The sequence below is a fragment of the Sulfitobacter alexandrii genome, assembly GCF_001886735.1.
Classification (GTDB): Bacteria; Pseudomonadota; Alphaproteobacteria; order Rhodobacterales; family Rhodobacteraceae; genus Sulfitobacter; species Sulfitobacter alexandrii.
Genome location: NZ_CP018080.1, coordinates 57,672 through 114,353, shown reverse-complemented (window position 1 = coordinate 114,353; position 56,682 = coordinate 57,672). Strand labels below are relative to the sequence as shown.

52 protein-coding genes (2 of these 52 running past the window's edge) are annotated in these 56,682 nt (G+C 65.5%); 26 read left to right on the top strand and 26 right to left on the bottom strand.

Translation table 11 applies throughout. The annotated features are described in order from the left end of the window. Positions 1–581 carry the 3' portion of a TetR/AcrR family transcriptional regulator gene (locus tag BOO69_RS20700; RefSeq protein WP_071974259.1) on the top strand. It extends 109 nt beyond the left edge of the window, so only the last 581 of its 690 coding nucleotides appear in the window; its start codon lies off the left edge, out of view; the stop codon is at positions 579–581. 117 nt (positions 582–698) lie between these two features. Here the strand turns inward: BOO69_RS20700 and BOO69_RS20695 are convergent, their stop codons facing one another. From BOO69_RS20695 to BOO69_RS20675, 5 genes are all read right to left on the bottom strand, one after another. Continuing rightward, the gene (locus tag BOO69_RS20695; protein WP_071974258.1) at positions 699–1,094 is read right to left on the bottom strand and encodes a PIN domain-containing protein; all 396 of its coding nucleotides are present in this window, start codon (positions 1,092–1,094) and stop codon (positions 699–701) included. After that, on the bottom strand, positions 1,084–1,311 hold the full coding sequence (locus BOO69_RS20690) for an AbrB/MazE/SpoVT family DNA-binding domain-containing protein (protein ID WP_071974344.1): 228 nt from the start codon (positions 1,309–1,311) through the stop codon (positions 1,084–1,086). The genes BOO69_RS20695 and BOO69_RS20690 overlap by 11 nt, the downstream gene beginning before the upstream one ends. Positions 1,312–1,425: 114 nt before the next feature. After that, entirely contained in the window at positions 1,426–2,814 is a 1,389-nt protein-coding gene (locus BOO69_RS20685; RefSeq protein WP_071974257.1) for a M20 family metallopeptidase, read from the bottom strand. After that, entirely contained in the window at positions 2,811–4,403 is a 1,593-nt protein-coding gene (locus BOO69_RS20680; protein ID WP_071974256.1) for a gamma-glutamyltransferase, read from the bottom strand. Before BOO69_RS20680 ends, BOO69_RS20685 begins: the two co-directional genes overlap by 4 nt. A 155-nt stretch (positions 4,404–4,558) precedes the next feature. Beyond that, positions 4,559–5,035: an Lrp/AsnC family transcriptional regulator gene (locus BOO69_RS20675; protein ID WP_071974255.1), complete on the bottom strand. Its 477-nt coding sequence runs from the start codon at positions 5,033–5,035 to the stop codon at positions 4,559–4,561. Positions 5,036–5,228: 193 nt separating this feature from the next. Between BOO69_RS20675 and BOO69_RS20670 the strand changes: the two genes are divergently transcribed. Further along, positions 5,229–6,248, top strand: a complete 1,020-nt coding sequence (locus BOO69_RS20670; RefSeq protein WP_071974343.1) for a 1-aminocyclopropane-1-carboxylate deaminase — start codon at positions 5,229–5,231, stop codon at positions 6,246–6,248. A gap of 32 nt (positions 6,249–6,280) precedes the next feature. Here BOO69_RS20670 and BOO69_RS20665 read toward each other — a convergent pair whose 3' ends face one another. From BOO69_RS20665 to BOO69_RS20645, 5 genes are all read right to left on the bottom strand, one after another. Beyond that, the gene (locus tag BOO69_RS20665; RefSeq protein ID WP_071974254.1) at positions 6,281–9,382 is read right to left on the bottom strand and encodes an efflux RND transporter permease subunit; all 3,102 of its coding nucleotides are present in this window, start codon (positions 9,380–9,382) and stop codon (positions 6,281–6,283) included. An 18-nt stretch (positions 9,383–9,400) separates the two neighbouring features. Then, positions 9,401–10,612, bottom strand: a complete 1,212-nt coding sequence (locus tag BOO69_RS20660; RefSeq protein ID WP_071974253.1) for an efflux RND transporter periplasmic adaptor subunit — start codon at positions 10,610–10,612, stop codon at positions 9,401–9,403. Between the two features lie 84 nt (positions 10,613–10,696). Further along, positions 10,697–11,965: a multidrug effflux MFS transporter gene (locus BOO69_RS20655; RefSeq protein WP_237267646.1), complete on the bottom strand. Its 1,269-nt coding sequence runs from the start codon at positions 11,963–11,965 to the stop codon at positions 10,697–10,699. Then, positions 11,962–12,435 carry a MarR family winged helix-turn-helix transcriptional regulator gene (locus BOO69_RS20650; protein ID WP_071974252.1) on the bottom strand — a complete coding sequence of 158 codons (474 nt, stop codon included), beginning with the start codon at positions 12,433–12,435 and terminating at the stop codon, positions 11,962–11,964. The genes BOO69_RS20655 and BOO69_RS20650 overlap by 4 nt, the downstream gene beginning before the upstream one ends. Before the next feature lie 103 nt (positions 12,436–12,538). Continuing rightward, positions 12,539–13,630, bottom strand: a complete 1,092-nt coding sequence (locus tag BOO69_RS20645; RefSeq protein ID WP_071974251.1) for a cupin domain-containing protein — start codon at positions 13,628–13,630, stop codon at positions 12,539–12,541. Positions 13,631–13,774: 144 nt separating this feature from the next. On the opposite strand from BOO69_RS20645, the gene BOO69_RS20640 reads away from it, so the two are divergent. Together BOO69_RS20640 and BOO69_RS20635 are read left to right on the top strand one after the other, a co-directional pair. Next, on the top strand, positions 13,775–14,452 hold the full coding sequence (locus BOO69_RS20640; RefSeq protein WP_071974250.1) for a GntR family transcriptional regulator: 678 nt from the start codon (positions 13,775–13,777) through the stop codon (positions 14,450–14,452). A gap of 219 nt (positions 14,453–14,671) precedes the next feature. Further along, positions 14,672–15,718, top strand: coding sequence for a hypothetical protein (locus BOO69_RS20635; RefSeq protein ID WP_071974249.1), 1,047 nt, complete (start codon positions 14,672–14,674; stop codon positions 15,716–15,718). Positions 15,719–15,727: 9 nt separating this feature from the next. On the opposite strand, the gene BOO69_RS20630 is transcribed toward BOO69_RS20635, so the two are convergent. The 3 genes from BOO69_RS20630 to BOO69_RS20620 all read right to left on the bottom strand — a co-directional run bounded on the left by BOO69_RS20630 (position 15,728) and on the right by BOO69_RS20620 (position 19,846). Further along, positions 15,728–16,381, bottom strand: a complete 654-nt coding sequence (locus BOO69_RS20630) for a response regulator transcription factor (RefSeq protein WP_335743946.1) — start codon at positions 16,379–16,381, stop codon at positions 15,728–15,730. Further along, a complete protein-coding gene (locus BOO69_RS20625) occupies positions 16,378–18,498 on the bottom strand; it encodes an ATP-binding protein (protein ID WP_071974248.1) in 2,121 nt (706 codons plus the stop codon). Before BOO69_RS20625 ends, BOO69_RS20630 begins: the two co-directional genes overlap by 4 nt. A gap of 130 nt (positions 18,499–18,628) precedes the next feature. Further along, positions 18,629–19,846 (bottom strand): surface lipoprotein assembly modifier, encoded by a 1,218-nt coding sequence (locus BOO69_RS20620; RefSeq protein WP_156875016.1) that lies wholly within the window; start codon positions 19,844–19,846, stop codon positions 18,629–18,631. A 335-nt stretch (positions 19,847–20,181) separates the two neighbouring features. On the opposite strand from BOO69_RS20620, the gene hemF reads away from it, so the two are divergent. Continuing rightward, positions 20,182–21,063 carry an oxygen-dependent coproporphyrinogen oxidase gene (gene hemF, locus BOO69_RS20615; RefSeq protein ID WP_071974246.1) on the top strand — a complete coding sequence of 294 codons (882 nt, stop codon included), beginning with the start codon at positions 20,182–20,184 and terminating at the stop codon, positions 21,061–21,063. 15 nt (positions 21,064–21,078) lie between these two features. Here the strand turns inward: hemF and BOO69_RS20610 are convergent, their stop codons facing one another. From BOO69_RS20610 to BOO69_RS20575, 8 genes are all read right to left on the bottom strand, one after another. Next, the gene (locus tag BOO69_RS20610) at positions 21,079–22,041 is read right to left on the bottom strand and encodes an ABC transporter ATP-binding protein (protein WP_071974245.1); all 963 of its coding nucleotides are present in this window, start codon (positions 22,039–22,041) and stop codon (positions 21,079–21,081) included. Beyond that, positions 22,041–23,021 (bottom strand): ABC transporter ATP-binding protein, encoded by a 981-nt coding sequence (locus tag BOO69_RS20605; RefSeq protein ID WP_071974244.1) that lies wholly within the window; start codon positions 23,019–23,021, stop codon positions 22,041–22,043. Before BOO69_RS20605 ends, BOO69_RS20610 begins: the two co-directional genes overlap by 1 nt. Then, the gene (locus BOO69_RS20600) at positions 23,018–23,431 is read right to left on the bottom strand and encodes a hypothetical protein (protein ID WP_071974243.1); all 414 of its coding nucleotides are present in this window, start codon (positions 23,429–23,431) and stop codon (positions 23,018–23,020) included. Before BOO69_RS20600 ends, BOO69_RS20605 begins: the two co-directional genes overlap by 4 nt. Beyond that, positions 23,431–24,393, bottom strand: a complete 963-nt coding sequence (locus tag BOO69_RS20595) for an ABC transporter permease (protein WP_071974242.1) — start codon at positions 24,391–24,393, stop codon at positions 23,431–23,433. The genes BOO69_RS20600 and BOO69_RS20595 overlap by 1 nt, the downstream gene beginning before the upstream one ends. 1 nt (position 24,394) lies before the next feature. Beyond that, positions 24,395–25,375 carry an ABC transporter permease gene (locus BOO69_RS20590; protein WP_071974241.1) on the bottom strand — a complete coding sequence of 327 codons (981 nt, stop codon included), beginning with the start codon at positions 25,373–25,375 and terminating at the stop codon, positions 24,395–24,397. A gap of 85 nt (positions 25,376–25,460) precedes the next feature. After that, a complete protein-coding gene (locus BOO69_RS20585; RefSeq protein ID WP_071974240.1) occupies positions 25,461–27,026 on the bottom strand; it encodes an ABC transporter substrate-binding protein in 1,566 nt (521 codons plus the stop codon). 187 nt (positions 27,027–27,213) lie between these two features. After that, the gene (locus BOO69_RS20580) at positions 27,214–28,794 is read right to left on the bottom strand and encodes an ABC transporter substrate-binding protein (protein WP_071974239.1); all 1,581 of its coding nucleotides are present in this window, start codon (positions 28,792–28,794) and stop codon (positions 27,214–27,216) included. Positions 28,795–28,880: 86 nt separating this feature from the next. Further along, on the bottom strand, positions 28,881–29,765 hold the full coding sequence (locus tag BOO69_RS20575) for a helix-turn-helix domain-containing protein (RefSeq protein ID WP_071974238.1): 885 nt from the start codon (positions 29,763–29,765) through the stop codon (positions 28,881–28,883). Between the two features lie 152 nt (positions 29,766–29,917). Here BOO69_RS20575 and pobA point away from each other — a divergent pair, with 152 nt between their 5' ends. Both pobA and BOO69_RS20565 read left to right on the top strand, forming a co-directional pair. Then, positions 29,918–31,090: a 4-hydroxybenzoate 3-monooxygenase gene (gene pobA / locus BOO69_RS20570; RefSeq protein ID WP_216637032.1), complete on the top strand. Its 1,173-nt coding sequence runs from the start codon at positions 29,918–29,920 to the stop codon at positions 31,088–31,090. A 74-nt stretch (positions 31,091–31,164) separates the two neighbouring features. Beyond that, positions 31,165–32,262, top strand: coding sequence for a M24 family metallopeptidase (locus BOO69_RS20565; protein ID WP_071974236.1), 1,098 nt, complete (start codon positions 31,165–31,167; stop codon positions 32,260–32,262). A gap of 3 nt (positions 32,263–32,265) precedes the next feature. Here the strand turns inward: BOO69_RS20565 and BOO69_RS20560 are convergent, their stop codons facing one another. From BOO69_RS20560 to BOO69_RS20550, 3 genes are all read right to left on the bottom strand, one after another. Beyond that, positions 32,266–33,192, bottom strand: coding sequence for a 3-hydroxyacyl-CoA dehydrogenase NAD-binding domain-containing protein (locus BOO69_RS20560; protein WP_071974235.1), 927 nt, complete (start codon positions 33,190–33,192; stop codon positions 32,266–32,268). Beyond that, complete coding sequence (locus tag BOO69_RS20555; protein WP_071974234.1) at positions 33,189–34,253, bottom strand: MBL fold metallo-hydrolase; 1,065 nt, start codon at positions 34,251–34,253, stop codon at positions 33,189–33,191. The genes BOO69_RS20560 and BOO69_RS20555 overlap by 4 nt, the downstream gene beginning before the upstream one ends. A gap of 65 nt (positions 34,254–34,318) precedes the next feature. Beyond that, positions 34,319–35,080 (bottom strand): IclR family transcriptional regulator domain-containing protein, encoded by a 762-nt coding sequence (locus BOO69_RS20550; protein WP_071974233.1) that lies wholly within the window; start codon positions 35,078–35,080, stop codon positions 34,319–34,321. Positions 35,081–35,185: 105 nt separating this feature from the next. Here BOO69_RS20550 and BOO69_RS20545 point away from each other — a divergent pair, with 105 nt between their 5' ends. The 3 genes from BOO69_RS20545 to pcaF are packed head-to-tail and all read left to right on the top strand — an operon-like array spanning position 35,186 to position 37,796. Further along, positions 35,186–35,905 carry a 3-oxoacid CoA-transferase subunit A gene (locus BOO69_RS20545; protein WP_071974232.1) on the top strand — a complete coding sequence of 240 codons (720 nt, stop codon included), beginning with the start codon at positions 35,186–35,188 and terminating at the stop codon, positions 35,903–35,905. Positions 35,906–35,922: 17 nt separating this feature from the next. Further along, on the top strand, positions 35,923–36,600 hold the full coding sequence (locus BOO69_RS20540) for a 3-oxoacid CoA-transferase subunit B (RefSeq protein ID WP_071974340.1): 678 nt from the start codon (positions 35,923–35,925) through the stop codon (positions 36,598–36,600). Beyond that, complete coding sequence (gene pcaF / locus BOO69_RS20535) at positions 36,597–37,796, top strand: 3-oxoadipyl-CoA thiolase (RefSeq protein ID WP_071974231.1); 1,200 nt, start codon at positions 36,597–36,599, stop codon at positions 37,794–37,796. Before BOO69_RS20540 ends, pcaF begins: the two co-directional genes overlap by 4 nt. 250 nt (positions 37,797–38,046) lie before the next feature. Here pcaF and hydA read toward each other — a convergent pair whose 3' ends face one another. Next, positions 38,047–39,441: a dihydropyrimidinase gene (gene hydA, locus BOO69_RS20530; protein WP_071974230.1), complete on the bottom strand. Its 1,395-nt coding sequence runs from the start codon at positions 39,439–39,441 to the stop codon at positions 38,047–38,049. A 162-nt stretch (positions 39,442–39,603) separates the two neighbouring features. On the opposite strand from hydA, the gene BOO69_RS20525 reads away from it, so the two are divergent. The 14 genes from BOO69_RS20525 (at position 39,604) to BOO69_RS20460 (ending at position 54,066) form a co-directional block, all read left to right on the top strand. Beyond that, positions 39,604–40,206: a GntR family transcriptional regulator gene (locus tag BOO69_RS20525; protein ID WP_237267645.1), complete on the top strand. Its 603-nt coding sequence runs from the start codon at positions 39,604–39,606 to the stop codon at positions 40,204–40,206. Between the two features lie 103 nt (positions 40,207–40,309). Then, positions 40,310–40,711 (top strand): VOC family protein, encoded by a 402-nt coding sequence (locus BOO69_RS20520; protein WP_071974339.1) that lies wholly within the window; start codon positions 40,310–40,312, stop codon positions 40,709–40,711. An 82-nt stretch (positions 40,712–40,793) separates the two neighbouring features. Next, a complete protein-coding gene (locus tag BOO69_RS20515; protein ID WP_071974228.1) occupies positions 40,794–42,347 on the top strand; it encodes an ABC transporter substrate-binding protein in 1,554 nt (517 codons plus the stop codon). Between the two features lie 80 nt (positions 42,348–42,427). Continuing rightward, on the top strand, positions 42,428–43,393 hold the full coding sequence (locus tag BOO69_RS20510) for an ABC transporter permease (RefSeq protein WP_071974227.1): 966 nt from the start codon (positions 42,428–42,430) through the stop codon (positions 43,391–43,393). Between the two features lie 13 nt (positions 43,394–43,406). After that, on the top strand, positions 43,407–44,279 hold the full coding sequence (locus BOO69_RS20505) for an ABC transporter permease (protein ID WP_071974226.1): 873 nt from the start codon (positions 43,407–43,409) through the stop codon (positions 44,277–44,279). Continuing rightward, a complete protein-coding gene (locus BOO69_RS20500; RefSeq protein ID WP_237267644.1) occupies positions 44,276–45,274 on the top strand; it encodes an ABC transporter ATP-binding protein in 999 nt (332 codons plus the stop codon). Before BOO69_RS20505 ends, BOO69_RS20500 begins: the two co-directional genes overlap by 4 nt. Continuing rightward, positions 45,271–46,305: an ABC transporter ATP-binding protein gene (locus tag BOO69_RS20495; RefSeq protein ID WP_071974225.1), complete on the top strand. Its 1,035-nt coding sequence runs from the start codon at positions 45,271–45,273 to the stop codon at positions 46,303–46,305. Before BOO69_RS20500 ends, BOO69_RS20495 begins: the two co-directional genes overlap by 4 nt. Beyond that, entirely contained in the window at positions 46,302–47,738 is a 1,437-nt protein-coding gene (locus BOO69_RS20490; RefSeq protein ID WP_071974224.1) for an ABC transporter substrate-binding protein, read from the top strand. Before BOO69_RS20495 ends, BOO69_RS20490 begins: the two co-directional genes overlap by 4 nt. Beyond that, on the top strand, positions 47,735–49,177 hold the full coding sequence (locus BOO69_RS20485; protein ID WP_071974223.1) for an amidohydrolase family protein: 1,443 nt from the start codon (positions 47,735–47,737) through the stop codon (positions 49,175–49,177). The genes BOO69_RS20490 and BOO69_RS20485 overlap by 4 nt, the downstream gene beginning before the upstream one ends. Next, on the top strand, positions 49,174–49,833 hold the full coding sequence (locus BOO69_RS20480) for an aspartate/glutamate racemase family protein (RefSeq protein ID WP_071974222.1): 660 nt from the start codon (positions 49,174–49,176) through the stop codon (positions 49,831–49,833). Before BOO69_RS20485 ends, BOO69_RS20480 begins: the two co-directional genes overlap by 4 nt. 9 nt (positions 49,834–49,842) lie before the next feature. Further along, positions 49,843–50,766 carry a dihydrodipicolinate synthase family protein gene (locus BOO69_RS20475; protein WP_071974221.1) on the top strand — a complete coding sequence of 308 codons (924 nt, stop codon included), beginning with the start codon at positions 49,843–49,845 and terminating at the stop codon, positions 50,764–50,766. Next, positions 50,766–51,536, top strand: a complete 771-nt coding sequence (locus BOO69_RS20470; RefSeq protein ID WP_071974220.1) for an SDR family oxidoreductase — start codon at positions 50,766–50,768, stop codon at positions 51,534–51,536. Before BOO69_RS20475 ends, BOO69_RS20470 begins: the two co-directional genes overlap by 1 nt. A 51-nt stretch (positions 51,537–51,587) precedes the next feature. Next, the gene (locus tag BOO69_RS20465) at positions 51,588–52,388 is read left to right on the top strand and encodes a carbon-nitrogen hydrolase family protein (protein ID WP_071974219.1); all 801 of its coding nucleotides are present in this window, start codon (positions 51,588–51,590) and stop codon (positions 52,386–52,388) included. Between the two features lie 4 nt (positions 52,389–52,392). Next, positions 52,393–54,066 carry a flavin monoamine oxidase family protein gene (locus tag BOO69_RS20460; protein ID WP_071974218.1) on the top strand — a complete coding sequence of 558 codons (1,674 nt, stop codon included), beginning with the start codon at positions 52,393–52,395 and terminating at the stop codon, positions 54,064–54,066. A 26-nt stretch (positions 54,067–54,092) separates the two neighbouring features. On the opposite strand, the gene BOO69_RS20455 is transcribed toward BOO69_RS20460, so the two are convergent. Continuing rightward, the gene (locus tag BOO69_RS20455; protein WP_172839581.1) at positions 54,093–54,572 is read right to left on the bottom strand and encodes a DUF3237 domain-containing protein; all 480 of its coding nucleotides are present in this window, start codon (positions 54,570–54,572) and stop codon (positions 54,093–54,095) included. A gap of 328 nt (positions 54,573–54,900) precedes the next feature. Here BOO69_RS20455 and BOO69_RS20450 point away from each other — a divergent pair, with 328 nt between their 5' ends. Both BOO69_RS20450 and BOO69_RS20445 read left to right on the top strand, forming a co-directional pair. Next, the gene (locus tag BOO69_RS20450; RefSeq protein WP_071974216.1) at positions 54,901–55,368 is read left to right on the top strand and encodes a putative pterin-binding protein; all 468 of its coding nucleotides are present in this window, start codon (positions 54,901–54,903) and stop codon (positions 55,366–55,368) included. Then, positions 55,365–56,682 carry the 5' portion of a sensor histidine kinase gene (locus tag BOO69_RS20445; protein ID WP_071974215.1) on the top strand. Its footprint extends 65 nt past the window's final position, so the window shows 1,318 of its 1,383 coding nt (coding positions 1–1,318); its start codon is at positions 55,365–55,367; its stop codon lies off the right edge, out of view. Before BOO69_RS20450 ends, BOO69_RS20445 begins: the two co-directional genes overlap by 4 nt.

Sequence of the window (56,682 nt, the reverse complement as noted above, 5' to 3'; positions counted from 1 at the left end):
TCTCGCGGGGTGGATTCTACCATCATTTCACCGCCAAGGAGGATCTGCTCACCCAGATCGTCGCCCGACTGACGCAGCAGGCCATGGTGGCTGCCGAGGCCGCGCGTGATCAGACTGCCGGTGACGCGCTTGCCCGCCTGAACGCCTTCATCGCCGGTTCCCTGCGCTCGCATGCCGAAAACCCGGAGTCGCTGCAGGTCTTCGCCGAGGTGCTGGCCCGCCCCGGCAACGATATCCTCTTCCAGCGGATTTTCGAAGCGAACTCGGCGATGATACAGCCCATCCTGACCGGGATGATCGTCGAAGGGGTCGAGGACGGTACTTTCGATGTGGCTGACCCGGCCCTTACCGCCGAGGTGATCGTCGGCCTGGCGCAGGGGCGGCGGCAAGCGTTGTCCCGTATCCTCACGGCCGCTCTGGCCGGTAATACCGATGCCGCAACCGCGGAACTCGACACAAGGATGCTGGCCGAAGGTCTGATCTGTGACCGGCTGCTCGGTCTGCCGCAGGGCAGCGTCGTGCTGTCGGACAAGGTCGCGTACCACCGGATGCTGGCGGGACTGGCCAATCGCGCTTCATAGCGCGCATGACAGTCGCGCCCTTTGGTCCGGTCACGCGGGGCCCCTCCAGCCCGCCGCAAAAGAACGCGGGAGACATTCGGTCGTATCTTGGCAACGCACGGCCCCCAATCCTTGCGATCAGGAGAAAGGATTGACGATGCGCAACTGCTCTTCCACCAGCAAACCGTCGTGCATGTCCTCGCTCCACAATGTCGTGCATCCGGCGATCAGGGCGGCAGACACGATCATCGCGTCATAGACGGAAAGCCGATATCTCTCCGCCAGGGCGCGGCCCACCACGTGGGTCCGGACCGTCAGATCTTCTACAGGGCACAGGGACTGGATTCCTGCGAGGAATGCCTGCGTGTCCTCCCAGCTGAGCCCCGCTTTCCTCCGGCAATTGACCATCGCTTCGTTCAGAACCTGAACGCTGATCCGGGGCCCCTGCCCCAGGATGGCTTCGGCCCGTTCGGCCTTGGGACCGTCGTCCAGCAGATAGAGAACAACGTTCGTGTCCGCGAACTCAGCGCTCATGCGCGGCGTCGCGGCTCAGGCGCGCGTCCTTGGGCAGCTTGCCCCGGAACCGCCGCAGACCTTGCAGGATTTCATCGGCGCGCGGCTGACGGCGGACAAACACGGTGCCTTCGTCCTTCACCAGGTCGATCTGGTCGCCCTCCTTCAGCCCCAGTTCCCGGACAAGGTCGGCAGGCAGCCGGACCGCGAGGGAATTTCCCCATTTCGCAACTTGCATGTTGGCCCCTCGGATCATGGATATACACCCAGCATATGTATATCATGCGGTCGCCCATGGCAAGCGCCCGGCACAAGGGGTGCTCTGCCAACCTGCGCGGGCCGCTTGCCGGGACTAGTCCCTGGGGAGCCCATCCTCGGCCAACTCGGCAAAAAGACCGGCGGCCGCGAGCAGGGCCTGTCGCGAAAGCGACTTCAGCACGTGTTCGTCGGGCGCGTGCTGGGAACAGCCCGCGTAGGAGTGCGGCAACCAGATCGTCGGCAAGCCCAGCACGTCGGCAAAGCAGTCGTTCGGCAGTGACCCGCCCAGGTTCGGCAGTATGTCGGGTGCCACGCCCGTTGCACGGGCGACCGCGGCGGCGGCAAAGCGGACCATGGGGTGATCGGGGTCGAGCCGGGTTGCCGGAAAGGCGCCATCCGCCTGAGGCACGATCCTGACCTTGCCGAACCCCTCGCGGTCGAGATGCCGGCGCAGCGCTGGCAGTATCCCGTCGACCTCGGTGCCGACGACGAAGCGAAGCTGGCAGGTGGCACGGGCCGATCCTGCAATGGCGTTGAGCGGCGCCTCGGGCGCGCCGGCGGTCATCGCCAGTATGGTAAAGCTGTTCCAGCCGAACACCCGCTCCACCGGGCTCAGGCCTGCCTCGCCCCAGTCGTCGTCCAGCGCGATGCCGGTGTCGTGGGCCGGCAGGGCGGCCAGCACCTCGCGGATGCGCGGACCAAGGCTGTCCGGACGCCATTCGGGAATGCGGATCTGCCCCCGCGCGTCGGTGATACTGGCCAGCGCATGGGCAAGGATCATCGCCGGATCCGCCAGCAGGCCGCCGAAGTTGCCTGAGTGGTTGGCCCCGTCGCGCAGCGTCACGTCCAGATCGAAACTGACGGCGCCGCGCGCGCCGGTGAAGATCGTTGGGACCGAGGGACGCAGGCGCGGACCGTCCGAGGCGATGAATATATCCGCCGCAAGCAGATCGGCGTTGGCAGCGCAAAATTCGCGCAGGCCGGGGGAGCCCGTTTCCTCGCCCATCTCGATGATGATCTTGGCGTTGAACCCCAGCCGCCCCTGCGCCCGGATAACCGCATCGATTGCGCGCAGGTTGATGAGATGCTGCGCCTTGTTGTCGGCTGCCCCGCGCCCGTAAAGCCGGTCGCCTTCCTCCACCAGATCGAAGGGGGCAAGCCCGGCGCGCCACCGGTCCTCCTGCGCGCGCACGACGTCGCCGTGACCGTAGCTCAGGACCGTGGGCAGGGCCGCGTCCTCGATCCGCTCGGCAGTAAGGATCGGCGGGCCGCCGGGCGCCGGGTTGTCATGGATGCGGCAGGTGAACCCCATGGCCTCCAGCAGCGGGGTCATGTCCCGGCGCAGGTAGGCCTCGAGGTGCGGCACACCGCGCGGATCCTGGCTTTCGGTCGGGCGGGACACCAGCGTGGCGAGATCGCGCTGGAAGTCGCCACTGTCGAAATAGGCTTCGACATGGGCGCAGGCCGCGTCGCGCAGGGTCATGTGCGTTTCCGCGCCGCGTCGGGTTCGGCAACGCCGTCGCCCCAGGGCGACATGGTTTCGGTGGTGCCGGAGTTGGTGGCACCTTCGCGCATCACCCCGGCGGGGCAGGCAAAGGCGAAGGGAAAGGGCAGCCTTTGCGCCTGCGCCACCGGAAACCGGGCGGCAAGCGCTTCGGTGACCGGGCCGGCCAGGCGTTCATCCGCGACGACCTGCGGCCCGCCGGAAGCATCGAGGCGAGGGGCCTCTATCGCTTCCTGCATCGACATGTCCTGTTCGATCAGGTGCGCACTGATCTGCGCCACCGCCGGCATGATCTTGCGCCCGCCCGACGCGCCAAGCGCGAAGCGGCGGTGCGCGGTTTCCCCGATCACGGGGCAGACGTTCATCAGGCAGGCCTTGGCCGGTGCCATCGAATTGGGCCGGCCGCGTTCCGGATCGAACCACATGATCCCGTTGTTCAGCAGCATCCCCGTGCCCGGAGAAACCACCTTGGACCCGAAGATCGACAGCAGCGTCTGGGTCATGGCGACCATGTTCCCCGCGCGGTCGACAATCGAGAAATGCGTCGTGCACCCCGGTGCGGTTGCGCTTTCGTGGTCGCCCATGTGCGCCAGCCGTTCCGCGTAGGCGGCCCGCAGGCCATCGGCGCGTGCAACATGCGCCGCAGGACTGGCGGCGTCGCGGGCGTCGTAATCCGACTCCCAACGGGTCAGGGCATCCGCGAGCGTGGGACCGGCAGTAAGGCCGGGCACGGCGTGCACCGTCGCGTCACGGAACGGAATGGCCAGTGAATCCGTCCAGGCGACGCGATAGTCACGCAGGTCTTCCATGGTCAAAAAGCCGCCTTTTTCGGTGACGTCCCGCACCAGCGCCTGCCCGATATCGCCCCGATAGAAGGCCGTCTCGCCCTCGCGGGCGAGGTGTTCGAGCGTGTCGGCCATGCGGGTCTGGTCCAGCCGTTGCTCAGCCAGCGCGGTCCAGCCGGACCCCTTGGGCCATTGCCCGTCGTCCAGGAACATCGCGGCGGCGTCCGGGTCGCGGGCGAGGTCGCGGGCGCTGGCCGCGATGACAAGCGCCGCGTACCAGTCCACGTGCAGACCCTTGCGCGCCAGATCGACGGCGGGCGCAAGAAGCTCGGCCCAGGCCATCCGGCCAAAGCGGGTATGGGCGGAAGAAATCCCGGCCACGGTGCCGGGAACGGCGACCGAGGTGGCGCCGGTGACGTTCCGGTCTTCCAGTACCTTCTCCCACGGAAAGAGGTCCGACGCCTTGCCCTCGCCCGAAAGCGGATAGCGGTCGAGGTCCAAGGCCGCCGAAGATCGCATGCCGTAGTTCAGCGCATGGGCACGGCCTTCGTCCGCGCGCCACAGCATCATCGCCCCGCCGCCGGCAGGGCCCGACATCCAGGGTTCGACGACACCGATGGCGAAACTCACGGCCACGGCGGCATCCACGGCATCCCCTCCTGCGGCCAGCACATCCGCGCCGACTTCGGCGGCGACGACGTGCTGCGCGGCTACGACCCCGGAGGTGGTGGCCGTGATGCCCGGCTTGCGCGTTTGCTGGCTGCGCGAGAAAGAGCCGCTCATGCCCCGGCCTTGGCCGGCGTGCCGGGGAGGCGGGTGGCGGGATTGGTTTCGGTCATCTGTATCGGCCCTTCGATGCGTGACAGGTTCGGCGCAGCATCCCCCCGCGTCGGGGGATCATCAACCCCCAAGTTGCGGCGCGGGCAGCGATGGCCGGCTCAGAATTTCAGGGGGGCGTTGCTCTTGACCTCCTTTATGACAAAGAAGGTCCGCGCCTGCCGAACGCCGGGCAGCGCGATCAGCTTGCTGGTGTGCAGGCGGTTGAAGTCGCTCATGTCCGACACGCGGATCCGCAGGAGGTAGTCGAAATCGCCCGCCACGAGGTCGCAGTCGAGGATCGCGTCCTCGTCCGCGATCGCCTCTTCGAAGGCGGCAAAGCTTTCAGGCGTGGACCTGTCCAGCACGATCCCGACCATCACGAGCGCGCCCAGGCCGACCTTTTGCGGATCGACCATGGCGCGCACCCCGGTGATGTAGCCTTCCTCGAACAACCGCTGTGTCCGCCGGTGGCAGGTCGCCGGGCTGACGTTGATGCGCTGCGCAAGTTCGGCGTTGGTCTGCCGCGCATCCTTGTGCAGCAGGCGCAGCAGGTTGAGTTCGGACCGGCCAAGCGGCTCTTGCGGGGGTTGTTTCATGGATGCGGGCTCCGGTTCAGGCTGATTCCCGGTTTGGGACGATGAAAGGATAGTTCAGATTTCTGTCATCAAACAATATCAGGCACCAGATTCGCGGCCTTCAGGCGATGAGAAGCAAAAACGCCCCGGCCAGTTAGAGACGACATTTCAGGACGGTCCTTTTACCTTGGCGCCAGTCAAACTGGAGATGATGATGTCCCTTCTGGAAAAATTCGAACGCTACCCCCTGACGTACGGCAAGACGCCGATCGAACATTTGCCGCGACTGACCGAAGCGCTTGGCGGCAAGGTCGAAATCTACGCCAAGCGGGACGACTGCAACTCAGGCCTTGCCATGGGCGGCAACAAGCTGCGCAAGCTGGAATACATTGTGCCCGATGCGCTGGCGTCGGGCGCGGATACGCTGGTGTCCATCGGCGGTGTCCAGTCGAACCATACCCGCATGGTCGCCGCGACCGCCGCCAAGATCGGGATGAAATGCGTGGTGGTGCAGGAAAAGTGGGTGCCGCATTTCGATGCCGTCTATGACCGCGTGGGCAACATCCTGATGACCCGGCTGATGGGGGCGGAGTCGCGGCTGGTCGACGACGGGTTCGACATCGGCATTCGCGAAAGCTGGGAAAACGCCATGCAGTCGGTCCGCGACGCCGGCGGCAAACCCTACGGCATCCCCGCCGGCGCTTCGGTGCACAAGTACGGCGCGCTCGGATACATCGGCTTCGCCGAGGAGGTGGCGGAGCAGGAGAAGGAACTGGGCTTCGCCTTCGAATACATCGTGGTCTGCGTCGTCACCGGGTCGACACAGGCGGGAATGATCGTCGGGTTCAAGGCGCAGGGCCGCGCGGACAGGGTGATCGGCATCGACGCTTCCGGCACGGTGGCGCAGACCCGGGCCCAGGTGACGGAAATCGCCCGGAACGCCGCGGAGCTGGTCGACCTCGGCCAGGAGATCACCGAAGAGGACGTCGTGATCAATGCCGACTATGCCTACCCTGCCTATGGTGTTCCGTCCGAAGAGACAAACGAGGCGATCCGCCTTGCCGCCCGGACGGAGGCGATGATGACCGACCCGGTGTACGAGGGCAAGTCGATGCAGGGGCTGATCGATCTCACACGCAATGGCTTCTTCCCGGAGGGCTCGCGCGTGCTTTATGCGCATCTGGGCGGTGCGCCCGCACTGAACGGTTACAGCTATTACTACAAGGAAGGCTGATGCCTGTCCCCGGCCCGCCCGGGCTGGGGCATTCAGGCGTTCCTGCGGCGGCGGGTCAGGCGCGCGATCATCACGAAGAAGAACGGCACGAACAGCACGCCAAAGACCGTTGCCGCGATGGTGCCGGACAGCACGCCGCTGCCGATGGCGGTGCGCCCGCCCGAACCTGCGCCGCTGCTGAGCACCAGCGGCAGCACGCCCAGCGAAAAGGCCATCGACGTCATGACGATCGGGCGGAAACGCTGCCTGGCCGCATCCAGCGCCGCGTCGATGATGCTTTCGCCCTGGTCACGCAGGTCGCGGGCGAATTCCACGATCAGGATCGCGTTCTTGCCGGTCAGACCGATCACCGTCAGCAGACCGACCTGGAAGAACACCCCGTTCTCGAAACCGCCGAGCCAGGCCCCCGTCAGCGCGCCCAGCACGCCGATGGGCATCGCCAGCATCACGGCAAAGGGAATGGACCAGCTTTCATAAAGCGCCGCGAGCGCGAGGAAGATCGCGGCAAGGGACAAGGCATAGAGAAGCGGTGCCTGGTTGCCGGATTCCTGTTCCTCCAGCGACAGCCCGGTGGGTGCGATAGCGAAACCCGGCGGGAGTTGCGACGCCAGCCTTTCCAGTTCCGCCAGACCCTCGCCCGTGCTGGTGCCGGGGGCGGGAGTCCCCTGCAACTGCATCGACGGCACGCCGTTGTAGCGGTTCACCCCCTGTGGCCCGTAGGTCCAGCTGGCATCCGCAAAGTTGGAGAACGGGACGAGCCCGCCGCTGGAATTGCGCACGCGCCATTTCTTGAGGTCCGATGGACCGGACCGCGCGTCGGCCTCGCCCTGCACGTAGACACGCTTGATCCGCCCCTCGTCGATGAAATCGTTCACGTAGCGCCCCGCCCAGGCAATCGTCAGCAGGTTGCCCACGTCGGTGGCCGAAACCCCCATCGCGCCGGCCCGGCGCCAATCGATATCGAGGTTGAACTGCGCCGCGTCCTCCAGGCCATTGGGCCGGAGCGACGCGATCAGCGGACTTTGCGCCGCCATCCCAAGCAGCTGGTTGCGCGCATCCAGAAGCTGTTCGTGCGTCTGCCCGCCGCGTGCCTGCAGGTAGAGATCGAAACCCGACACGTTGCCGAGTTCGATCACCGACGGAGGCACCACGGGAAAGACCATCGCGCCCCGGATCTGGCTGAAGGCGCCAAAGGCCCGCCCCGCCAACGCCTGAGCGCTGAGCTGCGGTTCCTTGCGTTCTTCCCAGTCCTTCAGCCGGACGAAGACGATACCCTGGTTCTGCCCCTGCCCGCCGAAACTGAAGCCGACGACACCAAAGACGGAGTCCACGACTTCGGTCTCCTGGGTGAGGTAGTAATCCTCGACCTGCTTGATGACGTCGAGGGTCCGGTCGGCCGTGGAGCCTGTGGGCCCCTGCACCAGCGTGAACAGGATGCCCTGGTCTTCGTCGGGCAGGAAACCCTGCGGGGTCCGCAGGAACAGCGCGCCCATGGCGGCGATGATCGCGAGGTAGACGATCCCGCTGAGGAAGGGATGGCGCACGATGCCGCCGACCAGCCGGGTATATCCGCCGCGCAACCCGTCGAAGCCCGTGTTGAACCAGGCGAAGGGGCCCCGTTTCTTCCCGTGGCCGTTCGGCTTGAGCATGGTGGCGCAGAGCGCGGGCGTGAGCGTCAGCGCCACCACCACCGAAAGGGTCATCGCCGAGATGATGGTGACCGCGAACTGCTTGTAGATCACACCCGTCGAACCGGGAAAGAAGGCCACCGGCACGAAAACGGCCGAGAGTACCACCGCGATGCCCACTAGAGCCCCGGTGATCTGGTCCATCGACTTGCGCGTCGCCTCCACCGGGCTCAGGCCTTCCTGCTCCATGATGCGTTCGACGTTCTCGACCACGACGATGGCGTCGTCCACCAGCAGGCCGATGGCCAGCACCATGGCCAGCATGGTCAGGGTATTGATCGAGAAGCCCAGCAGCGCCATCACCCCGAACGTCCCCAGAAGCACGACCGGCACCGCGAACGTGGGGATCAGCGTGGCACGGAAGTTCTGAAGGAAAAGGTACATCACAAGGAACACCAGCACGATCGCCTCGACCAGTGTCTTGATCACTTCCTCGATCGAGATGGTCACGAAAGGCGTCGTATCGAACGGCACGACGTAATCCACGCCTTCGGGAAAGAACTGGGCCAGTTCCTCCATCCGCTGCTCTACCGCGTTGGCCGTGTCCAGCGCGTTCGCGCCGGGGGCAAGGCTGATCGCCATGCCGGTCGACGGGTTGCGGTTGTAGCGTGAGATGGTGGCGTAGCTTTCCGCGCCGATCTCCACGCGGGCGACGTCATTCACCAGCACAAGGCCGCCATCGGTTTCGGCCCGCAGCACGATCTGCCGGAAATCCTCCGGTGTCCGCAACAACGACTGGGCCGTGATGGTCGCGTTGAGCTGCTGACCCTCCACCGCGGGAAGCGACCCGAAGGCGCCGGCCGAAATCTGCGCGTTCTCTGCGGCGACAGCCGCCACGACGTCCGCCGGGGTCAGTTCGAAAGCGGCGAGCTTTGCCGGGTCGAGCCAGATGCGCATGGCGTATTGCGCGCCGAAGACCTGTACGCTTCCCACGCCCTCCACGCGGCTGAGCTCGTTCACGAGGTTGGTCGCCAGGTAGTCGCCCAAATCGGTTTCGTCCAGCGAACCGTCTTCCGAGATCAGGGAGATCACCATCAGGAAGCCCGAGGACGACTTCCGCACCGTCACGCCCTGCCGCTGGACCACTTCGGGCAGCAGGGCCGTGGCCTGCGACAGCTTGTTCTGAACCTGCACCTGCGCGATGTCGGGGTCGGTTCCGGTCTCGAAGGTCAGCGTCACGGTCGACGTGCCCGAAGACGTCGAACTGGAAGAGATGTAGCGCATCCCGTCGAGGCCCGTCATCTGCTGTTCGATCACCTGCGTCACGGTGTTCGCGACGGTTTCGGCAGAGGCGCCGGGATAGACCGCGTTCACCGAAACGGTGGGCGGCGCGATCTGGGGATACTGTGCGACCGGCAGCGTGAGGATCGACAGCACGCCGACACCCATGATGAAGATGGCGATGACCCATGCAAAGATCGGCCTGTCGATGAAAAAGCGTGCCATGCGCGTACCGGTTCCTGCTTATTCGGAGGCTGCGGGGGCGGGATCGGCCGGTTCCGGCGCCTCGGATGCCGGCTGCTCGGCGGGGGTCTCCTGCCCCGCCGCGGCATCGGCGCCGGGTTCGTCCGGCGTGACCGTCGCGCCGGGGCTTGCACGCTGGAGGCCCGCAACGACGATCCGGTCCCCGGCTGCCAGGCCATCACCCACGACCCAATCGTTGCCCCTGTCCTGCAGAACGGTGAGCTGGCGCGCTTCGACCACGTTTTCGGGCCCTACCACCATGGCGACGGGCTGGCCACGGCGGTTGCGGGTCACCGCTTCCTGCGGGACGAGGAAAACGCCCTCGGCAACGCGCGTCGGCATCTCCACCTGAACGTACATGCCGGGCAGCAGCAGTTTGTCGGGATTGTCGAAGGTCATCCGCAGAACCACCACGCCGGTCTGTTCGTTCACGTCGGGCTCCGCCGCCGTCAGCCGACCCTTCTGGTCATAGACGCTGCCGTCCGCCAGTGTGAGGCTGACCTCGGGCATGTCGTCGCCCATGCGTTCGCCCGCGTTGCCGCGCCGCCACTCGATGATCTCGGCGGCGGATTGCGTGACGTCCACGTAGACGGTGTCGATGTTGCGGATCACCGCCAGGGGGTTGGCCTGGCTTGCCGTTACCAGCGCACCCTGGCTCGTCAGGGAGCGCCCGATTTCGCCCGACAGGCGCGCGCGGATGCTGGTGCGGTCGAGTTCGATCTGTGCCGCGTTGAGCTGGGCGCGCGCCGCCTGCAGACCCGCCGCCGCCGTGTCCCGCGCGGCGACAGCCTGATCCAGCGCGGCGGTGCTCGAGACATTGCGCGAGGCCAGTTCCTGCTGCCGGACCTCTTCCTTCTGGGCCGCGTTCAGTTGTGCCTGGGCCTGGGCCACCGCCGCTTCGGCCTGGGCCACCGCGGCCTCGTAGCTGGCTGGATCGATGGTATAGAGCACGTCGCCCGCCTCCACCCGGCCACCTTCCTGGAACAGACGGTCGGTGACGATGCCCGCGACCTGGGGGCGCACCTCGGCCATGGCCGAAGCGACGACACGCCCCGGCAGCGTGGTGGTCAATGTCAGGTTCTGCGGCTGGACCGTCTGCACGGTCACGGCGGGCGGCGGCCCGCCCTGCTGCTGCGCCGTAAGCGGCAATGCCCAGCAGGTCAGCATCAGCAACAGCAGGTTTCGCAGCCGCAAAGGGAGGGGCATGAACATGGTCTGGATCCTGTCTGGCGGGGTGTCTTATGTCTTATGATGTAATTAAGCCGTCGCCGCAATGCGGCAAGGCAGGTGCCGGGCCTAGCGTTGAGGGCCGGTCACAGGTGTCGCCCTCGGATTCATCGGACCCGCGGCACCCGGCGCCGCAGATGGTTGGGGGGGTACGATGATATTCGTCCGTCTGTACAGGAAATAGGCAAGACACGCACCCGCCCCCATCAGCGGGATGAGCAAGGCCATCGCGGTGACCGCATCGCCCAGCAGCGCGCCCAGCGTGCCGACGAGCAGGCCGGACCCCATCTGGATGAACCCCAGGAGCGCCGCCGCCGCGCCTGCCTCGCGCCGGAAGGGGGCGAGTGCGGCCGTGGACATGTCAGGCATGACAAACGCAATTCCGAAAGCGTAGATCGCGACCGGAACCATCACGTGCAGGAAGCTGGGTGGCCAGAACATCAGGGTCAGGGTGCCAACGCTGCCGAGGGCGATCAGGACCAGCCCGACCGGCACAAGGCGTTTCGCACTGTAGCGGTTCATCAGCCAGCGCATCAGCAACGACGCGGTGAAGAAGCTGCCGGACTGCGCGAGCATCGCGACGCCGAACTGCTGGGGTGTCAGGCCGACCGCGTCGATCAGGATGAACGGAAGGAAGGTGGCCTGCGCATAGATCGCGCCGAGGGCGCCGCCGATGACGGCGGCCGCGGTCAGGAATTGCCTGTTGCCCAACAACATCCGGTAGCTGCGGCCCAGCTCGCCCAGATTAAGCCGGGACAGGTCGCGGGTCACCGTCTCCTTCATGAAGATGAAGACGGTGAGGATCGCGCCGAAGCCGATGATGGTCATGACCACGAAGAGCGAGCGCCAGCCGAAGGCCAGCAGGAGCAGCCCGCCGATCGTGGGCGACAGGGCCGGCCCAAGGGCGAGGATGATGCCGATCAGGTTCATGATCCGCGAGGATTTCTCGTCGGTGAACAGGTCGCGCACCAGCGCGCGGGAAATCGCGACCCCGACGGAGGCACCGATGCCCTGTGCAAAGCGGGCAAAGATCAGCACCTCAACCGTGGGGGCGAGCATGGCGAGGATACTGGCCGCGCAGTAGAGCGACAGGAACCCGATCGTGACGGGCCGACGCCCCAGCGCGTCGGAAAGCGGGCCGGCGATGAGCTGCGCGCAGGCGAAACCGCCGAAATACAGGGTCAGGGTCAGCTTGATGACGGATTCCGTGGAACCGAACGCCGTCACGAGGTCGGTCATCGCCGGGGTGTAGAGCGCCATCGAAATCGGCCCGATGGCGACCAGAAGGGCGCCGATGAAACTGACACGGCTCTCGCTCATGAGGGGGGCGGTGGTCATTGCGCGGGCTCCTCTTGCAGGCGCGCGGTGCGCGTCTCCTCGAGGTTGGCCCGCAATTGCAGGCACACGGCGCGGAACACCTCGAAGTCTTCCGGCCTGACCCCGGCAAAGGCGATCCCGCGCGCGCGTTCGCCGGCGAGCTGGATCTGCTCGAGGATCGGCTGCGCGTCGGGGGTCAGTCGCGCGATCTTGGCGCGGCGGTCATCCGGGTCGGCGGCGCGTTCGATCAGCCCCGCCCGTTCGAGCCGGTCGAGAAAGGCGGTGACGCTCATCGGCGCGCAGCCCAGCCTGTCGGCAAGAATGTTCTGACGCATGCCGCCGCAGACGGACATGTGGGCCAGAACCCGCGCTTCGGCTGCGGTCACGCCGATCTGCGCGCGCTCGATCTCGCGCTCGAAGGCGCCGCGCATCAGGCGTGCGGTGGTGCTGACAAGGAAACCCGGCGATTCCGGGTCGATCTTCGCAGGCATGTTCGCCCCATATACTAAGGTTCACTTATTATATGGGGTACATACTTTCTGCGCCGCAGAGGTCAACGGCCTCGCGCCCACATTCCCGTGAAGGTACGGCCCGTCACACCAGAGTGGTCTGGAAATCCCCGCGCAGCGCGACCTCCAGCAATTCCAGATCGTCCGAACAGTCGCGGTATTGCGACACCATGCCGGGCGGGATGACAAAGGCATCCCCCGGCTGCAGGTCGCGGTCCTCCTGTCCTTCGGCCGTCAGGGTCATCGACCCTTCCATCACGAAGGTGAAATGAATGTCCGCGTCGTGTTTCGCGGGAACCGGTGTGCCACCGTCCGGGCGCACGACCTGTATGCCCGCGACCCCCTTCGTCCCGGCGGTGATGCCCGTGTCGCGCGCGGTGAAACCGGGAATGCGGAAAGGTTGCCATGTCGCGCCGTCCTTGACGTGATGAACGAAGCGCTGACCGTCCCACTCGCGATCGGGATCGCCCTTGCCATTGGGCAGGGTGAAGTCATGATCGATCGTGGTGACATGTTCCGCCGGAACGCCGATCTCGATCACCTCGATCTCGGCCGAGGCATGCATGACCCGGTGCCGGATGCCCGGTGGCTGGGTCACGCAATCGCCCGCGTGCAGCCTGATCACGTCGCCCTGATCCTCGTAAAGAACGTCGACCCAGCCCTTGTAGCAGAAGATCAGCTGGAACCCGACGGTATGGTAATGCACCATGTCCGGCACCGGGCCGCCATCGGGAATGCGGATGTGGCTCGCGATGATGGAGCCGCCGAGCCGCGTCGGGATCAGGTCGCGGTAGTGCATGCCCGCGCGTCCGATCACCCAGGGCGCTTCGTCCCGAAGACGGCGCACGGCGAATTCGTGCTGCGTCACGGGCTGTTCGACGGTGGGCGACAGCGGCACCACGTCGACCACCGTGCCATTGGGGGCGGTCAGCCGGCGCTGACCCTCGGCGAAATCGTCGGGTGCGTCGGTCAGGATGCGCAGGCGTCCCGGCGGCACGTCCGCCCCCTTCTCGATCCGGATCCTGAGACCGTGACCGGAAAAGCTGGCGACGCTGGGGTCATCGGCAGGAAAGATGTTTTCAAGCCGCATCCCCAGGGTCTTGGTGTAGAACGGCAAGTCGTCGCGCAATTCCTGCGTGGGCAGCAGCACTTCTGCCAGGATGTCGGTGGTGGGCATGTCGCGTCCTTTGCTGTGGCGGGGCGGACGGCGCGGCGGCGCCTGCCCGCTTGGGTCCATAAACTGCATACTGTATGCAGTTTCAACTTCCCTGCAATATCTTTTTGCGCCATCATGCCATCGTTGCAACAAGCGGGATACCGAATGCCGAAACACCAGTTCGATCGCCCCCTCGCCCTGAAGGATCAGGTCTATCGCATCCTGCGCGACCGGGTACGGCAGGGTGCGCTGGCGCCCGGCGAACGCCTCGTGGACGCGACGCTGGCGCGCGACATGAACATTTCGCGCACGCCGGTCCGGGAGGCATTGCAGCTGCTGGTCCACGAGGGCCTGCTGGACCCCACCACGCGTGGCTTCAAGCTGTACGAGCCGGACCAGGCCGAGGTTGCCCACCTGTTCGAACTGCGCCTGCTGCTGGAACCGGCCCTTGCGGCCAAGGCTGCACAGGCCGGGCGCGAAAAGGAAAAGGCACGCCTGCTCGCCTGCGTATCGAAAGCCGCCGACACGGTGGCGGACCCGACACCCGACCGGTTCAACACGGCGATTTACCGCTTCTTCGAGATCCTTGTCGCGTTGTGCGACAACAGGGTGATGGCGCAATCCGTGCTGCTGTACCATGACCGGCTGGCCCAGTTGCGCGTGCAGATGATGGCCGACCCCCTGCATCGGGCGCTGGCTGCCGACGGGTACACATCCGTCGCGCAGGCCATTGTCGCGCAGGATGCCGAAGCCACATGCGCCGCCGCCGAGCGGCATATCCGGGCCGGCATCGCCACCTGCAAAACCCTCGGGCTGATGGCAAAAGACGAGACGGACCGGTAGCCCGCGGTGCGACCCCTGCCTCTCCTGATGCAAGCACGCCTCGGAAGGGGCCGCAATTTGTTCATAATCTGGACATTCAGCCCGGAAAAACCCAGAGTTCCGCCAGTTTCGTGATCACCTGGCCCCATGCGCCGGTCATGCTGTGTCATCCGCGAACGAAAGAATGATTTGCCGTCGGCGCAGTGCTCATGCGGGTCGCGCGGGCCAGGAGAAGAGTGAATGAGTCAACTGATCGTCCACGCGGGGTTTCCGAAATGCGGAAGCACCGCGATCTTTGCCGGGTTGCAGCAGCAATTCGATTCGCTGTCGGCGCAGAAGATCCACCTTCTGAACCGCAGCTTCGAACCCGCGCCGAGACGACAATTGGCGCAGCCCCCGCTGTGGGAACTCGAATCCGCGATGTCGAAACCCGCCGAGGCAAGGGACATCAAGGAAAAGATCCTCGATGCGCTGGGGCGTGCCGATCCCGACGCGCGGCTGATCCTGTCGTCGGAAAACCTCGCGAACAAGAACGCGCCCAAGCGCCTGCTGGAGGGGATCGACGCACACTTCCCGGTCACCGCCATCTTCTACATCCGCCCCCAGGTCGACTGGATCCCCTCCGCCTGGAAACAGTGGGACATGCGGGAAGGGCTGACCCTGCGCGACACCGTGGAGAAATACTTCGAACTCCGGCGTCCGCCCTACCTCGCGGTGCTGAGGGCCTGGCAGGAAGCCATGCCGGCCACGCGCATCATCCTGCGCCCCCTCGTGTCGGCGGAACTGGCGCACGGCGATCCGATCCGGGACTTCTACGATCAGATCGACGCAACCTACGATACGGCGGCGCCCCCTGCCCCCAAGACGAACGTGAACCCCAGCATCGATCACGCGCTGATGCACCTGATGATGCGTTCGCACGACCTTTTCTTTTCCGGACGGCATGACAGCGCCTTCATGATGCGGTTGCTCGATCACCTGCCGGACAAGTACAAGCGCACCAATGCCGCGATGCTGAGCCAGCTTACCTGCTCGGACATCTTCGATACCTATTTCGAAGAGAACCTGACCCTGGCCTCGGAATTCATGCGGATGGAGGACGCCAGAGGTTTCCTGAACCGGCATTTCCGCCGTACCGTCGAAGGAGAGCCCTACGAGACCATGAGCGAGGACCGCGTCATGGGCCGTGCGGAGCGGATCATCGAGGAAGTCTTCGATGTGACCGCACCGCGCGACCGTCTGGCGCAGGCGCTTCGTGATGCGGTCGAGGCCCGAAGCGCCGGGTGACGCACCGGGTCAGCGGGGCCGATCCCCGGTCAGCAGCCCCAGCCGCGCCGCCTGGTATGCGGCTTCGGCCCGGCTGGAAATGTTGAGCTTGCGATAGATCGACTTGATGTGGCTCGATACCGTGCTTGGCGCGAGTTCCAGTGCGCCCGCCACGTCGGAAACCCTCAGCCCGCGGCCGACCAGCGACAGCACCTCCGCCTCGCGCCGGGTCAGCGCCGCGGCATCGTCGACATTGGGGCCGGTCTGGCGGAAATGGTCCATCACCCGGCGGGCAATGGCGGGCGACAGCGGCGGCGTTCCGTTCGGGATCTGCCGCAGGTGGCTGGCGATCAGGTCCGGCGGATCGCTCTTGAGCAGGTAGCCCTGGGCGCCGGCCGACAGGGCGGCCACGATGGCGCTGTCGCTGCCCATCGCCGTGGTGACGATGGCGGTCACCGCATCCTGGGTCTGGTCGAGCTTGCGCAGGACGCCGTAACCGTCACCGTCGGGCAGCTGCAAATCCACCAGCGCGAGGTCGAACTGGTGCCGCTCGCAGAGGTTGAAGGCGGTGCGTACGTCAGGCGCTTCCATGATCTCGGCCCCGGCGAAGATCTCCGTCAGGATACCGGTCATGAAGGCCCGGCTCTGGGCCACATCCTCCACGATGAGTATCTTTTCGATCACATCGCCGCCTGCGCCATTTCGGAACGGGTGTACACGTCGAGCGGCAGGCTCATCTGCGTGCTCATGCCCTGGGGCAACCGGCGAAACCGGATCGTGCCGCCGATGGTCCTGACGCGTTCTTCCATGTTGTCCAGCCCTGCCCCTCTCTGCACGTCGGCGGTATCGAACCCCGTGCCATTATCGAGAAATTCGAGGTGCAGCATATCCTCTGATAAGGTGAGGCTGACCGTGACCTCGGTCGCGCTCGCGTGCTTGATGATGTTGCTGGTGATCTCGCGGGTCAGCGATCGCAGCGTGTTGACCAGAAGGAAGGGAACCTGCGTCTCGGACACGGTGGACAGATCTTCGAGGGACGCGGCAGGCCAGTTCAGGCTGATGCCATGCACTTCGAGCCGGTCGGCCATTTCAGCCCGGATATCCGCCGTGGTGTCCGACAGACGGTAATTCGACCGGAACCCATCGCTGATGATCTGCCGCAGGTCGGTGAGCGTATCGCGCAGAAGGCCGTCCTTGCGCGACCCTTCGGCGGCATGCAGCGCGCTAAGCAGCTGCGCACCGATGTTGTCATGCACATCACGGCTGATGCGGTCGCGCTCCACGTTGACGCCGCGCTCGTAGGCCAGATGGCTTTCCCGTACCACGCCGTGCATCCGCGCCAGTGTCGCCGCCGCCTGTACGTCCTCCCTGCCGAAAAGCCGCCGTCCGCCGGAGGCATAGCGCAGCCTGCGCCCCGCCATCCCCGTCAGCGCGGGCAGCAGCAACGCCACCCCGTTCTCTGCTATCTCGGGCCGGGCGGGCGCGTCTTCCAGCACCTCGATCTGGGCGGCGGGGGCGAAGGTGTCCTGCAGCAGCGCATTCCAGCGCTCGTTCTGCAGCCGCTGCGTGGGGGCGAGCGCCACGTCGATCACCTCGGGGATCATCGCCGACACCTGCGGCGTGCGCGATCCGAAAAGGCGCACCAGCAGGAGTTGGCGCACCGGGAAATAGAGAAATCCGCCGATCAGCAACGCCAGCGCCAGCGACGCCCAGGGCTGTTCGCGCAGCCAGAGCAGCAGCACAAGGTCGGTCACGAAGATCAGGACCGCCCCAGCCAGCCAGACCCACACGTAATAGGCATAGCGGTCAAGGTCGAAGACGCGCCAGCGTATGATCCCCAGCGCGAGGCCGATGTGCATCAGGTTGAAGAAGCCGAAGGCATAGGCCTGCGGGATGAACCCTTCCTCGGCGATGCCGATGGCCGGGGGCAGAACCGACAGGGACACGAACAGCGACACGCCCACCAGCGAAAACAGGAAGAACCAGCGCAGACCGGCCCGGCTGAGCGGATCGCGCCGCGAGCGCCACCACTGCGCCACGCCAAAGACCAGTGCGAGGAGCGTCTGCGTCGGCACGATCAGGTTCAGCCAGATGTCGGTGCCGACATAGGCAAGGTCCAGCACGATCCCGATGCCGAACACCACCAGCGGCACCAGCAGCCAGCGCGGATGGAACAGCGGCTTCGGGTACATCAGGAACAGCCCGACCAGCGCGATTCCAAAGGAACCGGCCCCGAAATGGTTGATCTGCGAGAGCAGCTTGAACGTGTCACCCGGCAGCGCGATCTGCCGTGTCGAGTAGACCGATGCCGCCATCGCGAAGACGGGCACGAACAGCCCGGTCAATGCGAACATCCGCGCGCCCCAGTCGTCGCGCCGCAAGGCCATCACCCATCCCGCCACCAGAAGCGCGAGGATCCCGACGCCCTGCTGGAACCAGAAGGGAAACGGCAGATCGGCGATCTCGCGCGGGCGGGGTGTGAAGGTGGCAGTCTCCGTCGTGCCATCCGGCATGGCATAGGAGACGGTGACCTCGGGGCCGGCCAGCAGGGCGGCGATCCGGTCCTGACGTTCGAAGAAAGCGGTCATCCGGGGATAGGTGCCCAGGTAGTCGGGCTCGCTGATCAGGTCGGTGTCTTCCAGCGTGACGTCGCCGACCACCGTGGGAACGGCCCCTTCCGGAAGATCGATGTAAGGCCGGTCGATGGCCGTCAGCACCGCCGAGGCCGTGAGGACCATGGCGACCACGACGGCTGTCAGCAGGATGGCGGTGGGGGACAGGCGGGCAAGAGGACGGCTCATATGTCAAATCTCACGCGGGTCGGGCCTTTCTCCGGTTTTCACCGCGCACCGTCGCCGGTCTTTTGCCGCACGCGGAACGCTTCGATGTATCGTTATGTTAAACACCCGGAAAAACAACGTTTTTGTGAAGCTAGAATTTTCGGGTCAGCCCAAGCGACAGGTAGCGGTTGGTGTAGTCTGCCAGCGGAATGTTGGACCGGTTGCGTTCGATGCCCAACTGGATCTCGGGTGCAAAGCTGCCGATGCGAAAATCGCGGTGATAGATTCGCAGGTCCACCGCCAGCTTCCGGTCGCTGCGCGCGGCACCGAACAGTCGGCTGACGCCGGTGCGGTCATCCATCTCGCCCCGCAGGGTCAGGCTGGTGATCAGCCCACCATCGAATGCATAAAGCCCGCCGATGTTCACCCCGTGGCGCATCCCGTCCGTGGTCAGTTGCGCGCTGTCGTTCTTTTCGATGAACCCGGCAAGGGACAGCTGCGCGTTGCCGCCGATGGCATGGGAATACCCGACCGATACGAATGTCCGGTCGATATCCGCCAGCCCGCGCCTGCGGAAGGTGCGTGACAGTTCGCCCCCCAGCCGCAGGGTGCCGGCAGTGCCCACCCGTAGCGCGTGATTGAGATATATCCCGACGGTTTCCGAATAGGGCCGGTCGGCCGACCGTCGCGTCCCCAGAAGCAGGCCGCCGTCCCAGTACCGCTGCGCAGGCGTGGTGTAGGACAGGCCCGCGCGCCCGGTGAGAATGTAATCCCGCAACGCGACTTCCGGATTGTGCTTGAGGTAGGCATCGAGCGACAGACGCGCCTTCAGCCCTTCGCCGATGGTCGGGGCGTAGCTGAAACCCGTGGTGACGATGGTACTGACCGTGGCCTTGCCGATGGCGGTTTCATCCAGCGTCAGGGGCAATCCGCCGATCACCAGAACGCGGTCCTCCGTCTGCTTCGTGCCGTTCGATTCGGGGCGGATGTTCAGGCCGAAGTAGCCCGACCAGACCTGCCGCGCTTCGATGGCGCCGATCATGCGGTTGACCACCTCGCGTTCCTGCGCGGTCAGGTCCGCCCCGCGCAGTTGCTCCAGATGGAACTTGGCCCGACCGTCCTGGCCAAGACGGAACAGAGCCAGGGCAAGTTCGAAGCGGTATTTCTTGTTGCGCGGTTCTGCGGAAACGAGCCGCTCGACCAGCGGGAGCGCCCCGGCGTGGTCGCCCGCCTGCACGAGACCGATGGCGGTCATCCACGTCTCGTCGACCGACTGCTGCGATCGCGCCGGGGCGGCAACCAGCATCAAGGCGAGGGCAAGGACGGCGATCAGCCCGCCGATGGGCGAAAGGGGACGCGACGCGGTCACGCGCAGACCCCGAAGCACGGTCGTGTGATCCGGCTGTTCTCGAGATCTGCAAAGCACACAGGTGACCCCCAAATACCGGGCGGCGGACCGTCGCCCCGACACATCGCCGCATTCGTCGTGCGGCAGGTTTCGTTTTTGGCGAAATCGGCGCCGGGTTCACTCCCCTCAACAGGGGAGGCGCGATCGCTAAGCGTTTGAAAAATCGTGCCCGGTGATAACAAGGGCAGGACAGTTTTCCCCGGCCCCGCCGGTTTTGCGGCCCGCGAGGGCGCACATACGGTTTCCTCGCGCGGCGCGTCGGGATAGTCAGGGGGAAACGGATCGGGAAAGACCATATGACAGACGACTTCGAAGCCCAGAAGACCCAGGCCGCGTCCTGGTTTCGCCAGTTGCGCGACGACATCGTGCAGGCTTTCCACGATCTCGAAGCGCGACAGCCTGGAGAAGGCCCTGCCGGCACATTCGAGGTGCGCGCCACCAGCCGCACGGCCGAGGACGGGTCCGATGCCGGCGGCGGCGAGATGAGCGTGATGCGCGGCGGCCGCGTGTTCGAGAAGGTGGGCGTCAACATCTCCACCGTCTTCGGCACGCTGGGGGACCGCGCGCAGGCGGCGATGGCCGCGCGCAAGGGTCTTCCCGGCATGAAGGAAGATCCGCGTTTCTGGGCCTCCGGCATCAGCCTCGTGGCGCATATGCAGAACCCGCACGCCCCGGCCGTCCACATGAACACCCGCATGTTCTGGACACCGCACGCCTGGTGGTTCGGCGGCGGCGCCGACCTGAACCCCTGTATCGAATACGACGCGGACACGGCCCATTTCCATGCCGAGATGAAGCGCGCCTGCGATCCCCACGGCCCCACGCTCTACGATGAGCTGAAAGCCTGGGCGGACGAGTACTTCTACATTCCACACCGCAAGCGGGCGCGCGGTGTCGGCGGCATCTTCTACGACGACCGCAACACCGGCGACTGGGACGCGGATTTCAGGCTGACCCAGGACGTGGGCGCGGCGTTCCTGCCCGCCTTTGTCCCGCTGGTGGACAAGCGCCGTGAAACGCCGTGGGACGACGCGGACAAGGACACGCAATTGCGCCACCGGGGGCTCTATGCGGAATACAACCTTGTCTATGACCGCGGCACCAAGTTCGGCCTTGAAACCGGGCATGACCCGGACGCCGTCCTGATGAGCCTGCCGCCGCTGGCGAAGTGGTACTGACCCGCTTTCCGGTCCCTATTCAGCCATGTGGCAGGCGACCCGCGCACCGCGCAGACGTCGCATTTCGGGTCGTTCCTTGCGGCAGATATCCTCCGCCAGCGGGCAGCGCGGGTGATACGCGCAGCCCGGCGGCGGGTTGATCGGATCGGGGATCTCGCCCTTGGGCGGGTCAACCTCGCGGCCGAATTCGCCCAGCTTCGGCGCGGCTTCCAGCAGCATCTGGGTATAGGGGTGCTTGGGGTCGTCGAACAGCTCGCCCGGCGCGGCCTCTTCGACAAGCCGCCCGAGGTACAGCACGCCGACCTTGTCCGAGATATGCTGCACGACGGTCAGGTCGTGGCTGATGAACAGGTACGTCAGCCCGAGATCGTCCTTGAGATCGCTCATCAGGTTCAGCACCTGCGCCTGCACCGAAACGTCGAGCGCCGACGTCGGCTCGTCACAGACGATCAGCTTCGGCTCTGACGCGAGCGCGCGCGCAATGCAGATACGCTGGCGCTGTCCGCCGGAGAATTCGTGCGGGAACTTGCCCGCATCGCGGGCCGAAAGCCCGACCTGTTCCAGCAGCTTCTCGGCCATCCCCTTGGTATTCCCCCCGCGCGCGGCGACGGGTTCGACGATGATGTCGCGCACGCGCCAGCGCGGGTTCAGCGAGGCGTAGGGATCTTGAAAGATCATCTGGATATCGGCACGCACCGCATCGACCCGCGCAGCATCGCGTTCACGGGCGAGGTCGACATCGCGGATCCTGACCGACCCCTGGGAGGGCGGGAGCAGCCCGACAAGGATCTTGCCGATCGTGGACTTGCCCGAGCCGCTTTCGCCGACCAGCGCGTAGACGCTGCGCTCCTCGATGTCGAAACTGACATCGCTGACGGCGGTCAGAAAGGCCTTTTCCCGGCGTTCGATCACCCGGTTGAGCCATGGTTTGGACACGTCGAAGATGCGCGTCAGGTTTGCGACGGAAACCAGTGCCATCATGCCACCTTTGCGTCATGGGGCAGCGGGAACCAGCAGGCGGCACCGTTTCCGTCCGCCAGGGTGGGGCCGGGATCGGCGCTGCACTTGTCCTGCGCATAGGGACAGCGGGGGTGAAAGGCGCAGCCCGACGGCAGCGCATCGAGCCGGGGCATGGCACCGGGAATTTGGTGCAGCCGCTTCTGCCCCCGAGAGGCCAGCGGCGTCGAGCCCATCAGCCCGTCTGTATAGGGATGCCGCGGCGTGGTCAGCACGTCACGCACGGGGCCGAGCTCCGCCAGCTTGCCCGCATACATCACCGCCACGCGGTCCGCCGCCTCGGCGATGACACCCATGTCGTGGGTGATGAGCATCACGGCGGTGCCCCGTTCGCGGCAGAGAGATTTCAGCAGCGCGATGATCTGCGCCTGCACCGACACGTCCAGCGCGGTCGTCGGCTCGTCCGCGATGATCAGCGACGGCTCTGCACAAAGCGCGAGCGCGATCACCACCCGCTGGCGCATGCCGCCGGAGAATTCGTGCGGATAGGAATTGATCCGGTCCCGCGCGCCGGGAATGCCGACTTCGTCCAGCGCGGCGACGGCACGGCGCTCGGCCTCCGACCGGGACACGTCGAGATGCGCAAGGATCGTTTCGGTCAACTGGTCGCCAATCCGCAGGAGCGGGTTCAGCGAGGTCAGCGGGTCCTGGAACACCATCCCGATCTCCTTGCCGCGCAGACGGCGGATGCCGTCGCCCTTGAGCTGGTCGATGCGGGTGCCATTAACGTGGATTTCACCCTTGGCGATGCGCGCGGGCGGCGACAGCAGACCGATCACGGCATTGCCCGCCATGGACTTGCCTGCACCGGATTCGCCCACGACGCCAAGGATTTCGCCCGGGGCGATATCGTAAGAAACACCGTCAACTGGACGCAGGATACCGTGACGGGTAGGGATTTCGACGGTGAGGTCGCGGATGGAGAGGACGAGTTGGGTCAAAAGCAAGGGTTCCAGACGGGTTTTCGGTCAAAACTTAGAGACTCTTCGATCTTCGCACGAAATTCTTTCTGGTGTTCCAGTGTCGCCTCGAACATCTCGGATATATCGGGCGCGTCGCAGAACTTGTAACCGTTTGGGAGGGAGGTTTGTTCAATCTCAAATGCATCGAGTTCGGCGTCTGGAACCGGAATGTTGCGGCGCACGAAGTCTCTGTGCCGATTGAGCAGATCCCCTAGCCATTCCTGCGCTTCGTTATCCTGCGCACATTGACGCGCATACTTTTCCATTACAGCTGTGAACGCGTAGCTGCAAAGCACTGCGCCACGGTCGTCCATGTGGGGTATTTCTTGGCTTTCTGCGTAGGCTGGCATGCTCAGAACCACGGCTGCAATGGAGACAAAGCGCCTCATCACCGCAACCTCGGGTTCAATGCGTCGCGCAGCCAGTCGCCCAGCAGGTTCACCGACAGCGCCAGCGCCAGCAGCGTCACGGCCGGGAACAGCAGGATCCACCATTCGCCCGAGAACAGGAACCCCTGCCCGATCCGGATCAGCGTGCCCAGCGACGGCTGCGTCGGGGGCGCGCCCACACCGAGGAAGCTCAGCGTTGCCTCGGCGATGATCGCCAGGGCGAGCGAAATCGTGGCAATCACCAGCACCGGCGACAGCACGTTCGGCAGGATGTGCCGGACCATGATCGCGGGCGACCGCCGCCCGATCAGGCGCGCGGCCTGCACGTATTCCTTGTTCTTCTCGACCAGCGTGGCACCCCGCACGACGCGGGCGAACTGCACCCAGTCGGACAGGCCGATCGCGATGATCAGTACCCAGATCGCCATCTGGTCACGGTACTCGACCGGCGTGATCCCCTTGGCGATGCCAAAGATCAGCATGGCCACGAGGATCGCGGGGAAAGTCAGCTGCACGTCGGCGATGCGCATGATGATGGTTTCCGTCCAGCCCCCGACATAGCCGGCCACCAGTCCCAGCGTGATGCCCAGCACCATGGCGAACAGCACCGCCGCCGCGCCCACGAACAGCGAAATTCGCAGCCCGTAGAGGATCGTCGAGAACACGTCGCGGCCCTGATCGTCGGTCCCCAGCCAGAACGTGTCACCCGAAAAGGCGTTCGGCGTCATCGGCGGCGTGAATCCGTTCATCAGGTTCAGGGAGGACGGGTTGAACGGGTCGTAGGGCGCAACCAGCGGCGCGAACACGGCGGCCAGCACCATGATGGTCACGACCGCGAAGCTGAGGATCGCCACCGGCGAGCGCCGGAAAGTATAAAGGAAGTCGCTCTGCAGCGCGAGGCTCAGGCGAGAGGGGTCGCGCACCTTGATCGGGGCGTCGGGGGGCAATTGCGTACCGGTCATGTCAATGCGCCTTTGTCCGGTCGGCCCGCAGGCGCGGGTCGATCGAGAAATAGAGCAGGTCCACGATCAGGTTGATGCCCACGAACATCACCGAGATCAGCATCAGGTAGGCCGCCATCACCGGGATGTCGACAAACTGGATCGCGTTGATGAACAGCAGCCCGACGCCGGGCCACTGGAACACGGTCTCGGTGATTATCGCGAAGGCGATGATGCTGCCCAGTTGCAGGCCCGTCACGGTGATCACCGGCACCAGCGTGTTCTTGAGCGCGTGGCGGAAGTTCACCGCGCGTTCGCGCAGCCCCCGCGCACGGGCGAAACGGATGTAGTCCTGTCGCAGGACCTCCAGCATCTCGGACCGGACCAGCCGCATGATGAGGGTCATCTGGTACAGCCCAAGCGTGATCGAAGGCAGGATCAGCGCCTTGAGGCCGGATTCCGTGAGAAAGCCGGTCGACCAGCCGCCGACCCTGACGGTGTCACCCCGTCCAAAGCTGGGAAGCCAGCCCAGTTCGACCGAGAACAGGTAGATCAGCAGGATCCCGATCAGGAAGGTCGGCAGCGAGACCCCGATCAGCGACAGCGACATGATCGCGTTGGCGGCGAACCCTTCCCGCCTGATGGCGGTGAAGACCCCCAGTCCGATGCCGATCAGGATAGCAAGGAAACCCGACACCGCCGCCAGCTCCAGCGTGGCGGGCGCGCGTTCCAGCAGGATGTCCGAAACGGGACGCCCCTGACGGTAGCTTACGCCGAAATTGCCCTGCACCGCATTGCCGAGGAACTTGACGTATTGCACCGGGAAAGGCTGGTCGAGACCAAGTTGGCTGCGCAGGCGATCGATGTCGGCCTGTGTGCGTTCCTGTCCGAGCATGTTGTCGATGGGGTCGCCGACGAAACGGAACATCGAAAAGGCGACCAGCCCCACGACCAGCAGGACGAGGGCGGATTGGACGATGCGCTGGATCACGAAAGCGAGCATTGAGCGAGTGGACTATCTGTGGCGCCCGAGGTCAAGACGAACGCGGCGGAAACCGCCGAATTGCCGGCAGGTGGCCGCGGTGCGGTCAGTTCACCGTCACCCAACGCAAGATGAAGAAGTTGTCGGGTCTCTGGGTCAGGTCGATGTTTGCCTTGGCACCCCAGATCAGCGGCTGGACGTACAGCGGCACATAGGCCATGTCGTCCTGAACGATGCCCGCGACCTCGTCCAGCATCGCCTGACGCTTGGTCTCGTCGATCTCGGACTGGATCAGCGGCAGCAGTTCATCGATCCGCGCGCTGGAATAGCCGCCGAAGTTCCATGATCCCAGCTTGGCCTCCTCGTCGGGCGTGGCGACGAGGAAACGGATCGGGTGTTCGGCGTCGAAGGTGCCGGGCGACCACCCCAGCAGGAACATGTCGAAGTTGTCGGCCCGCAGTTCGGGCCAGTAGTTCTGCACCGGCATCGCGTCCAGTTTGGCCCGAAGACCAACCTGCGCCAGCATCCCGGTGATCCCCTGGCAGACGGATTCGTCGTTCAGATAACGGTCGTTGGTGCATTTCAGACCAAAGGAGAAACCGTCGGGATACCCCGCTTCGGCCAGAAGCGCGCGGGCCTGTTCCGGGTCGTACGCGGGCCGGGCGGCGTGCGCGTCGCTGTATCCGCGCATCGCGGGACTGACCAGCTGGCTGACCTCTTCGGCATTGCCGCGCATGATGGTCTGAAGGATCGCGGGGACGTTGATGGCATGGGCCACCGCCTGACGCACCCTCGGATCGGCAAAGGGGTTCGCGTCGCTCACTTCGTCCGAAAACTTCAGCGCCCCGGCCTCGTGCGGGAAGCCCAGCATGATGACCCGGGCCTCGATCCCCTGGATCACCTTGACGTCCGGGTTCTGCTTCAGACGTTCGGTGTCCTGGATCGGGACCGGGTTGATGAAATCGATGTCGCCCGACAGCAGCGCGGCGACCGCGGTCGCCGGGTTCTGGATCGGCGTGAGTTCGGCGCGCGTGATGTTGTGGGTGGCCTCGTCCCACCACCCGTCGAAGGGTTCCAGCACCGTGCGAAGGCCCGGCTCTCGTGCGGTCACGCGGAAGGGCCCGGTGCCGTTGGCGTTCAGTGTCGCATGATTGCCCGCTTCCTTGTCGGGGCGGGCGGCGTTGTTGGCCTCGGCCCAGCCACTGTCGAGGATCATCCAGTTCGCGATGCTGTCGGGAAAGATCGGATTGGGGGACGTCGTCATGATATCGACGGTATGCTCGTCCACGACCCTGACCTCGGATACCGGGGCGAACCAGCTCGCGGTGTCGGCCTGTTCGGAACTCGCCCGCTCGTAGGAGAACAGGACGTCCTCGGCGGTGAAGTCGCTGCCATCGTGGAACTTCACTCCTTGGCGCAGGACAAAGCGCCAGCCCTCACCCGCGCCGATCGGTTCCCACGAGACGGCAAGCGCCGGCTCGATCTTCATGTCCCGGTCGCGGCGGACCAGACCCTCGTACACATTGTTCAGAAAACCCAGCACCGGGGTGGAATTGACCGCGTGGGGGTCCATCGTCTGGGGATCGGTCGTCTCGGCCCACCTGAACTCCTCGGCCAGCACGGGTGCTGTCAGCCCGAGGAAAAGCGCGATGGCTGCGATTGGTCTGTGCACGGCTGACACTCCGGTCTGTGGTCGTTCCGCAGCAGGCTAGCGGCTGCACCGCCAGAAGCAATCGGAACTTCGGCGGTTCACGGATGTGTCATGCGACATGGGCGGGGCATCCGGCGGGCATCGTGACGCCGCATCGAAAAAGGGCGACGCCACGGCGCCGCCCCTTGTCCCGTCGTTCTAAGGACGATCAGTTCATGGTGAAGTACTTGACCTTGGGCTGGTCCTCGGGGTCCACCTCGATCCCGACGCTGTCCTTCATGCCCCAGTTCAGCACCTGGTGGTGGATCGGGATGTAGAGGGTCTCGTCCTGCACCACGCGCCAGATTTCCGCGATATCGGCGTTGCGGGCTTCCAGATCCGTGTTCGACGCGAGGCTCTTGATCATGCCGTCCAGCTCGTCGTTGTCGTAGCCGGTGCCGTTCCACGTACCGATGTCATCCTCGCGGCCATGGACCAGAAAGTTGAAGATGTACTCGGAATCGTAGGTCGGCACGCCCCAGCCCAGCATGTAGAAGTCCGTCTTGCCGTCGGTGATGAGCGGGAAGTGCTGCGCTTTGGGCTTGGCATCCAGGTTCACGGTCACGCCGATCTGACCCAGCATGCCGACAGCCGCCTGGCAAATCGCCTCGTCGTTGACGTAACGGTCGTTCGGGCAGTCCAGCCGGATCGAGAACCCGTCGCCGTAGCCGGCCTCTTCCATCAGTTTCTTCGCACCCTCGATGTCCGTGCGGGATTCCGCATCCATCTCCTCGGTCCAGCCGTTGACGAAGGGCGGTGCGATCATGCCGGCGGGCTGCGACTGGCCGCGCATCACGACCTGCTTGATCGCGTCGCGGTTGATGGCCATCGACATCGCCTTGCGCACGCGCGCGTCGGCCAGCGGGTTCTTGCCCTCGACGTTATCGGCTTCGATGTCATCGGCGCCCATGTTCATGCCGAAGAAGATCACCCGGTTCTGGGGCGCCTGCTTGACCACCAGACCGTCCGCGTTGTTGACGCGCTCGAGATCCTGCACCGGCATGTCCTGCAGGAAATCGACCTCGCCCGACAGCAGCGCGGCGACACGGGTCGCAGGGTTCTGGATCGGGGTATAGATGATCTCGGTCACATCCAGCGGGAAATCATCCTTGCCCCAGTAATTCTCGTTCAGGGACATGACGGTCCGCACGTCCTGCTCGCGGCTTTCCAGCTTGTAGGGACCGGTGCCGTTTGCATTGGTGGTGGCGTAGGTCAGTTCGCCTCCCTCGAAGTCCTGCACGTCGACGGTGTCGTTCGCCTCGGTCCAGCCCTTGTCCATGATGAACAGGTTGGTCAGGTTCGACGGCAGGATCGGGTTCGGCCCGTCGGTGACCATCTCGACGGTGTAATCATCCACCGCGCGTACCTCGGTGATCGAGTTGATCAGTTCCTTCATGTCCGAATTCTCGGACTGGGCACGGTTGAAGCTGAACACCACGTCCTCGGCGGTAAAGTCGGCGCCGTCGTGGAATTTCACGCCTTCGCGCAGCTTGAACACCCAGACATTCGGGTCGTCTTCCTTGGGGGCCCATTCGGTGGCCAGCGCCGGTTCGAACGCGCCCGAGATGTCGCGGATGATCAGCGGCTCGTAAATCTGGTGCCGGATCGTGTGCGTCGGCCCTTCGTTCTGGGAATGGGGATCGAGCGTCAGCGCGTCACCCGCGCGCGCCCACCGCAGCGTTTCCGCTTGGGCAAGTGCCGTCGTGGACAGCAGCATGGCGGTTGAAAGCAGCGTGATCGTCTTGGTCATGTTGAACTCCCTGTTTTTCGTCTCGGGACAGTCTTTTTTAATCGCATCCTTTTGGCAACCCTGAATTCCCCGACGGAAATCTGCCCCTAGCTGCCGTGCAGTCTGCGGTAGGTGCCCGGCGTCATCCCCGTGTCCGACCGGAAGCTGCGGCTGAAATATCCCGGATCGGCAAATCCCGCGCGCGCCGCGATATCCGCGATGGAATGGCGCGTGAATTCCAACAGGTGCCGGGCCTCGACAAGGCGGCGTTGCCGGATCAGCGCATTGGGGGTCGTGCCGAGGATGCGGCGGCACAGCCGGTTGAGATGCGGCTTGGAAACACCGACCTCCGCGGCGTAGGACTCCAGCGTCATCGGGCTCGCGAAATGTGCCTCCACCGCCCCGCAAAAGGCCTGCACCTGGCTTTCGTGCAGAGTCTGTTCCTGCGGGGCGGGCAGCGCGCCCAGCGGCTGTGCGGCGGCACGGTCCGCATCGACATAGATCAGCACGAGCCGGAGAATCGTGTCCAGCAGCTCGGCCCGGTCCGGACCGAAATCGCGCATCGCCTCCCTGAGCTGAGCCATCAGCGTCTCGATGGTGTCGAAATGCCGCGCACCCTGCCGTGGCAACATGGCCCCGCCTGCCTCTCCCAGCCGCGACAGGCGCTGTGCGGTGTCCTCCCGCAACAGGGCCGGGCGCAGGGTAATGACATCGCCAAGGATATCCGGCGGAAAGCGGAACCCGTGCGCCACGCCCGGCGGTACCAGCAAGATCACCGGCTCCTGGCTGCGGAAGTTGAGGTCCCCCAGCCGGATGGCGACACCTGGCGTCCGCAGGACAAAGACCTGCGCCAGCTTGCGATGCCGGTGCAAGCGGATCGTCCAGTCATGCTGGCTGCTCCGTTCACGGATCGTCTCGTGATGCACCGGGTCGCTGCGCGTGCCGGCGAGGTATTCGCCGTAAAGCTCGTAGGTCGGAATACGGTCCGGCAACGATTATCCCTTTCCCGCGCGGCAAACGGCGAAAAATCCGCCATCCTGATCGGATAGTACAAAAACTCGCACCTGCTGTCCATTTGCCGGCCGGCCCTCGCGCATATGATGAACGCCACTCATCTGTAGGACACGGAATCATGACCAAGACCATCACGACATCCGTCTGCATCATCGGTTCGGGCCCCGCCGGTCTGCTGCTTTCGCAGCTTCTCGCCAACGAGGAGATCGACACGATTCTGCTCGACCGCAAGGACCGCGCCTATATCGAGGGACGCATCCGCGCCGGCGTACTGGAACAGGGCACGGTCACCGCGCTGGAAGAAGCGGGCGCCGCCGACCGGCTGCATCGCGAGGGACTGCCGCACGAGGGTTTCGAACTGGCCTTCGACGGCGAAAGGCACCGGATCGACCTTACCGGGCTGACAGGCAAGACGGTCACCGTCTACGGCCAGACCGAGATGACGAAGGACCTGTTCGAAAAGCGCATGCAGCAGGGCCAGCGGTTCTTCTTCAACGTCGATGACGTAAAACCGTCGGATCTGAAGTCGGACCGCCCCAGGGTGCACTTCACGCACGAGGGGCAACACGTCACCGTCGAATGCGACTACATCGCGGGATGCGACGGGTTCCACGGCGTGTCGCGGCAGGCGATCCCGGCGGATGTGCTGCGCACCTACGAACGGGTCTATCCCTTTGGCTGGCTCGGTATTCTTGTGGAAAAGCCCCCGGTCTCGCACGAACTGATCTACGCCAACCATGACCGCGGCTTCGCGCTGGCCTCCATGCGGTCGAACACCCGCAGCCGCTACTACATCCAGTGCGACGCGTCCGACGACGTGGCGGACTGGTCCGACGACCGTTTCTGGGAAGAGTTCGCGACCCGGCTCGGACCGGATGCCGCCGCGAGCCTTCAGACCGGGCCGTCCTTTGAAAAGAGCATCGCGCCGCTGCGGTCCTTCGTGGCGGAGCCGATGCGATACGGCAACCTGTTCCTGGCCGGGGACTCCGCGCATATCGTGCCACCGACCGGGGCCAAGGGGCTGAACCTTGCCGTGGCGGATGTGCGCCTGCTTCACCGGGCCCTGGCGCTGCACTACAGGCACGGCAAGGACGACCTGATCGACGCCTATTCGGAAACCGTCCTGCGCCGGGTCTGGAAGGTCGAACGATTCTCGTGGCAGTTGTCGACGCTGATGCACCAGTTTCCCGAAAACTCCGATTTTGAGAAACGGATGCAGAGAGCGGAATTCGACTATCTGCGCAGTTCTGAGGCCGCCTCGCGCGCGATTGCCGAGAACTACGTCGGCCTGCCGCTGGACTGATCTCCTGCCGGCGGCACCTTGGCAAGCGGGGCGGGATGGGCGAGGTTGGCGCCGACCCATGAAAGGAACCCTGCATGAATTTCGACGCCCGCATCGCCAAACTGACCAGACTGCTTCAGGAACACGACTGCCCCGCCATCGCCGTGGTGCCGGGACCGAACTTCTTCTACCTGACAGGTGTTCGCCTTGGCCTGATGGAACGGCCCACGATCCTGATCGTGACCGCCGCGGGCGCGGTGCATGCCGCGATCCCGGCACTGGAACGCGATATGTGGACAGCGCGGATGCCGCAGGCACAGACCGTGTTCTGGCAGGATGCCGACGGCTACGCCGATGCGCTGGCGACGCTGGCCCGGCAGACCGGCCTGACCTCGCTTGCCGTGGAAAGCGGGCGGATGCGCCAGTTCGAGGCAGCCGCACTCGCCCGCGCCTTCGGCACCGAAATGACGGACGGCAGCGACATCCTGCTGCCGCTGCGCCTGCACAAGGACGAGGGCGAAATCGCGGCCATCGAACAGGTGGTGAAAATCAGCGAGGACGCGCTGACGGTGACGCTGGGCCAGATCGGCGCGGGCCTGTCCGAAACGGAGATCCGCGCGAAACTGCTGATCAACATGCTGGAGCGCGGGGCGGAAGGCGCGGCCTTCGACCTAATCGTGCTGGCCGGTGCGGCGGCGGCGGATTGCCATGGCGTGCCTTCTGCCGATAGGAAGGTGCAGCGCGGCGATGCCCTGCTGTTCGACTTCGGCGCAAAGCTCGACGGCTACAGCGCGGACATCACCCGGACCTATTTCTGCGAGGAAGTCCCCGACGATCACCGCGCCCTCTATGACGCGGTGCTGGAGGCGAACCGGCTTGCCCGCGAGATGTGCCGCCCCGGTGTCACCCCCCACGAGCTGGATACCGCCGTGCAGGATCACCTTGCGGCGGCGGGCTTTGCCGACAACGTCCGGCACAAGGTCGGCCACGGTCTGGGTCTTGACGTGCACGAGGCCCCGCAGCTGATGCGGGGCAACCACGCGCCGCTGGAGCCCGGCATGGTCATCACCATCGAACCGGGCCTTTACCACCCCGGCAAGCTGGGCGTCCGGATCGAGGACGACGTGCTGGTCACGGCGGACGGGTCACGGTCCTTCACCCGGCTCGGACGCGACCCGCAGGTGTTTGGCTGAACCTCAGCCGTCGGCTTTCCGGGCGCGCAACAGCGCAATCAGCGCGGCGTCCCGGTCTTGCTCCAGTTCCGCGATGCTGCGCCCCCCGGCTTCGCGCGCCACTCCGTCTATCAGCGCCGCGCGCACCTCGGGGGTCAGCGCGGGCGTGCCGAGCGATGCCCAGCGGCGTTCCTGGCTGGGGCCCAGATGATCGAGATATCCCGCCATCCCCTGCGGCCCGCCGCCCAGATGATAGGCCATGTGCGCCCCCAGCACCGACCAGCGCAGGCCCGGCCCGTTGGCCAGCGCGGTGTCGATCGCCTCCACGTCCGCGATGCCCTCCTGCACCATGTACACCGCTTCCCGCCAAAGCGCCGAGGCCAGCCGGTTCGCGATATGTCCCGTCGCATCCTTGCGCAGGCGGACCGGCACGCGGCCCACCATGCGGTAGATCGCCTCCGCCCTATCCATCCGGACCGGATCGGTGCCGTAAAGCTCCACCAGCGGGACAAGGTGAGGCGGGTTGAAGGGATGCGCCGTGATCAGCCGGGCGGGCTCCGCCAGCCCCGGCCCGAGGTCCGACCACGTCAGGGCGGACGTGGAGGACGCGATGATCGCCTCCGGGGCCATCGTGGCCTCGATCTCCGCCAGAAGCGCGTGTTTCAGCGGCACGTCCTCCGGCGCGCTCTCCTGGATCAGCGCCGCCCCGGCCACCGCCTCTGCAAGCGTGGCGCAGTGCACGACGTCCTGCGGTCCGCCCTGCCCCGCCGCGATGGCGGACAATTGCGCCGACAAACGCGGCAAGGCCGCCGCCGCGCGGTCCATCGCGGCAGCCTGCGGATCCCATAGCCGCACCGGAAATCCATGGTGGGCGAACAGCGCCGCCCAGGCGGTGCCGATCAGCCCCGCCCCGACGATCGCGATGGGCGGGTGTTCGGCCTCGGCCGTCATCCGGCGGTTCCGGATACCGCGCCGGCCAGAACGTGATAGATGCGGCCCTCGCGGTTCTCGGCCCGGATCTCGCCCCGCCGTACCAGCCGGTTCACATGCGCCAGCGTCTCGGTGAAGGCAAAGCTCATCTGGTGGGGGTCGAGTTCACGGGTGAACAGAACCGGCACCAGATCCGCGATGGATTTCGGCCCCCCCGCGCAGGCGTCCAGCACCCGCTGGCATCTTTCTTGGTGATGCGCTTCAAGCTCCGCGCAGCGCTGGTGCAAGCCGTGAAACGGCCGCCGGTGCCCCGGCAGGACCAGCACATCGTCCGGGATCTCGGTCCGCAGGAACCGCAGGGAACGCAGGAAATGACCCAGCGGATCGCCATTCGCCTCATCGGCGAAGACGCTGATATTGGGCGAAATCTTCTCGATGACCTGATCGGCGGCAAAGAGCAGCGCCTCGTCTTCGCAATACAGCATCACCTGCTCCGCCGCGTGGCCGTCGCCGGTCATGACCCGGAAGGCCCTGCCGCCGATCTCCAGCGTGTCGGGCATGAGCAGCCGCAGGAAGGACTTCGGCAGATCGCCGACCCGGCGCAGGTATTCGTTGCCCTGGATCGCGACCACCCCGGCCGCCTGCTCGGTCATGCCGTGGCTGAGGTAGAAATCGAAGTTGTAGCGCGTCATGCTCTCGTTCGCGCCCTGCGAAATCACCTTGCACCCCATGAAGGTGGAAAAGCTGGTCAGCAAAGGCGCATCGAACCGTTTGCACAGCCAGCCGGCCAACCCGATGTGGTCGGGGTGATAGTGCGTGACGATGACACGCGTGATGCGCGCGCCCTGCAGGGGACCGGCCAAAATGTCTTCCCAGGTCTGCTTGGCGTCCGCCGTCTGGATCCCGGTGTCGATGATGGCCCAGCCTTCGCCGTCGCGGATCAGGTAGATGTTCACATGGTCCAGCCGATAGGGCAGCGGCACACGGGTCCACAGAATGCCGGGCCGCACTTCGACGATCTCACCGAAGGCCGGCATCGTCTCGAACGGAAAGTGCAGCGCGCTCTCGGGATGGTCTGTCATGATGTCTCCTGATGTTGCGCGCAACCTAGAAGCGGTTCGGCGGGGTTGCAACACGGGCCGCCGGATCAGGCCAGCAGGCGGGCGATCCCGGCCTGAACCCGCAGCATCGGCGGCAGACAGGTCTTTGCCATCTCGGCGGGATCATGATGCGTCGCCGCCATGCCCGCGTTCAGCGCGGCCACCACCTTGCCCGCCGCGTCGTGCAGCGGCACCGCGATGGACCGCAGGCCGATCTCGACCTCCTGGTCGACCATGGTGTGGCCCTCCCGCCGCGCCGCGTCGATCCGGGACATGATCTCGTCGGGGTCGGTCAGGCTGAAGGCCGTGCGCGGCGACAGGTCAGAGGCATCGATCACCGCGCGGGCCTGTGCCGCCGGCAGGCCGGCCAGCAGGATCCGTCCCAGCGAGGTGCAATGCGCCGGCAGCCGCGACCCCGGCATCAGCCCGATCGACATGACCCGCTTCTGCGCCGCCCGCGCCAGATAGACGATCTCGGTCTCGTCCAGAACCGCGACCGAACAGCTTTGACCGATCTGTTCGGTCAGCTGGTCCAGCCACGGCTGCACGATCTGCGGCAATTCGAGCGAGGCGATCGCCCCCATCCCCAGCCGCAGGGCGCGGTGCGTGAGCGCAAAGAACTTGCCGTCGTACGCCGCGTAGCCTTCGGCGTGCAAGGTCAGCAGGCACCGCCGGGCCGTCGCCCTGTCCAGCCCGGTCCGCGCCGCGACCGCGCTGATGCTCAGTTTCGGGGCGTCCGCGCCGAAACATTCGATCACCCGCAGACCCTTGGCGAGAGAGGAGATGGTATCGCCGGATTTGTTCGCCATGTGCACAAAGTTATGCACGATCCGAACAAATGTCGATATACGAACAAACCGCTCGAAACCGTGGCGGGGCGCCGCTACACCTGCCGCATCAACCGGAGACCTCTCATGGACAAGACCGTTCCTTCCGTGGCCAACGCGGTCACGCAGATACCCGATGGCGCAACGATCATGATCGGCGGTTTCGGCGGCTCGGGCGCGCCGGTCGAACTGATCCACGCCCTGATCGACCGCTACCGCACCACCGGCAGCCCGTCGGGCCTCACGGTGATCAACAACAACGCCGGAAACGGCGGCATCGGCATCGCCGCGATGATCAAGGCCGGCATGGTGGCCAAGATGATCTGCTCCTTCCCGCGCAGCTCGAACGCCGAAGCCTTCAACGAAAAATACCTCGCGGGCGAGATCGCGCTCGAACTGGTGCCGCAGGGCACGCTGGCGGAACGCATCCGCGCGGCGGGGGCCGGAATACCGGCGTTCTACACGCCCAGCTCCTACGGCACCGAACTGGCCGAGGGCAAACCGACCGAGGAATTCGACGGCAAGATGTACGTGCGCGAACGCTGGCTCAAGGCGGATTTCGCGCTCATCAAGGGACAGATGGGCGATACCGTGGGCAACCTGACCTACCGGATGGCCGGGCGGAACTTCAATCCGCTGATGGCCATGGCCGCGGACGTGACCATCGCGCAGGTCAGCGAGCTGGGCCGCCCCGGCTGCATCGACCCGCAACAGGTCATCACGCCGGGCATCTTCGTCGATGCCGTGGTCGAGGTGGCCGACCCCCAACAGGAAGAAGTGCTGGTACGCGCGGGAGTGGTGCACTGATGGCAGATTTCGACATCATGAAGAACAAGCTGTCCAACGCGCAGATCGCGTGGCGCGCCGCGCAGGACATCGAGGACGGATCATACGTCAACCTCGGTATCGGCTTTCCCGAGATGATCGCCAAGTTCCAGCCCGAGGGCCGCGACGTGACCTACCACACCGAAAACGGCGTGCTCGGCTTCGGCAAGGCGCCGGCGGAAGGCGAAGAGGACTGGGATCTCATCAATGCGGGGAAGAAGGCGGTCACGCTGAACCCCGGTGCCGCGTTCTTTCACCACGCCGACAGTTTCGCCATGGTCCGGGGCGGGCACCTCGACCTTGCCGTGCTGGGCGCCTACCAAGTCGCGCAGAACGGTGATCTGGCCAACTGGCGCGTGGGCAGCAAGGGGGTTCCGGCCGTGGGCGGCGCGATGGATCTGGTGCACGGCGCGCGCCGGGTGGCGGTCGTCACCGACCATGTGACCAAGGACGGCGGCCCCAAACTGGTGGAAACCTGCACCTTCCCGCTGACCGGCGTGGGCTGCGTGACACGCGTCTACACGTCGCTCGCGGTGATCGACGTGACCGACCGCGGCTTTGTCCTGCGCGAGAAATTGCCCCGCCTCGACATGGAAGCGCTGCAATCCGTCACGGGCGCGACCCTGCACACCGAAGGCCAGGTGGCCGACCTGAACGTACCAAAGGATCTGGAATGAACGACGTCTATATCTGCGACTACATCCGCACCCCCATCGGCCGCTACGGCGGCGCACTGTCCTCCGTCCGGGCGGACGACCTCGGGGCGATCCCGCTCAGGGCGCTGGCCGACCGCAACCCCGACATGGACCTGTCGGCCATCGACGAAGTGCTTTTCGGCTGCGCCAATCAGGCGGGCGAGGACAACCGCAACGTCGCGCGCATGTCGCTGCTGCTGGCCGGCTATCCCGATGCGGTGCCGGGCGCCACGATCAACCGCCTGTGCGGGTCGGGCATGGATGCGATCATCACCGCTGCCCGCGCGATCCGCGCCGGGGAGGCGGATCTGATCGTCGCCGGTGGCGTCGAAAGCATGTCGCGCGCGCCCTTCGTGATGCCCAAGGCCGACGCCGCCTTTTCGCGCAGCAACGAGGTCTTCGACACCACCATCGGCTGGCGCTTTGTGAACAGGCTGATGAAGTCCCAGTACGGCGTCGATTCCATGCCAGAGACGGCCGAGAACGTCGCCGAAGATTTCGGCATCGCCCGCGAGGATCAGGACGCCTTTGCCCTGCGGTCACAGCACAAGGCCGGTGCCGCCATGGAAAACGGACGCCTCGCCAAAGAGATCGTCCCGGTCAGCATCCCGCAGCGCAGGGGCGACCCGGTCGTTGTGTCACAGGACGAACATCCCCGCCCCGACACCACGGCGGAAGCGCTGCAAAAGCTCAAACCCTTCGTCAAGGCGGACGGCACGATCACCGCGGGCAACGCCTCGGGTGTCAACGACGGCGCCGCCGCGCTGATCATCGCCTCCGCCGAGGCCGCCGAGAAACATGGGCTGAAACCCATTGCCAAGGTGCTGGGTGGTGCCACCGCCGGGGTGCCGCCGCGCATCATGGGCATGGGTCCGGCCCCCGCGTCGAAAAAGCTGATGGCGCGGCTCGGACTGAAGCAGCAGGATTTCTCGGTCATCGAACTGAACGAAGCCTTCGCCTCACAAGGGCTGGCCACCCTGCGCGACCTTGGCATCGCCGACGACGACGCCCGTGTGAACCCCAATGGCGGTGCCATCGCGCTCGGTCATCCCCTGGGCATGTCCGGCGCGCGGATCACCGGATCTGCGATGCTGGGTCTGGAACCGGGGCAGAAGGCGCTGGCGACCATGTGCATCGGCGTCGGACAGGGCATCGCCATCGCTGTGGAGGCGGTGTAACTCCGCCACGGATGCAATGCCGCAATGCAGAAATTGCATGGCGCGTCTATTGTGCAGCCGCAGCGTTAGCGCTATATCCGACCTGTAGCCGGTCTTCTCCTCCTCCCGGACCGGCGCACATAAATGGCGGCATCCTCCTCCCGGGTGCCGCCTTCTTGTTTTCTGCAATGCCCAGACCTGCCGGAACCGCCGCAGCGCGATCCGCGTCATCCGGCCCGGCGGCGTGGATCCGCCACCGGGGCAGGAACCGTCAGTCGCGCCAGACCATGGGCTGCCAGGTGCCTCTGCCCGCCGTCACCTCGAGCGCCCCGTCCCTGACCAGCGTTTCGCCTCTCGACAGGACGTGCACCGGCAGGCCGGTGACCGTTGTCCCTTCAAAGGGATTGTAGCCCACGTTGTCATGCAGGTCGTCTGCGCCGTAGGTCTGCGTCCGCTTCGGATCCCAGATCACGATATCCGCATCGCAGCCGACGTCGATCCGGCCCTTTCGGTCCAGCCCGAACGCGCGGGCGGGCGCCGCGGCGGTCACCTCGGCAAAGGCTTCCAGCCCGGCGCGGCCGCGGCTGACCATCGCGTCGAACATGAGCGGCAGCCGGGTTTCAAGCCCCGGCATCCCGTTCGCGATCCGGTTGAAGGCGACATCGCGCCCGTGCACGAACTTGCCCGTATCGTCCATCCGGTAGGGGGCGTGATCCGACGTGACCAGTTGCAGGGTGCCGTCCGCCAGCGCCGCCCAAAGGGCTTCCTGATCGTCCGTCGTCCGCTGGGGAGGCGAGCACATGAACCGCGCCGGATTCTCGCCGTCCAGCACGTCCACCGTCATGAACAGGTAATGCGGACAGGTCTCCGCCTCCACCGGCACGCCCCTTGCACGGGCCCGCCGCACGATCTCCGCGCCTTCCCGGGTCGACACGTGAAAGATCATGATCCGCGCCCCGGTATATTCGGCGAAACGGCACATCCGGTCGATGGCCTCGATCTCCGCTTCGCGGGGATGCGATTGCGCGTGGTACTTCGGCGCGGTCTTGCCCGCGGCAAGCAGTTTCTCGGTCGCGTTGCGGATCAGTCCGTCGTTCTCGGCATGAAAACAGACCAGCGCGCCGTCCCGCCGCGCGACATCGAGGATGTCGAGGATGGATTTGTCGTCCAGCCGAACCTTGTCGTAGGTCGTGAAAACCTTGATCGACCGGTGCCCCTGCGCGATCAGTGCGGGGATATCTTCCGCCAGATTGCCGTTGCCCGTGTCGGCAACGATCATGTGAAACGCGTAATCGGTGATCGCGCCCTTTTCCGCCAGCACGGCATAATCCGCTACCACCTGCCCCACCCGCTGCCCCGGATGCTGCGCGGCAAAGGAAACGACCGTCGTGGTGCCGCCGAACGCGGCGGACCGCGTGGCGGTCTCGAAAGTGTCCGCGTTCAGCAGGCCCGCGCCCGAAACCTGTTCGATATGGCAGTGGGTGTCCACGCCGCCGGGCAGAACGATGCGGTCGCCCGCGTCGATCAGATCTGTGCCCCGTGCCGCAAGGTCGTCCCCGATGGCGGCGATCCGCCCCCCGTCGATCGCCACATCCGCCTGCCGGATGCCCTCGGGCGTGACCACCGTGCCACCCGTGATCACCGTGTCGTATCGTGAATTTGCCATGCCAACCTCGATCCAATGTTTGGCTAAATAAAATACCGAGTGTATACCATTTGCAAACAACTATCATGGTGACGACCGGTAATCTGGTATCTGTCCGTTAACGAGAAGGCGAGTGCGATGGTCGAAACAGTGCAAACTCTTGGGGATACGACCTTTCAGCGCATGAAGGCGATGATCCTCGACGGCACGCTGGAACCGGGCACCCTGCTGCGGGAAAAGAAGTTCGCGGACCAGCTCGGCGTCTCGCGCACCCCGGTCCGCGAAGCCATCGGACAGTTGATCAGCGAAGGGCTGGCCACCCGCGCGAATGGCAGCACCCCCGTCGTCAGCCGGGTATCCCTGAGCGAGATCATGGAGATCCTGCACGCGCGCAGCCTGCTGGAATGCGAAACGGCTAAAAAAGCAGCACTTTCCATACGTTCCGCCGAAACGCTGCTGCCGATCCGAAGCCGGATCGCCGGCTTCATAGAGGGTCCGCGCCCCGATTCGCGGGCACATTCCGACCTCGATTCGCACCTCCATCTGGAGATCGCGCGCCTTGCCGGGTCGAAGCTTCTTTGCGAGTTGATTGAAGGACTTAAGAACAAGACACGCATGTTCGACCAAGGCTCGATCCCCGACCGGCTCCTGCCCGGCTGCCACGAGCATCTGGCCATCATCGACGCGATCACGGGCCAGGACCCCGAAGAGGCGGCCGCGGCCATGAAACTGCACCTGACGAATGTCCGCGAATCGATCATTTCACGGATCAATCACCCGTTCTGACCGCCCCGGCAGCCGCCGCGCGGAATTTCCGCGCAAGGGCTGTTGACAGTGCATGCGGTGTGTATACCATCTGGATACCAACATGACGAAGGTGAGAAATCACATGACTGCAGACAGCCCATCGCGGCCCCGTGACGGCGTCATCAAGGCGATCACGTTCCAGTATTACCGCGACATCCCGCGCGCGATGGCGTTCTACGAGAACGTCCTCGGCTTCGAACTGGCGATCGACCAGGGCTGGTCCAAGATCTACGGGATCGAGGGCGTGGCCCACGTCGGGCTCGTGGACGAAACACGGGGCATGCAGAAATGGGCCGAACAGAAGACGGTGCAGCTTTGCCTGCGCGTGCCCGATGTCGACGCCTGGTACGACTGGGTCAAATCCCAGGGCGTGGGCGGGCTGACGGAGCTGCGCGACAGCGAGGAGCTGGGCATCCGCGCCTTCGCGATGACCGACCCCGAAGGTTACCAGATCGAGGTCCAGACCGCGAAGCCGGGCCACTGATACGGCCCCTTCCAAAGACAAGAAAACAACAACCAAGGGCGCAAGAATCGCCCGAAACCCTGATCCAGCAAGAGGAGCTTACATGAAATACCTGTCCCAATCCGCGCTGCGCGCCGGTGCCGTCGGGGTGGCCATCCTGGCCGCCACGGGGGCCGTCGCCCAGGAAAAGTCCGTCACCATCGGCCTGACCGCAGACCCCAGCCACCTCTACCCCCTCGCGGGCGAGGAGCTGTCATCCAACATCATGTACTACCACCTGTACGACCCGCTGGTGAAGCGCAGCGCCGACCTGACCTTCGGCCCCGGTCTCGCCGAAAGCTGGGAGAACGTCGATGACACGACATGGCGGTTCAAGCTGCGCGAGGGTGTGACCTTTCACAACGGCAACGCCTTCACCGCCGACGACGTGGTTTTCACCGTCAACAAGGCGCGCGAATCCATCCGCCCCGACCTTGTGGCCAACATCGCGGAAATCAAGGCGATCGACGACCTGACGGTCGAGATCACCACCCCGCAGCCCTACGCCGTTCTGCCGAACGACCTGGCCGAAGTGCTGATCCTCGACGAGGAATACACCACCGAGACCGGCGACGAGCAGATGGACCTCAAGCCCATGGGCACCGGTCCCTACATGCTTGAAGAATGGATCAAGGAAGAAAAGCTGGTCCTGAGCGCCTTCGACGAATACTGGGCCGGCGCGCCCAAGATCAAGACCGTGACCTTCCGACCGATCACCAACCCCGCCACCCGCACCGCGGCGCTGCTCACCGGCGAGGTGGACGTGATCCAGGATCTCGCGGTCCGCGATGTGGAGCGTGTGCGCAACGAGGAAGGGTTCGAGGTCATCACCCGCCCCAGCCTGCTGAACGTCGTGCTGGCGATGGACACGCGCGAAAAGTCCCCGACCATCGAGGGTGACAACCCGATGACCGACCAGCGCGTGCGCGAGGCCATCGCGCGGGCGATCGACGTCGACGCCATCAACAAGATCGTCATGAACGGCCTTGCGACCCCGTCCGAGCAATTCGTTCCGGCGTCCCACACCGGCTACGTCGACGGGATGAACTTCCGCGAGATGTATCCGATGGATATCGAGAAATCCAAGGAACTGCTGGCCGAAGCGGGCTACCCCGACGGTTTCACCATGACGCTCGACGCCACGAACAACCGCTATGTCAACGACGCTCAGATCGCGCAGGCGCTGGCATCGATGCTGGCCAAGGTGGGCATCACGCTGAACCTCAACATCATGCCGAAGTCCAACTTCTGGGGCTACATCCGCGTACCGACCGAGAACTCAAGCTTCATCATGTCGGGCTGGGACGTGCCGGCCGGCGATGCGGGCTCCATGTACGGCGCGCTGTTCTACACCCGCGACAAGCGTGAAGGCTACGGCCAGGTCAACCGCGGCTCCTTCTCCAACGCGGAGCTCGACAAGCTTGTCGACGAGGCGGACGCGACACCCAGCCTCGAGAAGCGCGACGAGATCCTGCAGGAAGCCACCAAGCTGCTGATGGCGGAAATCCCGATGATCCCGCTCCACTACGAGCAGGACATCTACGGCGTGCGTGACGGTGTCACCCTCGAGCCGCGCACCGACAAGTTCATCTGGGCCTACGACATGGACGTCGAATAAGCCTCCACATCGCCATGACCCCCGCCGGCGCACGCGCGGGCGGGGGTTCGTAATTCCGACTGATTGGACTGTCCCACCACATGCTAGGCTACCTGCTGAAACGGCTCATCCAGATGATCCTTGTCCTCTGGATCGTGTCCGTGATCGTCTTCATGATGATGAGCTTCACCGGAGACCCGGTGTTCATGGTCGTTCCGATCGACGCCACCGATGCCGAGATCGCACAGGCCCGCCGTCTGCTGGGGCTCGATGAATCGCTGCTGGTCCAGTACTGGAAATTCATCTCTTCACTCGTTCAGGGCGACTTCGGCCGCTCCTACGTGTTCCGCCAGCCCGCGATGACGCTGATCCTCGAACGCCTGCCCGCGACCGTCGAGATGGTTCTGGTCGCCATGGTGCTCGCCGTGATCGTCGCCATCCCTCTGGGTGTCTACGCCGGGGCCAACCCCAACGGGCGTATCAGCCGCACCATCATGGCCGGATCGCTGCTGGGCATCTCTTTGCCGGGCTTCTGGGTCGGCATGGTGCTGATCTATCTCTTCGCGGTGCACTGGGGCGTCTTTCCCTCGTCCGGCCGGGGCGACACGGGAGAGATCTTCGGCTTGCGCATTTCCCTGCTGACACTGGACGGCTGGCATCACATCGCCCTGCCCGCGATCACCCTGTCGCTCGCCACCATGGCCATTCTGCTGCGCATGACCCGCGCCGGGATGATGGAGGTCTCGCGGCAGGACTTCATGAAATTCGCCCGCGCCAAGGGCGTGACCCGCAAGGACGTCCTCTACCGTCACGGGCTCAAGAACGCGCTGATCCCGGTGGTCACGATCTTCGGCCTGCAACTGGGCGACCTGATTGCCTTCGCCACCATCACCGAAACGATCTTTTCGTGGCCCGGCATGGGCAAGCTGCTGATCGATTCGATCTATCGCGCCGACCGCCCGGTGATCGTCGTCTACCTGATGCTCGTGGCGCTGATCTTCGTGGTCATCAACTTCCTGGTGGATCTCGTCTACACGCTGATCGACCCGCGGATCACCCTGAAATGAGACGGACAAGACCATGACCAGCGTGTTCCGCACCGAATTCTTCCACAACTACAAGCGCAGCGCCTCCGCCATCATCGGCAGCGCGCTGATGGCGCTCTTTGCCTTCGCGGTGCTGGCCGGCCCGTTCCTGGTCGATCAGAACCCCTACGATATCGCGTCTCTCGACCTGATGGACAGCTACAAGCCTCCGGTATGGCTCGACGGGGGCGATGCGCGCTATCCGCTCGGAACCGACGGCCAGGGCCGGGACGTGTGGGCCTCCATCCTCTACGGCGCGCGGATATCGGTCTTCATCGGTATCGTCGCGATGATCGCCTCCTGCACCATCGGCACCCTGCTGGGGCTGATCGCCGGGTTCTACGGCGGCATCGTGGATTCGATCATCATGCGGATCGCGGACATCCAACTGTCCTTCCCCTCCATCCTGATCGCGCTGTTCCTGATGTCCGCCGTCGGCACCGGAGTCGACAAGGTGCTGATCGCCCTGACGGCGGTGGGCTGGGTGGTCTATGCCCGGACCGTGCGGGGTTCGACCCTGTCCGAGATCGAAAAGGAATACGTGCAGGCCGCCAAGGTCGCGGGCCTGCCGAATGCCAAGATCATCCGCAAGCACGTGCTGCCGAACGTCCTGACCCCGCTGATCGTGATCGCGACGATCCAGGTCGGCACCTTCGTGCTGATCGAGGCCAGCCTGAGCTTTCTCGGTGTCGGCGTCCCGATCACCCAGCCCTCTCTGGGCCTGCTCATCAAGAACGGCTTCGACGTGCTGTTCAGCGGCCTGTGGTGGACCTCCGTCTTTCCCGGCGTGGCGATCATGATGCTGGTCTTCGGCATCAACCTCTTCGGAGACTTCCTGCGCGACGAACTGAACCCGAGGCTGAAATGATGACGCAAGACGACGACACGCCCCTCCTGGCGGTGCGCGGCCTGCGCACGTACTTCCACACGTTCTCCGGCGTGGTAAAAGCCGTGAACGGCGTGAGCTTCGAAATCGGCAAGGGCGAGATCATGGGTCTCGTCGGCGAGAGCGGCGGAGGAAAGTCCGTCATCGGATTCTCCGTTCTTGGCCTGATCGACCCGCCGGGCCGGATCGAGGCAGGCGAGATCCTTCTCGACGGCGAGGACCTGGCAACGGCGGGCGAGGACCGGCTGCGCGAAATCAGGGGCCGCGACATCTCGATGGTGTTTCAGGACCCGATGACCTCGCTCAACCCGCTGCACACCGTGGGACAGCAGATGGACGAGGTGCTGCGCCTGCACAGCGATCTCGGCGCCGCCAACCGTCGCAAGGCCTGCATCGAGATGCTGGAAAGCGTCGGCATCAGCCGCGCCGCCGAACGGCTCAAGGCCTATCCACACCAGTTTTCCGGCGGGATGCGCCAGCGTGTCGTCATCGCCATCGCGCTGCTGGCAGGTCCGCGGCTGATCATCGCGGACGAACCGACCACCGCGCTTGACGTCACGATCCAAAGCCAGATCCTCAAGCTGATGCGCCGCCAGATCGCGGACAAGGGCGCGTCGATGGTCCTCATCACCCACGACCTTGCCGTCGTATCCGAAATGGCCGACCACATCACCGTGCTCTATTGCGGCAAGGTGGTGGAGCGCGGGCGCACCCGCGACCTGATCGAAGCCCCGGCCCATCCCTATACCCGCGGCCTGATCGACAGCATCCCCGACCCGACCGACCGCCACGACAGGCTGCGGCAGATCCCCGGATCGGTGCCCGACATCCGGTCGCTGCCCAAGGGCTGCAACTTCCGCGAACGGTGCCCCCGTGCGCAGGCCCGCTGCGCCGAGGTCGAACCGGAACTGACACGGCAGCACGACAGCCTCTGGGCGGCCTGCCACTTTCCCCTCGCACCGGGAGACACTCAATGACGACGACAAGCTCCCCCGTTCTGGAGGTCCGGGATCTCCAGATGCACTTTGCCATCGGCGGCGGCATCCTCGACCGGCTGCGGGTCGGCCGCGGCGGATTCAAGCTGGACAACCCGGTGGTGCACGCGGTAAACGGCGTCAGCTTCAGCATCGCCCAGGGCGAGATCATGGCCCTCGTCGGCGAAAGCGGCTGCGGCAAGTCCACCGTCGCCAAGAGCATCGCGCGTATCTACAAGCCCACGGGCGGCGAAGTCCGAATCGACGGCGAGGATATCGCGCAGTACGGCTTTGCCGACATGCTGCCCATACGGTCACGGATGCAGATGATCTTCCAGGATCCCTATGCGTCTCTCAACCCCCGCCAGCGGGTGCGCGACATCGTGGCCGAACCGCTTCTGGAACAGCGCAAGGAAGCCAGGGATCGCGGCGCGGTCCGGGACGAGATCGCGGCCTTGCTGGCCCGCGTCGGCCTCAATGCCGAACATGCTGGGCGCTATCCCCACCAGTTCTCGGGCGGCCAGCGGCAACGCATCGGCATCGCCCGCGCGCTGTCGGTCCGGCCCGACCTCATCGTGGCGGACGAACCGGTCTCGGCGCTCGACGTGTCGATCCAGGCCCAGATCCTCAACCTGATGAAGGATCTGCGCGACGAATTCGGCCTCGCCTACCTGTTCATCAGCCACGACCTGTCCGTGGTCCATCACATCGCCGACAGCGTCGGCGTGATGTACCTCGGCTTCATCGTGGAAAAGGCGCCGCGCGACGTGCTCTTTGCCCGGCCACGGCACCCCTATACACGGGCGCTGTTGTCGGCGGCGCCCAGCATCAAGCCCAAGCGCGACAAGGAAGAGATCACCCTGTCCGGCGAAGTGCCCTCGGCCCTCGCCCTGCCGTCGGGCTGCTGCTTCCGCACCCGGTGCCCCTTTGCCTGGGACCGCTGCGCGGCAGAACGCCCCGCGCTTCAGGACATTGGCGATGGTCAGGCGGTGGCCTGCCACCTGATCGACGAACCGGAAAGGGATACCGCATGACCATCATCGCACAGGCCCGGCTGGGCATCCACGATCCGCACGACTGCACGGACGCGAACGACGAACTGACGATCCTGCACGCCATCTACGATACGCTGGTGCGCCGCGACGGTCAGGACTTCGCGCCGCTTCTCGCCCGGAAGTGGGAGGTCTCCGACGACGCCCGGACCTGGACCTTCCAGCTGGCAGAGGACGGGCGCTTTCACGACGGCACCCCTTGCGACGCCCCCGCGGTGATCGAGAACCTCCGCCGCATGGCGCGCGAGGACAAGGGGTATACGCTGGGCGCGCCCGCGGTGTGGCGGCAGTACCTTGGCAGCGCGGACTACGCGGCACCCGACAGCCACACCCTGCGCCTGACGCTCGCCACCCCGATGGCGGACCTTCTTGACGTGCTGGAGCAGGGGTTCATCGCCTCGCCCGCCGCCTTCGGCGCGCTGGACGCGGGCGACATGACCGCCCATGTCGGCACCGGCCCCTACCGGATCGACACGATAGCCCCCGACCGCATCACCGCCGTGCGGGTGGACCGGCACTTCGAGCCGCTGCCGCCCAATGACCGGATCACCTGGCAGCTCGAGACCAGCTCCCGCGCCCGGCAGGCCCTGCTGGCCGAGGGTGCGGTGCAGGTGGCGAACGCCCTCGACTTCGAATCGTCGCGGGCGCTCGGGCCGATGCGGCACGAATTCCTGTCGCCCGTGGCGATCATCTATCTCCTGAATGCCGCGAAAGGGCCGCTGGCCGACGCCCGCGTGCGCCGCGCGCTCAGTCTTGCCGTGGACCGCGAGGCGCTGATCGACACCGTGGTCGGCGGCGCGGCCCGGCCCCTGCGCGGGTTCGTCAGCCCCAACCACTTCGGGGCCGGCACCGGCGCGGGCGCGACCTGCGACCGCGACAAGGCCCGCGCGCTGCTGGCCGACGCGGGCCACGACACCGGACTGACCCTGCACGTGGATTGCCCCACGCGCCTCCCGGACGAGGCCGAGATCCTGACAGCGGCCCTTGGCGACCAACTGGCCGAGGTGAACATCACCCTCGAGGTTCATGTCCATCCCGAACGCGAAGACTATGCCCACATGGTCCGTCGCAAGGAAATCCGCGACCTCTGCGTGTTCGATTCCAGCCCGATGAGCACCTACCGCGTGCTTTACGAGAAGATCGACAGCCGCATCGCGGGGTCGTGGTGGCAGGGCTACGCCAATCCCCGGATCGAGGCGTTGATCGACGAGGGCCGCACCACGACCGACCGTGCCGCGCGCGCCGCCCTCTGGCGCGAGGCCTACGCCCTGTTGCAGGACGATCCCGCCTGGCTGACCCTGTACAACCCGCTCAAGGTGATCGGCATCGCGGGCGATCACCCCGACTTCACCATGCCTGCCGACGGCGTGATCGACGTCCGTGCGCTGCCGCAACTGACGGAGGAACCGGCATGAAGATCGACACCCTGCTGACCGGCGGAACGGTCATCACCATGGACCCCGACCGCCGGGTGATCGACAACGGCGCGGTGGCCGTGGCCGACGGCAAGATCGTCGCCGTGGGCCCCGCCGCGGAGATGCCTGCCGACAGCGCCGCCGAGGTGGTGGATTGCACCGGACAGGCGATCATTCCCGGCCTCGTCGACGTACACGCACACGCGGGCCACGCGCTGGTCAAGTCGATGGGCATGCACACCGGCAACAGGTGGGAAGAGATCTGCGGCGAGGTCTACACCCAGGCGTCGCCGCCCGCCTTCTGGTACGCCGAGGCCCGGCTTGCGGCGCTGGAACGCCTGCGCTTCGGCGTCACCACAGGTGTCTCGCTGCTCGGGGGCGGCGACACGATCATGCGCACCGACGATCCAGCCCATGCCGCCGCCCACTGCGATGCCGTGGCAGAGGTCGGCACCCGCAGCGTCGTTGCCGTCGGCCCCACCCGCGCACCGCATCCGCTGACCTACGCGACCTGGCAGGACGATACGCGCGCCCCCTACCCCGTCACCTTCGACCAACAGCTCGAAACCTGCCTCGCGGTCGCGGACCGCTGGCACGACACGCATCAGGGACGCATCCGCATCGCCCTGCTCTACCCCGTCCTGCGCGACGAGCACGAAAGGGACATGGCGCCACGGGACTACGCCACCGCCTGCACGCAGGCGCAGACCGTCCGCCGCCACGCGCGGGAGCGGGGGCTGGTCTTTACCCAGGACGGCCACTGGCGCGGGTCGATCAACCGGGCCGACAAGCTGGGTCTGCTCGGCCCCGATACGCTGCTGTCGCACTGCATCGACCTCCATCCCGAAGAGGTGGAAACCGTCGCAAGGACCGACACCCGGATCGCGCACAACCCCTCTGCCAACGCGTCGATCATGGGCCGCTGCCCGGCGACCGAGATGATCGCCAAGGGCGCCTGCGTCGCGCTCGGCTCGGACGCGACCGCCCCCGACCGTTCCTCCGACATGTTCCGCCACATGCAGCAGCTCATGCACTACCACCGCACCCATTTCCGCGATGCCAGCGTGATGCCCATCGGCAAGGCGCTGGCCATGTGCACCATCGACGGCGCGCGCGCCTTGGGGATGGAAGACCGCATCGGGTCGCTCGAGACCGGCAAGCAGGCGGACGTGGTGATGGTGGACCTGCGGCGTCCGCATCTCTATCCGCCGAACATGCCGGTGCACCGGCTGGTCTGCTTTGCCAACGGCAACGACGTGGCCAGCGTCATGATCGGGGGCGAGATGGTCCTGCGCGACTTCCGCGCCACCCGCGTCGACGAGGAAGCGATCCTCGACGATGCCGCTCGGCAGACCGACCTCATGCTCGACAGGATCGGCGCACGCGCCGATCTCGACCTGCCCCCGGACTTCTGGGGCAACGAAGGGAAAACCGCATGACCATCTACATCGTCAATCCGAATTCCACACAGGCCGTCACGGACGGCATCGACCGGTCGGTCGATCCGATGCGGCCTTTCAGCCCCGTCCCGATCGAGGCCCGCACCCTCGCGGAGGGGCCTCCGGGCATCGAGACGCAGGCCCATGTCGACGGGGTCGTCGGCCCCCTGCTCTCCCATTGCGCGGCACTGGAAGACACCGCCAGCGCCTTCGTCGTCGCCTGCTACTCCGATCCCGGCCTTGCCGCGCTCCGCGAACAATCCGCCCGGCCCGTGCTGGGCATCGCCGAAGCCTCGATCCTGACCGCGATGACCATGGGCCAGCGGTTCGGCATCGTCTCGATCCTGTCGAGAAGCATTCCGCGCCACATGCGTTACGTGGGTGCCATGGGCGTGATGGACCGGCTCGCGGCCGACATGCCGCTGGAACTGGGCGTGCTGGAACTGGCCGACCGGGACCGTACCTTCGAGCGGCTCAGGACGGTCGGCACCCGCCTGCGCGACGAGGCGATGGCGGACGTGCTGATCCTCGGCTGTGCCGGCATGACCGCCTATTGCGCGGACCTCGAGGATCACCTGGGCCTGCCCGTCGTCGAACCCTGCCGCGCCGCCGCCGCGATGGCGATCGGGCGCGTCGCACTCGAAAAGACCAACTGAGGACACACAATGACAAAACTCACCATCGACGCCCGCGGCGTCTTCGTGATCGCCGTGACCCCGTTCAAGCCCGATGGCGCCATCGACATGGAAAGCTGCGACCGCATGGTCGATTTCTATCTCGAAACCGGGGCAACCGGGCTGACCGTCCTCGGCATGATGGGCGAGGCCCCCAAGCTCACGGTCGAGGAATCCCGCGATGTGGTCGCGCGGATTCTCGACCGGGTGAACGGCCGCGTACCGGTCGTGGTCGGCGTCTCCGCCCCCGGCTTCGCGCAGATCGACACGCTGACGAGGATGGTGATGGACCAGGGCGCAGCCGGCGTCATGGTGGCCCCGCCCGGCAGCCTGCGCACGGACGACCAGATCTACGCCTATTACACCGCCATCGGCGACCTGCTGGGCGACGTGCCCTTCGTCCTGCAGGATTTTCCGCTGGCCACCGGCGTCCAGATCTCCGCCGGCGTCATCGCGCGGATCATGAACGACGTGCCCACCTGTGTCTGCCTCAAGCACGAGGACTGGCCCGGACTGGAGAAGATCACCGCGCTGCGCAAGGAAGGCGTGCTGAACCAGCGGGTGTCGATCCTCTGCGGCAACGGCGGCATGTTCCTGACCGAAGAGATGGAACGCGGCGCGGACGGCGCGATGACCGGCTTTGCCTACCCCGAGATGATGGTGGACGTGGTCCGCCATTTCAATGCGGGCGAGATGGAGCGCGGCCGCGATCTCTTTGACGCCTACCTGCCCCTAGCCCGGTTCGAACAGCAGCCCGGCATGGGTCTGGCCATCCGGAAATACGTGCTGGCCCGGCGCGGCGTGATCGCCCACGACGCCCTGCGCAAACCCGGCGGCGCGCTCTCTGCCGCGAGCCGCGCCGAGGTGGACCGGCTGATCGCACGACAGGAAAAACGACTGAAGGAGCTGAACTGATGGATCTCGGACTCGACGGAAAACGCGCGCTCGTCCTAGGCGCAAGCCGGGGTCTCGGCATGGCCATCGCCAAATCGCTGGCCGCCGAGGGCGCGCAGGTGTTCGCCGCCGCGCGCAGCAAGGACAAGATCGAGGCCTGGTCGGCGGGAACGGACGGCGTGACGCCCGTCGCTCTCGACCTCGCCCGGATCGAGGAGGTGGATGCGCTGGCCGACATGCTGCTACAGGACGGCGGCGTGGACATCATCGTCAACAACGGCGGCGGCCCCCCGCCGGGCACGGCAGCCGGTGCGAACCGCGCCGACTGGATTGCCCATTTCGAAGCGATGGCCGCCAACATCTTCCACCTCGATACCCGCCTGCTGCCGGCCATGCAGGAACGTGGCTGGGGCCGCATCATCTCGGTCGCCTCGTCCGGCGTCGAGCAGCCGATCCCGAATCTCGCGCTGTCCAACGGCATCCGGTCGGCCGTGATCGGCTGGTCCAAGACGCTCGCGAACGAGGTCGCGGCGGACGGCGTGACCGTCAACGTGGTGCTGCCGGGCCGCATCCACACCCAGCGGGTCGACGAACTGGATGCCGCGGCGGCCAAGCGCACCGGCAAGGACGTGGCCGATGTCGCCGCCGCCTCTCGCGGGACCATCCCGGCGGGCCGCTATGGCAAACCCGAGGAATTCGCCGACGTGGTGACCTTTCTCGCATCCGCGCGCGCCGGCTATGTCACCGGGTCCCGGATCAGAGTTGACGGCGGCTCGATAAAGTCGATCTGATGGCCGGGCGCCCGCAGCGGCGCCCGACGGACCGACAGACAGGATGACCGCATGAAGATTGCCTGCATGCAGGTGCCCCCCATCGGCACGGACGTGCCGCGCGCGCTGGACCGGCTCGCGCAGGCCGCGCGGGACGCGCGGGACGGGGGCTGCGACCTGCTCATCACGCCCGAGATGTACCTCACCGGCTATTGCATCGGCCGGGAGGCCACCGCCCGGCTCGCGGAACCGCGCGACGGCGCCATGGCCCGTGCGGTTGCCGATCTTGCCCGGCGTACCGGCATCGCCATCCTCTTCGGATTTCCCGAGCGGGACGGCGAACGGGTCTACAACGCCGCGCAGCTTGTGGACGCGCAGGGCACGCCCCTGTGCACCTACCGCAAGACGCATCTTTTCGGGAACGTGGACGCCAGCCAGTTTTCCGCCGGAGAGCACCGGAGCGCCGTGGTCACCCTGAACGGCTGGCGCGTCGCGCTCGCCATCTGCTTCGACATCGAGTTTCCCGAACTCGCCCGTGCCAGCGCCCGCGACGGGGCCGAGGCGCTGCTGGTGCCCACCGCCAACATGGCGCCCTACCTGTCGGTGCCGAACCGCCTCGTGCCCGCAAGGGCCGAAGAGAACGGCATCTTCGTCGCCTATGCCAACTACATCGGTCACGAGGGTGATTTCGACTATTGCGGCCTGTCGTGCATCTGTGACCCGGCGGGCGCCGACCTTGCCCGTGCCGGCACCGGTGAAGAGCTGGTGGCCGCTTCGCTTGACCGCGCCCGCATCGCGCAGGTACGGCAGGGCGTGAACTACCTGGCGGATCTTCGGCCCGAGATCTACCATCCCGCCCCCAAGGACGACTGACCCCATGCAACACCCCGACAGACCCGCACCCGAAGTCACCGCCTTCGGTCCCGATTTCACCTTTGCCTACGAACAGTGGATCACCCACCCCGACGGTATCGGATCGATCCCCGCGGAAAGCCACGGCAGAAAGGTCGCGATCATCGGCGCCGGGATCGCCGGCATGGTCTGCGCCTACGAGTTGATGAAGCTCGGCCTGCATCCGGTCGTCTACGAGGCGGGGCAGCTTGGCGGACGCCTCCGCAGCCAGGCCTTCGACGGTGCCGACGGCGCCATCGCGGAACTGGGCGGCATGCGCTTCCCGATCTCCTCCACCGCCTTCTATCACTACGTCGATACGCTGGGCATCGACTCGCGCCCCTTTCCGAACCCGCTGACCGCCGCCGCGGGTTCCACCGTAATCGACCTTGCGGGTGAAACGCTCTACGCCGAAACTCTCGATGACCTGCCCCCGCTCTACCGCGAGGTGAGCGACGCCTACGACCGGGCGCTCGAGGACCACGTGCAGTTTTCTGCCCTGCGTGCCGCGGTGCGTGACCGTGACGCCGCCCGCGTCAAGGAATTGTGGAACCCCATCGTGCGCGACTGGGACGACCGCAGCTTCTACGACTTCATCGCGTCCTCCGACGCCTTCCGCCGCCTGACCTTCCGCCACCGCGAGGTGTTCGGCCAGGTCGGTTTCGGCACCGGCGGCTGGGACAGCGACTTTGCCAACACCATGCTTGAAATCCTGCGGGTCAACCTTCTGGGCTTCGACGACGACCAGCGGTACATGGTGGGGGGCGTGCAGCAGGTGCCAAGGGGCCTGTGGACCCGCCAGCCCGACCGCATGGTCCATTGGCCCGAGGGCACATCCCTGCAGAAACTGCACGGCGGATCCACCCTGCCCGGCGTCGTCGCCGTGCACCGCGAAGGCGATGAAGGCCCCTTTGTCCTGCGCGACCGGTGGGGCCGCACCGAACGCTATGACGCGGTCATCAGCACCTGCCAAAGCTGGGTTCTCAGCACCGCCATGGACTTCGACGAACGTCTGCTCAGCCAGAACATGTGGATGGCGCTCGACCGCACCCGCTACATGCAGTCGTCCAAGACCTTCGTGATGGTCGACCGGCCCTTCTGGCGCGACCGCGACCCGGCCACCGGGCAGGAGCGGATGAGCGTGACCCTGACGGACCGCATGACCCGCGGGACCTACTTCTTCGAAAACGGTCCGGACGAGCCCGCCGTCATCTGCCTGACCTATTCGTGGATGTCGGACGCGCTCAAGATGGAGCCGCTGTCGGTGAACCGCCGGGTGGAACTGGCGCTCGACGTGCTGCGCAAGATCTACCCGCACGTGGACATCGCCAGCCATATCGTCGGCGACCCGATCACCGTGAGCTGGGAAAGCGACGAGAATTTCCTCGGCGCCTTCAAGGGCGCGCTGCCCGGCCACTATCGTTACAACTACCGGATGTTCGGACACTTCATGCAGGCGGACCTGCCACCGCAGGAACGGGGCGTCTTCCTCGCCGGCGATGGCGTCAGCTGGACCCCCGCATGGGTCGAGGGTGCCGTGCAGACCGCGCTCAACGCGGTCTGGGGCGTGATGACCCACATGGGCGGCAAGACCCACGCCGGAAACCCCGGTCCGGGCGATCTGTACCCGGAACACGGGCCGGTCGACCTCGGCGACTGATCCGCAGGGCGCCGCCGAAAAAGCCGTCAGACTTCGGCGTGCCAAAGTTCGATATAGACGCGTTCCTCGTCGTCGGAAGGCGCGTAGGCGGTGCCGAACAGGACCATGTCGCCAAGGTGCGCCATCGCGCCCTCGGGCACTTCCAGTTCGGCACGCGTGCGCCCGTGAAAGCTGCCGTCTTTCTGCGGCACCATGCGCCCGGCGTTCTGCACCATGACAAGGGTTCCGTCATCGAGCCTCATGAAATAGCGGGCCTCGATTTCGTAGGTGCCGTCGGCCAGACGGCGTGCAAAGTCGGCACCACCGGGCAGGATGGTGGCCTGCCACCCTGCCCCCACGGCGGCGCCCCCCGTGATCGGAAAGATCGCCCGCCCCGTCCCCCTGCTGGTGTCGAATTCCATCGCCGGACCGATTTCGGCGCGGATCGAACAGACCCGTGTCAGCCGGGGCATGCCGGGCGACAGCGGCGCACCCAGCGTTGTCATGTCGGGGCACTCAACGCTCATGGAGGTTCCTTTCATCGAACAGGGTCAGGCCTTGCGTCCCGCCGCGACGGTGAGCGGCGGTTCGTCTTGATGCACGCCCTGCCGTCCTCGGTCAAGGCTCGGGCGAATTGCCAAAAGGCACCGGATTTCGCCGACCGATTTGGCATGTCCAGATGCAACGCGGCCACGCCTGTCCGGCTTCGGGAAATCCCGATTGACGTTGCGTTCCGATCCGGGCGAATAACAGATTGTGTATCTGGTAATCAGTTAAGTCGTTTCACCGAAAACAGCAGAATTCGTCGATATCGCATCTATCGGTGAACGAACTTGATGAGGATCCAACACGGGAATGCACGGTTTTTTCCAAGCGGCGCTTGTTTCCGCGCTTTCAATACTGCCCGCATTCGGTTTTGCGCAGACGGTCCTGTCGGTCACGAATTCGGACGTCACCACCACCTACACGCTCGAGGAATTGCTCGAGATGCCGCAGACGACGGTCGTGACACGCAACGATTACGTTGACGGGCCCACGACGTTCCGGGGGCCGAGCCTGCGTTCGATCCTCACGGAAACCGAGATCCCCCGCGATGCCACCCTGCACATGGTGGCGCTCAACGATTTCATGGCTGAATTGCCCGCCGAAGACGCCTTCGCCTACGATGTCATTCTGGCGGTGCTCCGCGATGGCGAGAAAATGTCGGTCCGGGACAAGGGGCCGATCTGGGTCATCTATCCGATGGACGATGATCCGGAACTGACGGACGATTTGTACAACGGGCGGCTGATCTGGCAGCTCAAGAGCATTTCGGCCAAGTGAGCCGGCGCATCGGATATGTACGTTTCCTGTTTCTGGCCGTTTTCGTAGGAACCGTCCTTTTCAGTATCGGCGTGATCTACAAGCTCGACGGTCGCGTCAGAAGCATCCAGACAGCCGAGCAAAGCGATCCGCTCTGGATCGGATCGCACCTGCAATTCGAACTGCTGCGGCTGGAGAACGCCCTTGGCCAGGTCGCGCTTGGCCAAACCCCCGCGACGGATGCGGTGCTGCGCCTCGACATCGCCTGGAGCCGGATATTCGTCCTGCAGGAAGGCAAACTCGGCCGCCTGCTGGCGGATTTCCGGCTGGACCAGAGCGTCCTGACCGACCTGGAAGAGACGTTCATCGACATCGAGCCGCAGATCAAGGCGCTTGGCGCCCCCGGCCTGACCGATGACGCGCGACGCGAGAACGCCGCGGCCATCCTCGGCAGGCTGGATGGTTTCGACCTCGCGGTGCGGCAGTTTCTGCTGCACCTTGCCGAGGCAAAGAGCGAGACCATGGCGGAATTCAGGTCGGGTTTGCTGTCCCTGTCCCGCGGCGTCGGCTATCTGGGCATCGCCATCATCACCCTTGTCGGCTTCTTCATGCTGCTTCTGCTGATCGAGCTCAGGCTCGCCAGAAACAACGAAGATGACATGCGCATGCTCGCCAGGGAAGCGACCTCGGCCTCGCGGATGAAGATGAATTTCATGAGCGTGGTAAGTCACGAGCTTCGCACCCCGCTGACGTCGATCCTCGGCGGGCTTTCCCTGCTCAAGGCGCGGCTTGGCCAGACGGTCGACGATCCAGCCGTTTTCAAACTGCTCGACGTGGCCAGCCGCAATGGTGACCGGCTTCTTGCGCTGGTGAACGACATTCTGGATGCCCAGGCACTCGACGAGGGCAAAGTCTCGCTGGACCGCGGCACCGTGGATCTGAACGATCTCGTCATCACGGCAGTGGAAGGATGCCAGGATTACGCCGAGCGATTCGGGGTGACCTATGACACGGACCTGGCCGATGGCCGCCCGGTCGCCTTCACGGACAGTTCGCGGATGACGCAGGTGCTGGTCAATCTCTTGTCCAACGCGGCAAAATTCTCGAGGTCCGGAGATGTCGTCGAGGTCTCGGTCAGGCAGCACGATCACACCGCCCGCATAGAGGTCACGGACCACGGCATCGGCATTCCGGCCGACCGGATGGACGGGATCTTTTCGCCCTTCCACCAGGTCAATCCCGGCAGCTCTTCAGGCACCAAGAGCAGCGGCCTCGGTCTGAGCATCACCAAACAGCTGATCGAACTGCTCGGCGGCCGAATCGGCTTCGCCTCGG

Bases quoted from the DNA above. Each gene is read 5' to 3' on its own strand.
- BOO69_RS20695 (WP_071974258.1), bottom strand. From the start codon at position 1,094: ATGAGCGCTGAGTTCGCGGACACGAACGTTGTTCTCTATCTGCTGGAC.
- BOO69_RS20690 (WP_071974344.1), bottom strand. From the start codon at position 1,311: ATGCAAGTTGCGAAATGGGGAAATTCCCTCGCGGTCCGGCTGCCTGCC.
- BOO69_RS20685 (WP_071974257.1), bottom strand. From the start codon at position 2,814: ATGACCCTGCGCGACGCGGCCTGCGCCCATGTCGAAGCCTATTTCGAC.
- BOO69_RS20680 (WP_071974256.1), bottom strand. From the start codon at position 4,403: ATGAGCGGCTCTTTCTCGCGCAGCCAGCAAACGCGCAAGCCGGGCATC.
- BOO69_RS20675 (WP_071974255.1), bottom strand. From the start codon at position 5,035: ATGAAACAACCCCCGCAAGAGCCGCTTGGCCGGTCCGAACTCAACCTG.
- BOO69_RS20670 (WP_071974343.1), top strand. From the start codon at position 5,229: ATGTCCCTTCTGGAAAAATTCGAACGCTACCCCCTGACGTACGGCAAG.
- BOO69_RS20665 (WP_071974254.1), bottom strand. From the start codon at position 9,382: ATGGCACGCTTTTTCATCGACAGGCCGATCTTTGCATGGGTCATCGCC.
- BOO69_RS20660 (WP_071974253.1), bottom strand. From the start codon at position 10,612: ATGTTCATGCCCCTCCCTTTGCGGCTGCGAAACCTGCTGTTGCTGATG.
- BOO69_RS20655 (WP_237267646.1), bottom strand. From the start codon at position 11,965: ATGACCACCGCCCCCCTCATGAGCGAGAGCCGTGTCAGTTTCATCGGC.
- BOO69_RS20650 (WP_071974252.1), bottom strand. From the start codon at position 12,435: ATGCCTGCGAAGATCGACCCGGAATCGCCGGGTTTCCTTGTCAGCACC.
- BOO69_RS20645 (WP_071974251.1), bottom strand. From the start codon at position 13,630: ATGCCCACCACCGACATCCTGGCAGAAGTGCTGCTGCCCACGCAGGAA.
- BOO69_RS20640 (WP_071974250.1), top strand. From the start codon at position 13,775: ATGCCGAAACACCAGTTCGATCGCCCCCTCGCCCTGAAGGATCAGGTC.
- BOO69_RS20635 (WP_071974249.1), top strand. From the start codon at position 14,672: ATGAGTCAACTGATCGTCCACGCGGGGTTTCCGAAATGCGGAAGCACC.
- BOO69_RS20625 (WP_071974248.1), bottom strand. From the start codon at position 18,498: ATGAGCCGTCCTCTTGCCCGCCTGTCCCCCACCGCCATCCTGCTGACA.
- hemF (WP_071974246.1), top strand. From the start codon at position 20,182: ATGACAGACGACTTCGAAGCCCAGAAGACCCAGGCCGCGTCCTGGTTT.
- BOO69_RS20610 (WP_071974245.1), bottom strand. From the start codon at position 22,041: ATGGCACTGGTTTCCGTCGCAAACCTGACGCGCATCTTCGACGTGTCC.
- BOO69_RS20600 (WP_071974243.1), bottom strand. From the start codon at position 23,431: ATGAGGCGCTTTGTCTCCATTGCAGCCGTGGTTCTGAGCATGCCAGCC.
- BOO69_RS20595 (WP_071974242.1), bottom strand. From the start codon at position 24,393: ATGACCGGTACGCAATTGCCCCCCGACGCCCCGATCAAGGTGCGCGAC.
- BOO69_RS20590 (WP_071974241.1), bottom strand. From the start codon at position 25,375: ATGCTCGCTTTCGTGATCCAGCGCATCGTCCAATCCGCCCTCGTCCTG.
- BOO69_RS20580 (WP_071974239.1), bottom strand. From the start codon at position 28,794: ATGACCAAGACGATCACGCTGCTTTCAACCGCCATGCTGCTGTCCACG.
- BOO69_RS20565 (WP_071974236.1), top strand. From the start codon at position 31,165: ATGAATTTCGACGCCCGCATCGCCAAACTGACCAGACTGCTTCAGGAA.
- BOO69_RS20560 (WP_071974235.1), bottom strand. From the start codon at position 33,192: ATGACGGCCGAGGCCGAACACCCGCCCATCGCGATCGTCGGGGCGGGG.
- BOO69_RS20555 (WP_071974234.1), bottom strand. From the start codon at position 34,253: ATGACAGACCATCCCGAGAGCGCGCTGCACTTTCCGTTCGAGACGATG.
- BOO69_RS20550 (WP_071974233.1), bottom strand. From the start codon at position 35,080: ATGGCGAACAAATCCGGCGATACCATCTCCTCTCTCGCCAAGGGTCTG.
- BOO69_RS20545 (WP_071974232.1), top strand. From the start codon at position 35,186: ATGGACAAGACCGTTCCTTCCGTGGCCAACGCGGTCACGCAGATACCC.
- BOO69_RS20540 (WP_071974340.1), top strand. From the start codon at position 35,923: ATGAAGAACAAGCTGTCCAACGCGCAGATCGCGTGGCGCGCCGCGCAG.
- pcaF (WP_071974231.1), top strand. From the start codon at position 36,597: ATGAACGACGTCTATATCTGCGACTACATCCGCACCCCCATCGGCCGC.
- hydA (WP_071974230.1), bottom strand. From the start codon at position 39,441: ATGGCAAATTCACGATACGACACGGTGATCACGGGTGGCACGGTGGTC.
- BOO69_RS20525 (WP_237267645.1), top strand. From the start codon at position 39,604: ATGAAGGCGATGATCCTCGACGGCACGCTGGAACCGGGCACCCTGCTG.
- BOO69_RS20520 (WP_071974339.1), top strand. From the start codon at position 40,310: ATGACTGCAGACAGCCCATCGCGGCCCCGTGACGGCGTCATCAAGGCG.
- BOO69_RS20515 (WP_071974228.1), top strand. From the start codon at position 40,794: ATGAAATACCTGTCCCAATCCGCGCTGCGCGCCGGTGCCGTCGGGGTG.
- BOO69_RS20510 (WP_071974227.1), top strand. From the start codon at position 42,428: ATGCTAGGCTACCTGCTGAAACGGCTCATCCAGATGATCCTTGTCCTC.
- BOO69_RS20505 (WP_071974226.1), top strand. From the start codon at position 43,407: ATGACCAGCGTGTTCCGCACCGAATTCTTCCACAACTACAAGCGCAGC.
- BOO69_RS20500 (WP_237267644.1), top strand. From the start codon at position 44,276: ATGATGACGCAAGACGACGACACGCCCCTCCTGGCGGTGCGCGGCCTG.
- BOO69_RS20495 (WP_071974225.1), top strand. From the start codon at position 45,271: ATGACGACGACAAGCTCCCCCGTTCTGGAGGTCCGGGATCTCCAGATG.
- BOO69_RS20490 (WP_071974224.1), top strand. From the start codon at position 46,302: ATGACCATCATCGCACAGGCCCGGCTGGGCATCCACGATCCGCACGAC.
- BOO69_RS20485 (WP_071974223.1), top strand. From the start codon at position 47,735: ATGAAGATCGACACCCTGCTGACCGGCGGAACGGTCATCACCATGGAC.
- BOO69_RS20480 (WP_071974222.1), top strand. From the start codon at position 49,174: ATGACCATCTACATCGTCAATCCGAATTCCACACAGGCCGTCACGGAC.
- BOO69_RS20475 (WP_071974221.1), top strand. From the start codon at position 49,843: ATGACAAAACTCACCATCGACGCCCGCGGCGTCTTCGTGATCGCCGTG.
- BOO69_RS20470 (WP_071974220.1), top strand. From the start codon at position 50,766: ATGGATCTCGGACTCGACGGAAAACGCGCGCTCGTCCTAGGCGCAAGC.
- BOO69_RS20465 (WP_071974219.1), top strand. From the start codon at position 51,588: ATGAAGATTGCCTGCATGCAGGTGCCCCCCATCGGCACGGACGTGCCG.
- BOO69_RS20460 (WP_071974218.1), top strand. From the start codon at position 52,393: ATGCAACACCCCGACAGACCCGCACCCGAAGTCACCGCCTTCGGTCCC.
- BOO69_RS20455 (WP_172839581.1), bottom strand. From the start codon at position 54,572: ATGAGCGTTGAGTGCCCCGACATGACAACGCTGGGTGCGCCGCTGTCG.
- BOO69_RS20450 (WP_071974216.1), top strand. From the start codon at position 54,901: ATGCACGGTTTTTTCCAAGCGGCGCTTGTTTCCGCGCTTTCAATACTG.